Genomic DNA, 57,671 nt, shown 5'->3' with positions numbered 1-57,671 from the left:
TAAGATAACGTGAATACTAGAGTCTTTTTTTAATTCATCCCGTAATGCACGAGCAAAAACAAGTGTTATATTTTTTTCTAAAACTCCAGTAACACCTTGTGCTCCACTATCAATTCCACCATGACCAGGATCAAGAACAACGTGAAAATGACTTTCTGAACTTATTTGTTTTTTTATATCACGATGAATTTTTTCTTGATTTTGTAGTGATTCGTTAAAAGCTTTCTGTGAACTTTGAGTAATATCAATTAATATTTGCCATAAGCCATTATCTAATTTTTCTACTCTACTATTTTTTATAGAAAAGGCAGTTTTGCTCGTAAGAATAATACGTGAATCTCGCATATCAGAAAAATCATAACGTACATCTAATAGCATATCTGACAAAATATTTTTGTTGTTTAGAGATTTATCTTGTGTTGAAAAATCAACTATAGGTAAATTAATAACCAAACGTGTAGGTGTATTTAAAATCTCTAAATAAAAATTTGGTTCAGCATCAAAAACTGCAATAATACGTGTAGACGAATTAACATTAACGGTTTGCAAATTAATAAATTTTAATGCATTGGCAGCTTGAATATGAGGCTGAAACATTAAAAAAAATAGTAAATAGCATACAAGATGCAAAAAAACATTTCTATAACCAATTTTTGGCTTTTTATTAAAGAATCGTTTAATCATAAGTGAAATGCTTTTTTTGTATTCGCTATTAGTTTTAAAGTATATATTATTTTTTCAATTTAAGCGTTGAATCTTTTAGCCACAAAATATCAAAAAAATCAAATTTAAGACAGTGATTATATTGTATTATTCAGAAATTACATTATTACTTGCCAAAAGCATAATATCAACATAAAAGAATATATTAAGATTCTTAGGTGATGTAACCATCTAGTATTGGTAAAATTATTGATAATTCATATTAAGTTGTCTTTAAAAGATTTATCGCATACTATGCGTTTATGCTTTTTATAAGTAAAAAGTCTTTATTCCTCAATACAGTAGGATTGCGTGATTTAAGATTCATTGGTTTGGTTATCCAAACTATTATCGAAATTGTTTTGCCGGAGACTTAAAAATATGAGTCATATAAGACAGACAAGAGCAATGAAAGTAAATGCTGTAATGTGTTTGCATATGGCAGTCTGTTTAGCTATATCGGCCTCCCTTTTTTATGGCAGACAGCTCTTTATTTTTGCAAATAATTATACTGTTTATTTAAATAAAGTTATACATGTCGCCTTCAGGATTTTAACTTATGTCAAACAAAATGCTTATCGATGCCTCTCATCCAGAGGAAACACGTGTTGTTGTCGTTCATGGTAATAAAATTGAAGAACTTGACTTTGAATCAGAACATAAAAAACAACTTAAAGGAAATATTTATTTAGCGCGTATTACGCGTATAGAACCGTCGCTGCAAGCTGCTTTTATTGAATATGGTGGTAATCGCCATGGTTTTTTAACCTTTGCAGAAATTCATCCTGATTATTATCAAATTCCTGTTGCCGATCGCCTTGCTCTGCTTGAAGAGGAGAAAGCTGCTATTAATGAAAATTATGAGGATGCTCCCATTGAGGAAACAACCCTAAATAAAAAACGCTTAAAAAAAATAAAAAAAAATAAAAATAATAATGTTATAGCAACGAATATTGAAAATGATCTTCTATCTGAAGAAATTATAGCTGATGATGTTGAAGAAATACTGGATGTTTCCAATGATGATATCGAAATGGTTGGAGCAGAAGATGCACTTGAAGAATTACCTGCCTATCCGCGTAAACAGGGGCGTCAATATAAAATTCAAGAAGTCATTAAGCGCCGTCAAATTTTATTAGTTCAAGTAATCAAAGAAGAGCGTGGTAATAAAGGCGCAGCACTCACGACTTATTTGTCTCTAGCGGGTCGCTATTCTGTTTTAATGCCTAACACAGCTCGAGGTGGCGGTATTTCACGGAAGATCACTAATATACAAGATCGCAAACGTCTTAAAGATATTGTAAAAGAACTAGAAGTTCCGAAAGGTATGGGAGTTATTTTACGAACAGCTGGAGCAAATAGAACAAAAGCTGAAATTAAACGTGATTATGAATACCTCATGCGCCTATGGGATACTATTCGCACCTTAACACTTAAATCAACTGCGCCGTGTTTAATTCACGAAGAAAGTAATCTTATAAAGCGTTCTATTCGTGATCTTTATGATAAAAATATTAATGAAATTCTCGTTTCGGGAGATCAAGGATATCGCGAAGCTAAAGACTTTATGCGCATGCTCATACCAAGTCATGCGAAAGTTGTTCAACCTTATCGTGATACTACTCCTATTTTCACGCATCATAATATCGAAACTCAGCTTGATAAAATGTTGCATCCGCAGGTTAATTTAAAATCTGGAGGTTATTTGGTAATTAACCAAACAGAAGCACTCGTCGCTATTGATGTAAATTCTGGTCGTTCTACTAAAGAGCATTCTGTTGAAAAAACAGCCTTACAAACCAATCTTGAAGCCGCAGAAGAAATAGCACGTCAATTACGTTTACGTGACCTTGCAGGTTTAATTGTAATTGATTTCATTGATATGCTAGAAAATCGGAATATTAAGCTTGTTGAAAAAAAATTAAAAGATTGTTTAAAGCACGATCGCGCTCGCATTCAGGTTGGTCATATCTCACATTTTGGTCTTATGGAAATGAGTCGTCAACGTATTCGTGTATCCGTTCTAGAAAGCACTACACAACCTTGCCCACATTGCGCTGGAACTGGAAATATACGCTCTGAATCATCGATCGCTTTACATGTTATGCGTTCAATTGAAGAATATCTACTTCACAATTCACAACATAATATTATTGTACGCACACCCGTAACAATAGCACTCTATGTACTAAATCATAAACGCCATATTCTTGTTAATTTAGAAACACGTTTTGGGCTCAGTATTAACATTGAAGCAGATGATAGTGTTGGAACACAACACTTCGCTATTTCTAAAAGCTCAATAGCAAAGGGAGATCCTTTTTCTTCAACAGTTATTGAAGATAATGATATAAAAGAAATTGAAAATGCTGCCCTAATTAAAAACAAAACCGTTGAAAACAACAAACGACATCAGCGTAAAAACCACCAAATTGAATCTAATAATGATAGTATTTCTTCTGCTGCTGATAAAAATGATACTCCCAATGGTGAAGATACTCATCGCCGCGGGCGTCGTCGTGGACGCCGTGGAGGTCGCCGTAATCAGAATAATAATTATCAGTCTCGTGTCTCCTATGCAGAGCCTGTTGGAGATTTTGCTAAGAAAGCTTTAGAAGAAATTAAAGCAGAATATCGCCAGTATCATAATATTCCAGCTGCTGAGACTGTTGGCTTCAATAAAGACAGCCACTATAAAAACCATTTAAGCAGTACACAGAAAAATGAAATTATAGAAGGCCCTACTGCTATTAAATCCAAAAAGCGTAATGTAAAATCTTCAGAAGTTTTACAAAATAAAGAAGTCCTTACAAAGGACAAAAATATAACAACACCAAAACAAGAACTTGTTGAGGAAAAGTTAGTTACCAAATCTAATCGGAAAAGTAAAATAAAAGAAATAAATGAACTCGCGAATGAAGTGATTTCTACAAATACAAAAAAATTAACATTGAAAATACGAAGAAAAATAGCAACTAAAAAATCTGTACAAACGACTGAAATGACAGAACAAGAACCTGTAATTGAAAAAAATGTTGAACATATTTCTTCTTCAGTTGCGACAACATCTACTGAACCTATTGTGACATCATCAGAAGCTGAAACTAATAAAAGAACTGAGCGTGTAGGTTGGTGGAAACGTAAAGGTTTTTTCTCAAAAAAATAATTAACAAAGAACCGCTATAAAATATTTTATAGCGGTTTAAACAGATGAATATTAAAAGATAAATTGAAAAACTTTTTTAATTTTTTTCTTTAGTTCACTGTTTGTTTTGCTTTCTCTTGTTCAGCTTTCATACGATCTTCAATCTCTTTTTGCTTTGATTGAATAACTTTTTGTAATTTCATTTGTTCTTCTTGAAAAGCTTTTTCATCTATGCCAGGACCTGTATATGCTGCAGTAAACCCCTTAAGAGAAAATTCTATAGGGTTAGCTGTTCCACGCAGATTAACAGTAGTTATGACCATTTTTGAACCAGCTTTCATAGCAGAAATTAGCTTATCATCTAAAACATCGTTGGCAATACAGCTAGTTGCATTACAAACAATATAAGGAATTTTTTTAGAGAAATCATCTCCAATTTGAATATGAACACCTTCTGGTAATAAACGCCCCGTAGGTATTTGAAGGCCTATGCGTCGTTCATTTTGTTTGCCTTTTATTTCAACTAAATTAACAGCTGTCAAAGGCTGACCGGTATCTGATACAACTGTGTTCATCGTATTACAAATATCAACATCATGTTGTTTGTTGCAAACTTTATACCATCCCTGAGATAAACTCTGTGCATTTACTGGAGTGTGGATGGCAAGAAAAAAAGCAACAGCTCCAGCTAACACTGAAACAAAAAAGTAAGTATTTTTATGCGACATGATTAAGCTAATCCTTTCAATACGCCTTTAGAACAATTTCTAAGATATAATAACTTTCAGATAGGACATTAAATATAATTTTCAATCAAGTATAATTAAATTATAAAATGGTATTTCTCTATTTTAATTACTTTAGTACAAAGAAGAAAGTAAAATCTAGAATAAGAAAGCTCATTGAATAACTAATTAACTTTTTATATACTATGTATAGCACATTTTTTTATCTTATTAGCTTTTTTTTTCAAATTGATGCATAAAATATTCTAATCTTTGAAATAAAATTAAAGAATCATCGTTAGATTATAATGAAAAAAAACTCTATGTCATGCCATAGCGCTCGTTACTTTAAATTTTTTCTGACTTTCATAATGTTCTTTTGTTGTCATAATGTCATAGCAACAGGTATTGCTATGCATGGAACACCAAAATTATCTGATAATTTTGACTATTTTCCTTATGCTGATCCTCATGCAAATAAAAAAGGAAAAATTACCTATGGAGCCGTTGGGACATTTAATGGGTTAAATCCATTCGTCATCCGTAGTTTTCGTACAACTGCACAAGGTCTTGTGGCTGATGAGCGATTTTCTGGCCTTGTTTATGAAACAATGATGGTACGTTCTCGTGATGAGGCCTTTACATTATACAATCTTCTTGCAGAAAAAGTTGAATTAAATGATGAACGTACTGAAATTACTTTCTTTCTTAATCCCAAAGCTCGTTTCTCAGATGGAAAATCTATAACAGTTGAAGATGTTTTATTCACAATCGAACTGCTAAAAGATAAGGGAAGACCACCCTTTGATCGATATATGAAACGCATAGAGTCTATCGAAAAAATTGGCTCTCATGGTATTACAATACGTTTTTTACACTCTAAAGATCGTGAACTTCCACTTCTTTTGGCAAGTGTAATGCCAATATTGCCAAAACATGCTATTAATGTTGATGATTTTGAAAAAAACGGTTTAGTTAAAATTCCAGGTAGTGGTCCTTACATTATTGAGCATGTTGATCCAGGTGAACGAATTATCTATAAACGCAATCCTGACTATTGGGGTAAGGATCTTCCTATTAATAAGGGACTAAATAATTTTGATACCATTCAAATAGAGTATTTTCGCAATGATACCGCACACTTTGAGGCTTTTAAAAAAGGACTCATTGATATTTTCGTTGAAACCAATCCAAATCGCTGGCGGCTTTCTTATAATTTTCCAGCTATTCGTGAAGGGCGAGTTATAAAAGAAAGTTTTTCGAAAGGTACACCTGCCGATCTTATTGGTTTTGTATTTAATACACGCCGTTCTATTTTTAAAGATAGAAAAGTACGACAAGCACTTTCGATGCTTTTTGATTTTGAGTGGATTAATCATCATCTTTTTAATGGTATCTACACTAGAACAGAAGGTTATTGGGATGGATCTATTCTCTCATCTATTGGAAAGCCAGCAAGTGAAAAAGAAAAAGAACTTTTAGCACCTTATCCTGATGCTGTTCTTCCTGAAGTCATGAATGGACATTGGCATATCCCTAAAACAGATGGATCAGGTATGGAGCGTCAATTTGCTCAGAAGGCTTGGGCACTTCTACAAGAAGCAGGTTTTACTAGAAAAAACAATAAAGCTATCACTCCTGATGGTTTGCCTTTTAAATTTGAAATTATGACTCAATCACTTGAAGAAGAAAAAGTTGCGCTTGCATTTCAGAGCAATTTATCACGTCTTGGTATCGATGTTGAAATAAGAACTGTTGATGATAGTCAATATCAAAATCGCTTAGGAATGTTTGATTATGATATGATTATTGGCAAATTAAAAAATTCTCTGTCACCAGGTAATGAACAAATAAATCGGTGGGCTTCTGTTTCTCGAAATTTGAAAGGAAGTTTTAATTTTGCAGGAACCTCTGATCCCGCTATAGATGCTATGATAACGGCAATACTTGACGCACGCTCAGAAACTGAATTTATTGCAGCCGTGCGTGCTTTAGATAGAATTTTGATTTCTGGCAGTTATTATATACCGCTTTATCATTTACCTAAACAATGGGTAGCAAGATGGTCATATCTTAAACATCCTGCGTATACATCGTTATATGGTTATCGCCTTCAAGCTTGGTGGCGTGAGTAAAAAATATAAATGAAAACAGCCTATGAAAATTATTGCGAAAAAAAAGTATCAATATAAAAGTATATGCGATGTATAATACTTTTTCTTTTGTTGGGAAGCATTATATTGTGTATCTCTTTGTAAGCTTTACACTCTGAAGGAATTTCTTTTAGGTGTTGAAAATACCAAGCTTCATCACCTGTAGTGAACTTTTTTATAGTACTCAGCACTTCTTCTTTAAAATCAGAGGAAAGAAAGCCTTCATATAGAGGCCTGAATTCATTTTTTAATGCGGGACTTAAAGCGATCGCATCTTTTGCCCAACTAAAGTCTTCGTCTTTCCAAGAGAAATTTTCACGCAATACAGGCCCTACATCACTTTTTTTAATACATCTCCTTGTGTTTTGCATACAAGGGCAGCCTGATACACCTCCAAATAAGAAAACGCCCGAGTCATCTTTTCTGACTGAAACTTGTTCCAATATTTTAGTGCTTTAATCTGTTTTTCTTCATATTCTCCTGTTGCATATTCTTTTGCTATGACACGCTTTTCTAACAGTGAGCGCACAATCTCTATTTCATGAAAAATCACCATACTTTCTGATAAAAGATTAGTTATTTTATTTAAAACTTTATTTTGTCATCAAAAATATGTTCAGCTATAGGAGAATTTTTAGCTCTCTTTTCACGAATTATATTCGTAAAAAAGTCCTTTTCTTTTTGAAGAGAATCATTTTCATTGTGAATAATTTTCTGTTGCTCTATAAGATACTTGAATCTCTCATCAAGAGTTAAACCAGAAAGGGATTGCTTTAGGGATTGTTTGAGCGATTCTTTACTTAAAATAGCCTCAGCATAAGCATACTTTACTCTAAATATTATACTGAGTAACAAAAGAGCTGTAATTAATAATTTTTTTGTAATAATCATATTATATTTATTTCTTTTTAAATTGTTTAAGGAAATTATTACAATATTATACGCATCAATATAAATAATAAATATATTATTAGAATAATATGTAAAATAAAATGAGTATAAAAAACTTTTTTAAGTTAAATTAAGCTGCACATTCTGTTGCTATTTCTGCAAGTTGTGTCATAATATTTGCTACACCAATAAGTCTTTCATTTACTTTAGTCCAATCACGAATAAAAACAATACTTTGATCTGGTCGAATTTTTGCCATTGATCCTTGTTTCTCTACCCATTGAATAAGAGCAATACCATTTTCAAAGTAATTATTGCGAAATTGTATAACAATTCCCTTTGGTCCAGCATCTAATTTTTCCACATGTGCTTTTCGACATAATATTTTAATATAAAAGACTTTAAGTAGGTGTTGAACTTCGAGTGGTAAAGGACCAAAGCGATCAATTAATTCAGCTCCAAATTCATCAATTTTTTCTAAATTATCAAGCTCTGTCAAACGACGATAAAGTCCCATACGTAATGATAAATCAGGGACAAAATTTTCTGGTATAATCACTGTTGTGCCAAGAGAGATTTGAGGTGACCACTGATTATCTCTATCATGTTGACCATCTTTTAATTCAGCAACAGCTTCTTCAAGCATTTTTTGGTAGAGCTCAAACCCAACTTCTTTGATATGTCCTGATTGTTCTTCACCTAATAAATTACCTGAACCTCGAATATCCATATCATGACTAGCCAGTTGAAAACCTGCACCTAATGTATCAAGAGATTGTAAAACTTTAAGACGACGGTCTGCTACAGGAAGTAAAACTTTACCAGAAGGAAAAGTAAAAAGTGCATAAGCACGTTGTTTTGAACGCCCTACTCTACCACGTAACTGATAGAGTGCAGAAAGACCAAACATTTCAGCACGATGTACAATTAATGTATTAGCTGTCGGAATATCGAGACCTGATTCAATAATAGTGGTTGAAAGTAATACATTATATTGCCCGTCATAAAACGCATTCATAATATCATCAAGTTGCCCAGCTGGCATTTGTCCGTGTGCTATAATAAATTTAAGTTCAGGTACATGTGTTTTGAGATATTCTTCTACATACGAAAGATCAGAAATACGAGGGCAAACATAAAAACTCTGTCCACCTCGATAATATTCGCGCAATAATGTTTCGCGTATAACCATCACATCAAAAGGTGAAATAAAAGTACGTACAGCCATTCTATCAATAGGAGGAGTTGTGATTAGTGAAAGTTCACGTAGTCCCGATAAAGCAAGGCTTAAAGTTCTTGGTATAGGAGTAGCGGAAAGTGTAAGAACATGAATATCACTTTTTAGTTCTTTTAGACGCTCTTTATGTTTTACTCCAAAGTGCTGTTCTTCATCAATGATAAGAAGTCCTAACCGTGAAAAACTCACTGTGTCATTGAGTAATGCATGCGTTCCGATAACAATATCGATCGTACCCTCTGCAATACCTTTTTTAATTTGCGCCAATTCTTTGGGTTTTACAAGCCTTGACAAATGAGCAATCTTAACTGGTAGCCCTTGAAAACGGACCATGAAGGTCTTGTAGTGTTGTCGTGAAAGCAAAGTTGTAGGCACAACAACAGCAACTTGATAACCATTTAATGCTGCAACAAAAGCACTTCGAATAGCAACTTCTGTTTTACCAAAACCCACATCACCACAGATTAAACGATCCATTGGTTTTCCTGATGCCAAATCATCTAAAACAGCATTAATCGCATCCATTTGATCATCTGTTTCCTCATAAGGGAAACATGCAACAAATTCATCAAAGAGCCCTACTGGTGGAGTTAAAGCAGGTGCAGAACGCGTAGCGCGTTCTGCAGCTATACAGATCAATTGACCAGCAATTTTTAATAAATGCTTTTTAAGGCGTGCTTTACGTGTTTGCCATCCAACGCTTCCTAATTTATCCAACGTGACATTTGTACTTTCTGATCCATAACGGGATAAAAGCTCAATATTCTCAATGGGTAAAAATAGTCGATCGCCTCCAGCATAGTTGATTTCTAAACAATCACGTAAAATCCCAGTTGCCATGATAGTCTTGAGACCAATAAACTGTCCAATACCATGATCAACATGTACAACGATATCACCAGAATTTAAGGAAGCAATTTCAGAAATAAAATGCGCATTACTCTTACGTTTCTTTGCTGATCTTACTAGTCGATCACCAAGGATATCTTGCTCTGCTATAACAACAAAATCTTCAATTTCAAAACCATGCTCTATCATTAAAACAGCAGCTAAGATCCGATCACGCGGTGTTGCTTTTACAGTCTGAAATGATTTTGTAATTTCTACTTTTTGTAGCCCGTGTTCGTCAAGAACTTGCAATAAACGATCCATCGATCCTTCACTCCAAAAAGCCAAAAGTATTTTCTTACCAGAAGACCGCAACGAAGCAATATGCTCAACCACACTTGAAAAAACATTTTTATCTGGAGCATTACGCTCTTTTATAAAATCATAGCCTTGTGTAGCATTTGTATGAATAACTGTTTGTTTAACTGTTTGTGAAATATTAAAAGGTGTAAAATCAATCCGCAGACCACACTGCTCTATATACGTTAAAACTTGTTCTGGTGTCCAATAAAGAAGATTAGGCTCTATTGGATGATAAGAAACATCATTCTCTTGATTACTTTCGCGTTCTTTGCGAGCACTATAATAATCTACAATAAGACGATATCGTTCAATGAGAGCTTCTTCTATGAGATGCTCAAAAACAACAGGTAAATTACCACAATGATCAAAAAAGCTATTGAGATTTTCATAAAAAAATGGGAGCCAATGCTCCATACCTGAATAACGCCTTCCTTGGGAAACAGCCTCATAAAGCATATCACTTTTTTTTGGTGCTCCAAAAGCACGAATATAATTGCTTTTAAATCTGCTGATAAACTCAGGAGTGAGGGTAATTTCACTCATCGGCTGCAAAAATAATTCTGTTTTATTAGCTATTGTTCGTTGTGTTGCTGAATCAAATATGCGAATTGTCTCCAAGGTCTGACCAAAAAAATCAAGACGAAAAGGCTCCGTATAACTAGGAGAAAAAATATCAATAATTCCTCCTCTTACAGCAAATTCACCAACATCACGTACAGTTGCAACGCGTTCAAAGCCATTGCGTTCTAAATAATGAAGCAAATGTATCATATCCATGCATTGACCAACACGCATATGGATAATTTGATCATCAATCATTGCACAAGGTGGTAGTTTTTGAATAATTGTATTGGCTGTTGTTAATATAATAGAACACCGTGGATTTTTACGCAAATCTGACATATGAGCCAAAGCTGAAAGACGACGTGCAGTAATAGCTATTCCAGGTGATACGCGATCATAAGGTAAACAATCCCATGCCGGAAACTGAAGAACAGGTAAATTAGGTTCAATGAAATTTAAAGCTTGCTGTAAATAAGCCATTTTTGTTCCATCACGGACAACGTAAACAAGTGGTTTATTTTGAGCAATTTCTGCACTTAATTTAGCAAGTGCAAAAGCTTCAAATCCATCAACAACACCATCAAAAATCATACAACTATGCATATTTGGGGGAATAATAATTTTTTTTAACATAGTCATTTTAATTAATTAAAATTTATACGAGAACAATAATTTATAATATCGCGAAAAAGTGGACTATCTACTTCAGATGGTATAGAAACTTCCCCTGTAATCCAGGTTAATAAATCACGATCTTCAAAAGACATAATGTATTCAAGTTTAGCAACTGTTTGATCACTCATCTTACTAATATGTGCATCAACATATTGACCAAAAATCAAGTCTATTTCACGAATACCTCGGTGCCATGCACGAAAAATCAATCGGCGACGACGTGAATCTAATTGATTTTCATTAATGGCCAAATTTGTCATAAAAATCTCCTAACAGACGAAAATAAACATACACTATACTGTTATTTTTTTAGAATAAATTTTGTATCTCAATATTAAGGAAGTTCAATAATTTTTTTTTCTTTTATTGTAATTCGACGATGCATCTGTTTGGCTAAACCATAATTATGTGTGGCAACAAGAGCTGCAAGACCAGATTGGCGCACAAGCACTGATAAGGCTTGAAATACATAAGCTGAAGTTACAGGATCAAGGTTTCCTGTAGGCTCATCAGCTAAAAGTACAGAAGGTGCATTTGCTACAGCACGAGCAATTGCGACACGTTGTTGCTCACCCCCCGATAATTCTGATGGACGGTGTTTAGCTCGATGAGCAACACGAAGATAGCTTAATAATTTAAAGGCACGATCTTCGGCAGTAGATTTTTTCAATCCTGCGATCATTTGAGGAATCATAACATTTTCTAAAGCTGTAAATTCTGGTAGTAAATGATGAAATTGATAGACAAAACCAATATCATTTCGTCTGATTGCCGTGCGTTCATCATCAGAACGTTTTGCACAAGAAATACCCCGTAACAAAATATCACCAGCTGTTGGTCTTTCTAATAATCCTGCGATATGAAGAAGTGTTGATTTTCCAGAACCAGACGGTGCTACAAGTGCTACAATTTCTCCACGTTTTAGAACAAAATTAGCTTTGTTCAAAATAACTAAAGGTTTACCATTGTCAAAAAAATGTCTCTCAATCTCAATAAGCTCTAAAATAGTAGACATCATTCATACCTTAAAGCTTGTATAGGATCTAATTTAGCAGCACGCCATGCAGGAATGAGTGTTGCAAGAAAAGATAAAAACAAAGCCATCATAACTACCATAGCAGTCTGTCCCCACTCAATTCGAGCTGGCAACTTTGCTAAAAAATAAAGTTGAGGATTAAAAACATCAACATTAAACAGCCAAGATATAAAATCTTGAATATGATTAATATTTATAGTAACTATAATACCTAAAATTAAACCAAGTATCGTTCCAATAAATCCAATTACCATGCCAGTGGTAATAAATATATGCATAATTGCACTTTGATCTGCTCCCATTGTACGCAGAATTGCGATATCGTGGCTTTTATCTTTTACAAGCATTATCAATCCTGAAATAATATTCAAAGCAGCAACGAGAATAATAAGAGAGAGAATGAAAAACATAACATTTCGTTCAACTTGTAATGCTGAAAAAAAAGCCTGATTTCGCATACGCCAATCAATTATATTAATTGGTTGATTAACTGCTTTTTCTATAATCGGCTTTATTTGATCAATAGCATCAGGATCATTAAGAAATAACTCTAGAGACTGAATTTTTTCATCTAAATTAAAGAAAATCTGTGCTTCATGAAGAGGCATAAAAACAAATATTGAATCATATTCTGACATACCAACCTCAAAGATAGCAATAACTTTATAAGCTTTGACACGCGGCGTAACTCCAAAGGGCGTATCATCACCATTTGGTGTAATGATGCGAAGATCACTTCCAACTGTAAGACCCAATTTTTCTGCCAAACCACTCCCAATTGCAACACCTTCTTCTTTGTCAAATTGAGCGAGCGTACCTGAGATAATATTTTGGGCTACCGTTTTCAGTTTTCTCAAATCTTCTTGACGTACACCACGAACTAAAGCACCAGTTCCTCCTTCAATATTACCCTGGACAAGAGCTTGTCCTTCAATAATGGGTAGAACGAATTTTATATCCTTGATAGATTCTAGAGAAGAAATAAGAATATTATAATCAGTAAAATTGGAATCAATTGTTTGTACAACAAGATGCCCATTCATTCCTAAAATACGACTGAGGAGTTCTGTCCGAAAACCATTCATGACTGCCATAACAACAACTAAAGCAAAAACTCCTAGCATAATTCCAATTAAAGAAATAATTGAAATAATAGATGTAAACATATGTTTTTTATTAGGAATCATATAACGGAAAGCAATCATCCATTGATAAGATGAAAATCCTTTATTCCTCAAAACATTCATGATATTGCCTATCAAATTACTGCAAATCGGTGGAGTGCAGCTTCAACCGTTAAAACTTCTCTAAGACCTGTTTTTCGGTCTTTAATTTCAACTTCATTTTGTGTAGCATTTTTAGGACCAATAATCATTTGTATCGGCAAACCAATTAAATCCATTGTTGCAAATTTCGATCCAGGACGCTCACTCGTATCATCTAACAATGGATCAAAACCATTATGTATAAGCCCCTGATAAAGAGTTTCACATATATAACTACATTTTTGATCATCTGGTTTCATATTGATAATGCCAAAATCAAATGGTGCAACTGATTTTGGCCAAATAATACCATGTTCATCATGAGAAGACTCAATGACTGCTGCTACAAGACGCGAAGGTCCAATTCCATAAGATCCCATAGAAACCAAGTGCTCTTTTCCATCTTGTCCCATAACTTTTGCTCCCATAGGAGCAGAGTATTTTGTACCAAAATGAAAAATATGCCCTACCTCAATACCACGCGCTGAGAGCTTATTCATACTAGAGACTTTACTCCATTCTTCTTCATTGTGCATTTCTTCTGTTGCAGCATATAAAGATGTCCATTGTCTAACAATATCAGCCAAAACATCCTTATCAGTAAAATCAATTGAAACAGAGGGGACAGTAAATTCCAAAAATCGTTTGTCACAGAATATAGAGCTTTCACCTGTTTCGGCTAAAATAATAAATTCATGACTAAGCTCACCACCAATTGGACCTGTATCAGCACGCATAGGAATTGCTTTCAAGCCAATGCGAGAAAAAGTACGTAAATAAGCAACAAACATACGATTATAGGATGTTTTTGCACTCGCATAATCAAGATCAAAAGAATAGGCATCTTTCATCAAGAATTCGCGTGCGCGCATCACACCAAAACGTGGACGAATTTCATCACGAAATTTCCATTGAATATGATAGAGATTAAGTGGAAGATCTTTATAAGAACGAACATATGAACGGAAAATATCTGTTACCATCTCTTCATTGGTCGGACCATAGAGTAAATCACGGTCTTGACGATCTCTAATGCGCAACATTTCAAGACCATAATCATTATAACGGTTACTTTCACGCCAAAGATCAGCAGATTGAATCGTTGGCATCAATATTTCTAAAGCTCCAATTCGTTCTTGCTCTTCACGAATGATCTTACAAATCTTGTCAAGAACTTTCTTACCTAATGGTAACCAAGAATAAATTCCTGATGTTTGTTGACGTATCATACCAGCCCGCAACATAAATCGATGTGAAACAACTTCTGCTTCTTTAGGATTCTCTTTTAAAATAGGAAGAAAATATTGAGAAAGACGCATTAAAACTATTAACTCCTAATTAGACTTATCAAATTGCAGCAATTTACAAGTGATATTTATAGCTATTTCTTAAGGCTTGCAAATATGATAATAATATTGAAATATTATCTACTATCTTCTCTTTAGCTGCACTTACACAAAAAGTGTAGAATATGTGTTTATGCAATAAGCTAGTTGAATAGCTTTATCTCCTTTTTATAAAAAAGTAATCGAATACTAAAATACTTTTATTTTGAACGATGTAAAAAAACTACACAAATAGGCTTTTTCCCCCAAATCTTATTAACAGATGCTCTTACTGCACGCCTCGCAGCTTCTCGGATAAGTTCATTATCTTTTCTTTTAGCACGTGGAATATTATTAATGGCATTTTCAATAACATTTAAAAGAATATTTTCCAATAATTCCCCTGCTCTATCACTTTTAGGAAGACCCAATGTTATAAGACCAATATCATCAATTAAATCATGCTTGCTATTCATGTGAAGAGAAACAGAAACATGACCAACATAACTTAATTTGCAACGCTCACGGATTCCTAATTCATCTTCATTACCAAGCAGAAAACCATCTTTATAAATACGACCAACAAGGACTTGATCGATAATTTCTACTGGTTCTGGTGCAAGACGAAATATATCACCATTTCTAATCCTAGCAACAACTTTTATGCCAACTTGATGTGCTAAAGTTGCCTGAGCTGTAAGATGTACTGCTTCACCATGTACGGGAATAAGTATCTGTGGTTTTGTCCAATCGTACATTTGTAAAAGTTCCGAACGACGAGGATGACCTGAAACGTGCACAAGAGCATCACGATTCGTAATAATGTTAATACCCTGATCAATAAAACGATTTTGTATATCAATAATAGCTTTTTCATTGCCTGGAATATTACGTGATGAATAAATAACTGTATCACCAGGAGAGAGAACAATATTTTTCATTTCATTTCGCGAGAGTTTTGCTAATGCAGCGCGTGGTTCACCTTGACTGCCAGTTACCACCAAAACAATATTTTCTCGTGGAATATGACCATAATCTTCTTCCGTTATAAATGGTGCTATATCATCCATATAACCAAGCTCTTGCGCTACCATAACACTACGCTTTAAAGAACGTCCTACTAAAAGAACTTGACGTCCAACAGATGCAGCAGCAAGAGCAATTGAGCGTATACGGCCAATATTAGAGGCAAAAGTTGTAATAGCAATTCGACCTCTAGCTTTCAAAATAATTTCAGAAATACTTTCCTGAACTTGTTGTTCCGATGGCGATATACCATCTTGAAGTGCGTTAGTAGAATCACACAGCAAGGCTAATACACCTTTATTCCCTAAAGCACGAAATCGTTCCTCATTCGTTATAGCCCCAAGTGAAGGCGTATGATCAATTTTCCAATCTCCAGTATGAATCACATTTCCTAAAGATGTTGTAATAGCTAAAGAAACGGCTTCTGGAATTGAATGATTAACAGAAATAGCTTCAATTGAAAATGGTCCAACCTGAAAGCAATCGCCAGATTGAAAAATATTGACTGGAATTTCATGAAATTCAAAATCTGACTGTCGTTTACTCTCTAATAATCCAGCTGTAAAACAAGTGCAATAAAGTGGAATTTTAAGCTTTGGCCATAAATCAAGAACAGCCCCATAATGATCTTCATGAGCGTGTGTTAAAATAAGACCACAGATATTATGTTTTTCACTTTCTAAAAAACGAATATCCGGCAAAATAAGATCTACTCCAGGTAATTCAGGACCTGCAAAACTAACTCCCATATCAACAAGTAACCATTCACGACAATCTTTAGGACCAAATCCGTAGGCAGCTAGATTCATTCCTATTTCTCCGACTCCTCCTAAAGGTAAAAAAACCAATTCATTGTTGTTAGCAACAATCATAAATGTCTCCTAAATTATTAAGATAACTCATGCTGAAATAAAACTTTATAAGTCAATTACGGCCTACATCAGCAGAAGCAGCTAAACCAAAATGAACATCTCCAGATGTTATGATTACCTGCTGACCGTTTTTTTGTTTTACAATACAGTTAAAATCACAATCAAGACCATCAAAAATACCTTCAATGATCCTTTCATCACTGATCACTTTAATAGGTTGCCCAAGATGAGAACAAGATAAAAGCCATTTTTTACGAATTATATCACATCCACAGGGTTGTTTCCAAAGAAGATAATTTTCAGCAAAATATTGCGTTAGAGCCATAAATAATTCTTTTTTATCAATACTCAAACCAATATTCTTTATACTTGAGGTTGGATATGGTGCATCTTCATAATGGTATTCTACATTCATACCAATACCAATAACTAATGCATATTTTTGTGAAGTTAGTTTAAAAAGCTCAAGCAAAATCCCACAGCTTTTCGCTCCTTTAAGCAAAATATCATTTGGCCATTTCAAGCTAACAATATTATTAGCTTGTTTTTCATTTTTTATAAATTGTTTGATAGCCTCTAACATACTTACTCCAGCAACAAAACTAAGCTGAGCAGCAGTCTGATCGATAATATCATCAATTAATAAAAGGCTAGAATAAAGGTTTCCTTTTGGACTATTCCATATTCTTCCTCTTCTGGCTCTCCCTTGGGTCTGCTCATTCGCAACAATCCAAAGATAACCATGATGACCAGAATATGCCTTTTGCTGTGCAACAAGATTTGTTGAGTCAACACTTTCATATGACTCAATATCATACCCTTGTTTTTGTGCAAAATCTGACAATACATAAACCATATTCACTAAAACAATGCTGCAGCGGCTTGTTCTGCTAATTCAGAAAACAAAATTCCAAAAAATACGTAAAATAAAATGAAAAATGCAGAAAGACTAAGACAAAACTTAAGTTCACTTGATAAAGAAATAAAGTCAGCTTTTGCATTATCAAACCACATAATTTTGATGACACGTAAATAATAAAAAGCACCAACCACAGAAGCCAATACACCAACGACAGCAAGCGGAGTAAGACCTGCATGAACAGCTGCAGAAAATGTATACCATTTCCCAAAAAAGCCTGCCATAGGTGGTATACTTGCTAAAGAAAAAAGTTGTATTGTCATAATAATAGCCATAAATGGATTGTTTTTTGCCAATCCTGCAAGGTCATAAATATTTTCAAGATTTCCATCATGCGACCGCATACTAAGAATGAAAGAAAATGAACCAAGCGTCATACCAAGATAAATAGTCATATAAATGATAACACCTTTTACTCCAAGCATATTTCCTGCAGCTAACCCAACAAGAGCATATCCCATATGACTAATCGACGAATAAGCCATTAGACGCTTAATATTACTTTGACCAATTGCAGCAAATGCACCTAATATCATTGATGCAATCGCTATAAATATTATAATTTGCTGCCATGCAGGCATAAGATTATCAGAGTTATTAAGTGGAATAAAAGCAACAACAATTATACGAATAATTAATGCCATTGCTGCAACTTTAGGTGCACCAGCAAAAAACGCTGTAATAGGTGTTGGTGCACCTTCATAAACATCAGGAGTCCACATATGAAATGGAACTGCAGAAATTTTGAAAGCTAAACCAGCTAAAATAAAAACAATTCCAAAAATAACGCCTAACTGTAAAGCCTTACCTTTTAAAGCCAATGCAATTTCATGGAAGCCAATCTGACCAGTAAAACCATAAAGCAATGAAATACCGTAAAGGAGTAATCCTGAAGACAATGCACCTAAAACAAAATATTTTAATCCTGCTTCAGAGGATTTAATATTATTACGATTAATAGCAGCTAAAACATACAAGGATAAAGATTGTAGTTCTAAACCCATATAAAGAGACAGCATATTACCTGCTGAAATCATGAACATCATACCAAGGGTTGCAAACAAAACCAATACTGGAAATTCAAATATATCAAATTTTTGAGCACAGGTAAAAGAAACAGACATAATGAGAGCAAATAACGCACCAATAAGCGTTAAGATTTTCATATAGCGGCTAAAAGAATCAATGATGAGCGCATCTGTAAAAAAAAGACCGCTTTTTGGAAAAATTATCATGATAACAATAGTTGCAATAAGAAGAGCAATTGCCAAACCTGTAACAGTTAAATATGAACGCGCACCGGAATAAACACCTATTAAAAGTAGTGTTATTCCTCCCAATGCAATTAAAATTTCAGGAACAATTAATACTAATTGAGTTATTATTTCAGTTTGCATGAGCGTTCATCTTTTATTTAATGCAGCTGGTTGATCAAAGATTCTACTGCAGACATTGTTGTTTTAAAAATTGGTCTTGGATAAACACCAAAAAATATTGTAAGAATAACCATTGGATAAAGGGTAAATTTTTCTATTGGTGATAGATCAAGAAGAACTTTTAAATTTTCTTTTTCTAAAGAGCCCAAAACGATGCGCCTATAAAGATAAAGTGCATAAGCTGCTGATAAAATAACGCCAGTTGTAGCAAAAACAGCGACCAATTTATTAACTTGAAAAACACCTATTAGAGTTAAAAACTCGCCTATAAATCCTGAGCTTCCAGGTAAACCAACGTTTGCCATAGTAAAAATCAAGAAAACAACAGCATATTTGGGCATATTATTTACTAAACCACCAAACGCTGAAATTTCACGTGTATGTAAGCGATTATAAATTATTCCAACACAAAGAAATAAAGCTGCTGAAACAATTCCATGCGATAACATCTGATAAATAGCACCTTGAATGCCTTGTTCATTAGCAGAAAAAATGCCCATCGTTACGTATCCCATATGCGCCACTGATGAATAAGCAATAAGTTTCTTTATATCATTTTGAACAAGCGCGACTAACGATGTGTAAATAATTGCAATAAGTGATAACGTGAAAACTAAAGAAGAAAAATCAGCTGAAGCAATAGGAAACATTGGTAACGAAAAACGAATAAAACCATAACCACCTAATTTAAGTAATACGCCAGCTAAAATAACAGAACCCGCTGTTGGTGCCTCTACATGTGCATCAGGTAACCATGTGTGAAATGGCCACATTGGCATTTTAACAGCAAAAGAAGCAAAAAATGCAAGCCACAACCATGTCTGCATATGTGTAGTAAACTGGTAGGTTAACAAAGTCGGTATATCAAGTGTTCCTGCTTCCCAATACATAACCATGATAGCAACCAGCATGAGCACTGAGCCAAGCAAAGTATATAAGAAAAATTTCATACTTGCATAAACACGACGCGCTCCACCCCAAACGCCGATAATAATAAACATTGGAATAAGGCTAGCTTCAAAAAAGATATAAAATAAGATTGCATCAAGAGCACAAAAAACTCCAATAATTGCAACTTCGAGAAGAAGAAAAGCAACCATGTAATCTTTTAATCTATCTTGAATAGTATTCCAACTTGCTAAAATACAGAAAGGTAATAGAAAAGCTGAAAGAACAACAAAAAGTACAGAAATGCCATCGATACCCATATGATAACTAATATCACGACCTAACCAATGGAATTTCTCAACCATCTGAAAATCAGAGTTTGTAGTATCAAATCCTGCCCAAATAACTAAAGAAATAATAAAAACAAACACAGTCGTAAAAAATGCTACATTACGTATATTGCGTTTTGCTGCTTCACTATCATCCTTAATTAATAAAATCAGAAACACACCAATAAGAGGTAAAAAGGTAACAGTAGAAAGAATAGGCCAATCGGTCATCAATTTAAGCTCCTGATCATCATCCATGTAATCAGTATTGCCACACCAATCAGCATTGCATATGCATAATGATAAAGATAACCTGTTTGCATGCGAACAACTTTATTTGTGATATTAATAATACGCGCCGCAATGCCATTTGGGCCTAAACCATCAATAACCTTATTGTCACCTATTTTCCAAAAAAAGTTGCCAATTCCCAAAGCAGAACGAACAAATAAAATATTATAAATTTCATCAAAATACCATTTATTATAAAGAAATCGGTATAATATAGGTAAAAATTCAGCAATTCTTTTAGGAATTGAAGGAACTAAAATATAAAATAAATAAGCTAAAATGCCCCCAAGAATCATCGCTGTAAATGGCGACCATTTTACCCAGTTCGGTACATTGTGCGCTTCATGAAGAATATGATTATGATTTCCTGTAAATAATGCGCTCTTCCAAAAAGAATCATAAAAGTCACCCCAAAAATAAGGTTGAAAAATTACGCCCGCAAATAGTGCTCCAATAGATAAAACAAATAATGGAATTAACATAACTGGAGCTGATTCATGCACATGATGCATAACATCAACAGTTGCACGCGTCTTACCATGAAATGTCATAAATACAAGTCGCCAAGAATAAAAACTCGTTAATAAAGCAGATAAAATAAGGAGCCAAAAAGCATATTCTGATGCAATATTATGCGATGCAAAGGTAGATTCTATAATAGCATCTTTTGAAAAAAATCCTGCAGTACCAAAAAGAGTTCCAGGAATCCCAAAACCGGTTAATGCAATAGTCCCTATAAACATCATCCAATAAGTTGTTTTTATATGTTTATATAACCCACCCATCTTTCGCATATCTTGCTCATCAGAAACAGCATGAATTACAGAACCTGCGCCGAGAAATAATAAAGCTTTAAAAAAAGCATGCGTAAAAAGATGGAAAATAGCTGCTCCATAAGCCCCAACTCCTAGGCCAACAAACATATAACCAAGCTGAGAACAAGTAGAATAAGCAATAACACGCTTGATATCATTTTGTACAACTCCTATAGTTGCGGCAAAAAATGCTGTGGTTGCCCCAATAACAATAATTACTGTTAAAGCATTTGGAGAAAGTTCAAAAATCGGTGACATACGCGCTACCATAAAAACACCAGCTGTTACCATGGTGGCTGCATGAATGAGTGCAGATACTGGAGTTGGTCCTTCCATCGCATCAGGAAGCCATGTGTGTAAAAGAAATTGTGCTGATTTACCCATAGCACCAACAAATAAAAGAAGACATGTAATAGTAATTACTGTTTGTCCACCAAAATGACCACCTAAAAACGTCATACCTTTTATAAAATTATTGTCTGCAGCTTTTGTAAAAATATCTACAAAATTAACTGACTGAAATAAAACAAAAATATTGAAGATTCCTAATAGAAAACCAAAATCTCCAACACGATTAACTATAAAAGCTTTCATTGCTGCTTTATTAGCCGAATCCCGCTGAAACCAAAAACCAATCAGCAAATAAGACACAAGGCCAACACCTTCCCATCCAAAAAACATTTGAATTAGATTATTAGCCGTCACCAACATCAACATCATAAATGTAAATAAAGAGAGATAAGCAAAAAAACGAGGTCTTGAAGGATCATGATGCATATAACCAATTGAATAAATATGAACTAATGCTGAAACACTATTCACTACAACAAGCATAACAGCTGTTAACGTATCAATACGCAAAGACCAATCAAATACTAATTTACCAATACCTATCCATTGCAATAGCGGTATATCAACCGTTGAAGCATTGCCAAAAGTTACACTCAAAAAAGAGATCCATGATAATCCAGCAACAATCACCATAAAGCTAGATGTTACGAGCTCACTAGAACGAGGAGCTATAGTCTTTCCAGCTATTGCAGCAATTAAAAAACCTAAAAGCGGAAGAAAAACGATCATATAATACATCAGTTATCAACCCTTCATCACATTAACATCTTCAACCGCAATGGAACCACGATTACGAAAAAAGGCAACAAGAATTGCTAGACCAATTGCTGCTTCAGCAGCTGCTACTGTCAAGATAAATAAAGAAAATACTTGCCCAACTAAATCATGAAGAAAAGCTGCAAACGCAACAAAATTAAGATTGACTGAAAGTAATATAAGTTCAATTGACATAAGAATAACAATCACATTCTTTCTATTTAGAAAAATACCAAGAATACCAATTGTAAATATCAATACAGAAACAATGAGATAATGAACAATATCAATATACATAATAATTTTTCCGCTAAATACCTTTACCTGATTCAACTTTTTTGATTTCAATTGCATTTTCGGCTGTTCTCGCAACTTGAACTGCAATGGACTGCCGTTTAATCCCTGATCTGTGACGGAGTGTCAGAACAATAGCACCAATCATTGCAACTAATAAAATTATTCCTGAAATTTGAAAGTAAAAAACATAATCTGTATAGAGAATATCTCCTAGTGCTTGGGTATTTGTTCGTTGTGCTAAATCTGGCATTGGTTGTGTAATATGAGCTCCTGAAACTAGAGAAAAACCGTTGCTAATAAAAACAAAAATAAGCTCTATAGCGATAATAATACCAATAAAAGCACCAATAGGAGCATATTTGAGTGCCCCACTTTTCAATTCAGCAAAGTCAACATCAAGCATCATAACTACAAATAAAAATAAAACTGCTACAGCACCAACATATACAACTAATAAGATAAGCCCTAAAAATTCTGCTCCTGCAAGTAAAAATAAAACTGCAGCATTAAAAAATACTAATATTAAAAATAGAACTGAATGAACAGGATTACGCGCAGTAACAACAATGACCGCGCTTATAAGCATAATGAAAGCAAAAATATAGAAAAATGCCACCGCTAGACCTGTTAGCATGGACTTCCCCTCAATCAATCAAACAATAGGTATGAAAATTCATACCTGACTATTTTTATCGGATACATTATCCGACTACTCCATTTAACAATACACCTAACGATAAGGTGAATCTATTAATATATTGCGAGCAATTTCTCGCTCCCAACGATCTCCATTATTTAAAAGCTTTTCTTTATCATAATAAAGTTCTTCACGCATTTCTGTTGCAAACTCAAAATTCGGACCTTCTACAATAGCATCAACTGGACAAGCCTCTTGACAAAAACCACAATAGATACACTTGACCATATCAATATCATAACGAATAGTTCTACGTGTGCCGTCATTACGTCGAGGACCTGCTTCAATTGTAATAGCCTGCGCGGGACAAATTGCTTCACATAATTTACATGCGATGCATCGTTCTTCCCCATTTGGATAGCGACGCAAAGCATGCTCACCACGAAAACGTGCAGAAACAAAACCCTTTTCATGAGGATAATTAATTGTAGGTTTCGGAGAAAAAAACTGACGCATTGCTAAAAAAAAGGCACTTATAAATTCTAATAAAAGAAGTGATTTTGCTGCTTGAATAAGACTTGACATATAAGATTTCCTCTTAAGCTGAACCAGTATATTGCAAAACAGCAGCAGTCATTACAACCATTACCAATGAAATAGGAAGGAATACCTTCCAACCAAGACGCATTAACTGATCATAACGATAGCGGGGTACAAACGCTTTAACCATAGCAAACAAAAAAAATACAAAACAAACTTTCAGAACAAACCAAATGACACCAGGGATCCAATTAAGCCACCATACATCAAAAGGAGGTAACCAGCCACCTAAAAACAAAATAGTTGTCAATGCACACATTAAAACAATTGCAACGTATTCTCCAAGAAAAAAAAGCATATAAGGAGTTGAAGAATATTCAACCATGTGTCCAGCAACAAGCTCAGATTCTGCCTCAACCAAATCAAAAGGAGGTCGATTTGTTTCCGCAAGTGCAGAAATGAAAAATATAATAAACATTGGAAAAAGAACTAACCAATTCCAATCAAGAAAACTACTGAATGGCAAACCAATATTCTTTCCAAAACCATTATTCTGTTCAAGAACAATTATTGTAAGATCTAATGAACCACTTACTAAAACAACTGTAACAAGAACAAGACCAATTGAAACTTCATAAGAAACCATTTGTGCCGCTGAACGAAGAGCTCCTAAAAAAGGATATTTCGAATTTGATGCCCATCCTCCCATGATAACACCATAAACTTCAAGAGAAGAAATAGCCAGTATATATAATAAACCAACATTAATACTTGCAATTTCCCAACCTTCATTAACCGGAACAACTGCCCATGTTGATAACGCAAGTACTGCTGAAACAAAAGGAGCAAGAAGAAAAACACCTTTATTAGCACCAGCAGGAATAATTGGTTCTTTAACAGCAAATTTTATTAAGTCTGCAAAAGATTGCAATAGCCCCCATGGACCAACAACATTCGGTCCACGTCGCAATTGTACAGCTGCCCAAATTTTCCTATCTGCATAAAGCAAATAAGCAATCAAAATCAAAAGAACAACTAAAAGAATAAGGGTTTTACCCACTATAATCGATAATGGCAATAGCCAGGCCATAAAGAAATCGTACATAACTGTTCCTTTTCCCCTTTGTCCTTACTTCATAGCTTCTGCAGTGTGACTTTTCGCAAGAGATGAACATTCTGCCATAACTGCAGAAGCACGCGCTATTGGATTTGTTAAATAAAAGTCTTTAATCATAGAAGTAAATTTTTGTGGATTCAGAACAATTATTTGTGAACTCAAAGCCTTAAGATCATTTATACATGAAGGCGCTATATTATCAATGGCACAAAGATGTGGAAAATCATTAAATAAATTTTGTCTCAATTGAGATAATGAATCAAACGGAAGCTTTTTATTTAAAACATCAGATAAAGCACGTAAAATAGCCCAATCCTCCTTTGCTTCACCTGGAGCAAAACCAGCTCGATTTGTCATCTGAACACGACCTTCTGTATTAACATAAAGCCCTGATTTCTCAGTATAAGCAGATGCCGGTAAAATCACATCAGCAGCATGCGCACCATTATCACCGTGGCTACCAATATAAATTATAAAGGCTTTGTTATTGGTTAATTCTACTTCATCAGCGCTAAGCAAAAATAGAACCTCACAAGTTTTAACAATATTTTTAACTCCCAATTTATAGGTAAAACCAATATCTAGTCCTCCAACAATCGATGCAGCATTATGAAGAATGCCAAATCCATTCCATTCTTCACTAAGAGCTCCAACGATATCCGCTAGTTTTGCAAGATTCTTTAAAACAGATAAACCTTCCTTACCTGAAATGGCACCCTCTCCAATAAGAATAAGGGGCCTCTCAGCTTTTTTTAGTACATCAAAAAATACATTCTCTCCACTAATAAGTGTATCTAATGCATCAGTACCAGCACCAAGATAAGAATATGGATAACGCAAATCGACCTGCTCTCCGATTAACGCAATTGGAATTCTTCCTACTCGTTGACGTTTTAAAATACGTGCATTTAAAACAGCAGCCTCAACACGTGGATTCGATCCTACAATTAACAATGCATCAGCACGTTCGATGCCTGCGATAGTAGGATTAAAAATATAACTCGAACGCCCTAGTTCAGGTGATAAAACCATACCCCTTTGGCGACAGTCAAAAGCCTTTGAACCCAATGAAAGCAATAATAATTTAAGTGCATACATTTCTTCAATAGACACAAGATCTCCAGCAATTGCTCCAATTTTTTTTGCTGAAGTTTCAGATATAACCATTTTAATTTTTTCAAAAGCCTCCGACCAACTTACAGGCTGAAGTTTGCCATCTTTTCGAACATACGGTTTATCAAGTCTTTGAGTGCGCAATCCATCCCAAATAAAACGTGTTTTATCTGAAATCCATTCCTCATTTATATCTTTATTAATGCGTGGCACAATTCGCATAACTTCACGCCCTCGGCTGTCAATGCGAATAGCACTACCAAGAGCATCCATCACATCAATCGACTCTGTTTTAATCAATTCCCATGGACGCGCAGAAAATGCATAAGGCTTTGAAGTTAAAGCGCCTACTGGACAAAGATCAATAACATTGCCCTGCAATTCAGATGTCATAGCTCTTTCAAGATATGTCGTAATTTCAGCATCTTCACCACGGCCAATTAAACCAAGATCTGAAACACCTGCAACCTCTGTTGTAAAACGAACACAACGTGTACAATGAATACATCGTGTCATAACAGTTTTTACAAGAGGTCCAATATACTTATCTTCAACAGCACGTTTATCTTCTGTATAGCGAGAACAATCACGCCCATAAAAAATTGCTTGATCTTGAAGATCACATTCACCACCTTGATCACATACAGGACAATCTAACGGATGGTTAATGAGGAGAAATTCCATAACGCCTTCACGGGCTTTTTTGACCATTTCCGTATTGATAAATATTTCAGGCATCTCACCGTTCGGTCCTAATCGTAAATCACGAACTCCCATAGCACAAGAAGCCTGTGGTTTTGGAGGTCCACCTTTGACCTCAACCAAACACATACGACAATTCCCAGCAATTGATAAAGCTTCGTGAAAACAAAAACGTGGCACCTCAGCACCCGCAGCCTCAGCAGCTTGAAGCAATGTGTAGTGGTCGGGAACTTCAATTTCTTTACCATCAACTTTAATACTTATCATCACCAATCCAGCCCGCGAATAACCTACTTAATTTGTATTTCATTATTTTTAAAAACAAAACTCTTTATTTTATTGTTTCCAAAGTAATATTTTTGCTTTGAACTGCACTCCGCGTATAATTATCAATTCTTTGTTCAATCTCTGAACGAAAATTACGGATTAAACCTTGTATAGGCCATGCTGCAGCATCTCCAAGTGCACAAATAGTATGCCCTTCAACCTGTTTAGAAACCTCAAATAGAAGATCAATTTCGCGTTTTTGCGCTCTTCCTTCAACCATACGCCCCAAAAGACGCATCATCCACCCAGTTCCTTCACGACATGGTGTACATTGACCACAGCTTTCATGTTTAAAAAAAGCCGCTATACGCCAAATTGCCTTAATGATATCAGTTGATTTGTCCATGACAATCGCACCACCTGTCCCAAAAGAAGAGCCAACATCCCGCATCCCATCGAAATCCATAATGGCATTTATCATATCTTCTCCACGCACAATCGGACAAGAAGCACCCCCTGGAATAACCGCTAAAAGATTATTCCATCCACCGCGAATACCACCTGTGTGTTTTTCAATCAATTCACGAAAAGAAACACCTAGAGCTTCTTCGAATGTACAAGGCGCATTAACATGTCCAGAAATCATAAACAATTTTGTTCCAACATTGTTTGGCCGACCAATCGATGAAAACCACGAAGCACCTCGACGTAAAATCGTAGGAACAACTGCAATAGATTCTACATTGTTAACAGTTGTTGGACAACCATAAACTCCCATATTTGCAGGAAATGGAGGTTTTAATCGAGGCTGGCCTTTTTTCCCCTCAAGACTTTCAAGAAGGGCTGTCTCTTCACCGCAAATGTAAGCTCCAGCACCATGATGAACAATAATATCACAAACATGACCATACTTAGTCTTTTTGCCGAGTAATCCCGCTTCATAACACTCATCAATTGCAGCCTGAAGCGCTTCACGCTCACGAATATATTCACCACGGACATAAATAAAAGCAACATTTGCTCCCATTGCAAAAGTAGCAATAACACATCCTTCAATTAAAGTATGGGGATCGTGTCTTAAAATATCACGATCTTTACATGTTCCTGGCTCCGACTCATCTGCATTCACGACCAAATAATGAGGCCGACCATCACTTTGTCTTGGCATAAATGACCACTTCATACCAGTAGGAAAACCAGCACCACCACGACCACGTAAGCCTGAGGCTTTCATTTCATCAATAATCCAATCACGGCCTTTTTCAATAATCGCTTTGGTACCATCCCAATGTCCACGCAATACCGCAGCTTTCAATGATTTATCTTTCAAACCATAAATATTGGTGAAAATGCGATCCTTATCAGCCAGCATACCCCACCTTTTTTTCTACAACTGAATGCATTTTTAGCATTTTCCTAATTCAATTTTTTAATATTTTTCCAAAAATTCTATTGTATATTTAGATGTTTTATTCAATTCAAAGAAATATTTATTCAACTTCTATGCCTTCATTTCTCTTTTTCTTTGAAGATTTAAATGATTTCATTTTATTTTTATTCCCATCAACTAAAGAAGTTAAACCACTAATAGGTTCTGATGATTTACGATTATTTTGTGGTCCTACAGCTATATTAGAACCTTTACCTGCCTCAAATGCATCGATAATTTCTTCAAGACGCTCAGCTGTAAGATCTTCATAAGTATCTTTGAAAATCATAACCATTGGAGCGTTAACACAGGCACCAAGACACTCAACTTCTTCCCATGACAATGTGCCATTTTGATTAGTAACGAAAGGCTTATAATGAATTTTTTTTTGACAAACTTTGATCAATTCTTCAGAACCACGTAGCATACAAGGAGTCGTACCACAAACCTGAATATGCGCCTTTGTTCCAACTGGTTTTAGTTGAAATTGAGTGTAAAAAGTCGCGACCTCTAAAACACGAATATAAGCCATAGAAAGTATTTCAGCAATATGTTCAATTGCAGCACGGGTTACCCAACCTTCCTGTTCTTGAGCACGCATCAATAAGGGGATAACAGCAGATTGTTCACGCCCTACAGGATATTTCTTTATGGTATGTTGCACCCATACTTGATTCTCTTTCGTGAAAGAAAATTTCACTGGCTGATGGATATCATCGGCAAGACGACGTACAGACATTAACGATCAACCTCCCCAAAAACAATATCAATCGAGCCCAAAATAGCTGTTGCATCTGCCAGCATATGGCCTCGAGTCAGAAAATCCATAGCTTGAAGATGAGCAAAACCAGGAGCACGTAATTTAACACGATAAGGTTTGTTTGTTCCATCAGAAACTAGATAAACACCAAACTCACCTTTTGGTGCTTCTACAGCGACATAAACTTCACCAGGAGGAGTATGAAAACCTTCTGTATAAAGCTTAAAATGATGAATAAGCGCTTCCATCGAATTTTTCATCTCACTGCGTTTTGGCGGCACAATTTTACGATCTAAGCTTGATACTGGTCCATTTTTTTCAGAAGAAAGTAAACGGTTCACACATTGCCGCATAATTTTTGTTGATTGCCTCATTTCTTCCATACGAATGAGATAACGATCATAACAATCACTATTTTTACCTACAGGAATATCAAATTCCATTTCATCATAACATTCATAAGGTTGGCTTTTACGCAAATCCCATGCTACACCAGCTCCACGAATCATTACCCCAGAAAAACCACGAGCCCAAGCTTCATTAATATTCACCACACCAATATCTACATTCCGCTGTTTAAAAATTCGATTGGGCGTTATAAGCGTATCTAGTTTATCAAGAGCAATAAGAAATGGATCAATAAAATTACCAATATCTTCAATTAAATTTTCTGGTAAATCTTGATGCACACCACCAGGACGAAAATAATTGGCATGAAGACGTGCGCCACATGCACGCTCATAAAAAATCATCAATTTTTCACGCTGTTCAAACCCCCAAAGTGGCGGTGTTAAAGCACCAACATCCATTGCCTGTGTCGTTACATTAAGCAAATGATTAAGAATACGTCCAATTTCAGAAAATAGAACGCGAATCAATTGCCCTCGCTTAGGAACCTCAATATCCAATAATTTTTCAATAGCAAGCACAAAAGCATGTTCTTGATTCATAGGAGCAACATAATCTAAACGATCAAGATAAGGTCCTGCCTGAAGGTAAGTTTTTGTTTCCATTAATTTTTCTGTACCGCGGTGCAATAATCCAATATGTGGATCCACACGCTCAACAACTTCACCATCCAATTCTAAAACCATACGCAAAACACCATGCGCAGCAGGATGCTGTGGACCAAAATTAATATTAAAATTTCGGACATTAACCTCAGGCACTATCAACCCCTTACTTCTTTCAATACATCCTAAAAACTGAATACCAATAAATATTTGTTATTATAATGCACAACACAAAATAACTATTCACTGTGTATAAATAACTTATATGCAATGATAACTTTCTTATACATCACCCCTACTGAAAATGCTCAATTATTTTTCAATACTTTGTTCTTTAACACATGACGAAATATGCTCATTACCTTCCCAAGGTGAAAGAAAGTCAAAATTACGCATTTCTTGCCGTAAAATAATAGGCTCATAAATAACTCGTTTGGTTTCATTATCATAACGACATTCAACAAATCCTGTTACAGGAAAATCTTTGCGCAAAGGATGCCCTTCAAAGCCATAATCTGTTAAAATACGTCGCAAATCCGGATGTCCTGAAAATAAAATACCATACATATCATAAGCTTCACGCTCATACCATTCTGCTCCAGGATAAATCGAACAAGCAGAAGCAACAGCTACATTCTCATCAGTACGCACTTTAATACGTAAACGTAAATTATATCGTGGAGATAATAACTGATAAGACACATCAAAACGTTTTTCACGAGAAGGATAATCTACACCGCTGATATCGATAATACTAATAAATTGACAACGAGAATCATCGCGAACAAACATTAAAACATCAGTAATTGCATCAAGACGTGACACAATTGTCAATTCACCAAATGCAAAGATACTTTCTTCTATCTTATCTCCCAATTTATCTTTCAAATAGTTAGAAAGCTCAATTAATGTTTCACTCATTATTATAAAGCCCCTATCGCTCTATAGACCCAGTCCGACGGATTTTTTTCTGCAATAATAAGATACCATATAACAGTGCCTCTGCTGTAGGAGGACATCCTGGAATATAAATATCCACTGGAACAATACGATCACATCCACGCACAACCGAATAAGAATAATGATAATACCCCCCACCATTCGCGCAGGATCCCATAGAAATCACATAACGCGGCTCAGGCATCTGATCGTAAACTTTACGTAAAGCAGGTGCCATTTTATTTGTTAAAGTACCAGCAACTACCATCACATCTGATTGACGCGGTGAAGCGCGTGGCGCATAACCAAAACGCTCATTATCATAATGAGGCATTGAGCATTGCATCATCTCAACCGCACAACAAGCCAGACCAAAACTCATCCACATCAATGAGCCGGTGCGTGCCCAAGTGATTAAAGCATCTGCTGAAGTTACTAAAAACCCCTTATCTCCTAATTCAGTATTAATATCACTGAAAAACTTATCATTAGAATCTACCAACTTACCTGTATTTGGATCAATGATTCCTTTTGATTTTGGAGCAACAACCGTTGAATTATTAAATCTTAATTCCATTCAAGAGCCCCTTTTTTCCATTCATATATAAAACCAATCGTCAAGATCGCTAAGAACACAATCATCGACCAAAAACCAAATATACCTATTGAGGCAAATGAAACAGCCCAAGGAAAAAGAAAAGCAACCTCAAGATCGAAAATAATGAATAAAATTGAAACTAGATAAAATCGAACATCAAACTTCATTCGAGCATCATCAAATGAGTTAAATCCACATTCATAAGCCGATAATTTCTCAGGATCAGGAGCACGATAAGCCACCATATAAGGTATGATTAAAAGAACTCCAGCAATAATTACTGAAACAGTAATGAAAATCAATACCGGTAAATAAGAGCTCAATAAATGAATCATAATTCTTTTCCGCTTTAGTGAGGTTTTGAATTAGCCTAATCATCCAATGTTGTCTAGATAAAAATACAATAATCATCACGCTAATTTCGCTCGTACAGCTTAAAGAGCATACCGCGCAGTATCTAATCTCTTTGTTATAGGTATTGCAAAGAAAAGAAAGACGCAAGCCCTTATTCTCATAAAACTATATGAAAAAAGAAAAAACTAAATATCAGCTAAAAATTCTACAGAATGCGCTATAATTATTATCATCCACAAAGAGAAAAGCACAAGCTAAATAAATCAGGAAATCGAAATGGCGCGAGTGACGGGGCTCGAACCCGCGACCTCCGGCGTGACAGGCCAGCACTCTAACCAACTGAGCTACACCCGCGCACTTCTTTGAACCAATTAATATGGTATCAACGGTCGTGTAGGACGTTCATTCGTTTCTGTCAAGAAAAATGAAACATTTTTTAAAAAAAATTAAATAAACAATAAAAACTCACCTAATTCCAGAAAAACATTAATAAATAATATTTTTTATTCTTGCCTTTAATTTTTTTTTTCCTTAATAGGGTGCTTATCCAATTGTAAACTATTACATTGGGCGATTAGCTCAGCTGGTAGAGCGCCTCGTTTACACCGAGGATGTCGGGAGTTCGAGTCTCTCATCGCCCACCAGATGTTTTTACTGTAAATATAACATACTGATTTCATTGATTCTTTTCAAAGATACAGAATAGTGAAATAAAGGTTAGGGAATAGAATTTACACTCTCTTTTGTACGCGTTAAAAATCAAAACTTATTTTCAAATAGATTTATAGTGCCTTTATTAAGCAATGTAGAGGTTTGAAAAAGTCGTTGTCCCTATAATTATAATAAAGAGTAGCAAACTATTCATCACTTCAGTCTACACAAACCACTTGCTCTACCACCTACTCATATTGACGCAAATCGGCTACAAGCATAATTTGCGCTTTTTTTGTAATAACCATGCCTTCAACAATCATCGGCTTACCGGCTTTTCTGTATGACCATATCCTATGGTCCAAACGCCGGAAGCATCTTGATAAGCATGAAGCTGTAAAGCTGCCCACTTCTTTAAATAGTTAAGACAATTTTCAGTGATTTTTCGTGCCATCGTTTAATTCCATTTTATAGCTAAACCTTGATTAATACGGCGCCATCCCTACCATTTTATTTGATGAAGATGTTATATCTTTTCCAAGAAAATAATCACCACCATAAACACTATCATTACCTTTAACAGTACGACCACTCCACATGCTAAGGCCACTATTACCGACTTGACGACCGTTTTCTTTATATTATCATCCTTACACAAACCTTTTTGATAAAGTTTATTTGAGCCTCCACTCATAATAGATTGAATAACTTTTGTGGTGCTGCCTGTAAGGTCACTATGAGCTTTTTGAACTTTTCCAATACTGACCAAACTCTTTCCAAAAAACTTTTTTCTTTGTTCTTAAGTGTGCACAACCAGCACCAAAACTACTTTTGCCGTCAATGCCATCATCCCAAGCTCATGCCTCAAGCTCTGTCTCATCAGTGACACCTTCTGGCCAAGGAATATCGGCGTTTTCTGTCATAAAAATTTTAATCGGTTTGCTCTTTCCATTACAATGACAGTTTCCATTGCTGTTATTGTTACTGATATTAAAATAAGCTTATAGTTTAAGAAAATTAGCGACAGCAAAATTTGCACACTCAGATGCGATAGTATCATAATTCAAAGTAATTTTTAGCTGGACAGATGATACCATGGCAGCTCTTTATACAAAGAATGCTGATCGCAAAAGTTAGCCATCAAAATGATAAAAAAGCTCAAAAGTAATGTATAGGACAAAAAAATGTAATAAAATATTGATTTTATTATCATTTTATTTCTTTTAGTACCATCCAACAGCAATCTGTGCTTCTTCTGACATACATTCAGGCGTCCACGGAGGATCAAATGTCATAATTACTTCAACACTTAAAACGCCTTCAACTGCACTTACAGCATTTTCCACCCAACCTGGCATCTCACCTGCAACAGGACACCCAGGAGCTGTAAGTGTCATTTCAATTTTTACCGAACGATCATCTTCAATATCAATCCGATAAATCAATCCTAATTCATAAATATCAGCAGGTATTTCTGGATCGTAGACTGTTTTAAGAGCAGCAATAATATCGCTCGTCAAACGATTAATTTCAGATTCTGGGATTGCTAATAAACAAGACTCTTCCTTTTCACTCTCTGTACTAACAGGCTTAGCCGAATGGCACTTGTCAATTAACCTAACCATTAAAAAATATCCTTGCTTTTTCTAACGCTTCAACCAATTGATCAATATCTTCACGATTACTATACATTGCTAATGATGCACGACAGATAGATGTTAAACCAAGATGTTGTAATAAAGGCTGTGCACAATGTGTTCCCGCACGTATAGCAACTCCTTGTCGATCAACAAACATAGCAACATCATGTGCATGAATACCTTCAAGTTCAAAAGATATAATAGTACCTTTGTTAAAGGCGCGTCCGTAGATATTTAATGACTGAACTGCTTCAAGTCTTTCATGAGCATAATTTAAAAGTGCCATTTCATGCGTATAAATTGCATCTCTATCCTTTTCTTGTATATAATCGATAGCTGCTGCTAACCCAATAGCTTCAACTATAGGAGGAGTACCAGCTTCAAAACGGTATGGAGGAACATTATAAGAAACCTTATCAAGTGTCACTTCTTCAATCATTTGCCCTCCCCCCTGAAAAGGACGCATTTCCTCTAGGCGATATTTTTTTCCATAAAGAACACCAATGCCTGTAGGACCATAAATCTTATGACCAGTGAAAACATACCAATCACAATCAAGATCTTGCATATCAATTGTTAAATGTACAGCTCCTTGAGAACCATCAACAAGAACAGGAATAGCATTTTGATGTGCTAATTTAACTATTTCTCTGATAGGAGACACACTCCCCAATATATTTGACATATGTGTAATAGCAACAAGACGAGTTCTATTACTTAAAGCGTTTTGAAAATCTTCAATATGTAAAACACCATCCTCATCAACTGGCACAAAAACAAGTTTTACACCTTTTTGTTCACGAATAAAATGCCAAGGAATAATATTTGAATGATGCTCCATAATAGTGAGAATAATTTCATCACCTTCATTTAATTTAGACATCCCCCAACCATAAGCTATAGTGTTAATAGCTTCTGTTGCACTTTTCGTAAAGATAATTTCTTCAACTATTTGAGCGTTTAAAAATGCACGAACTGTTTCACGAGCATCTTCATAAAATTGTGTTGCTGTATTTGATAAATAATGCATTCCTCGATGTACGTTAGCATAATGATATCGATAAAAATTATCCATAACATTAAGAACTGATAGTGGCTTTTGAGCAGAAGCTGCACTATCAAGATAAGCTAACCGCTTACCGTAAATATTACTCTGCAAAATAGGAAAATCACACCGAATTTCTTCTACATTATAATTTAATGTTTTTTCTACATTATAATTCAATGTTTTTATGTTATTTTCCATTTTTCTACCTTAAACGTTCTTTTCTAACCATTTACTAATGATATTACTCAAAATAGCGTGAATATTATCTTGCTTGATGTCATCAATTAATTCTGAGATAAATCCTTTTACCAAAAGTTCACAGGCAGTTTTAAAAGAGATACCACGCGCCATTAGATAAAAAAGATGATCATGATTAAGTTTAGCAACTGTTGCACCGTGAGCGCAAGTAACATTATCAGCAAAAATTTCTAGTTCAGGTTTTACATCAAATTCTGCATCATCAGAAAGAATAAGGCTATTGCAGGCCATACGAGCGTCTGTTTCTTGTGCTTTTTTTGCTACACGTATTACTCCTTGAAAAACACCATGCGCCTTATCTGTAACAACATTACGTACAATTTCTCTTGAAACTGATTTTTCTTCAATATGACGAACAGTCATTGTAAGATCATTATGCGTTTTTTCAGACAATAAATTTATTGCTCGCAATTGAAAATTAGACTTTTTTCCCAACAACTCAATATCAATTTCTTGACGATTAAGTTGGCCACTTATATTAATCACATAAAGTGTTAATTCAGCATTTTCAGCAAGCACAGCACGAAATTGGCCAAATTGTGTAGTATTGAATCCCCTATCACAGATAAGAATCCATGTTACATTGCTATTAGCAGCAAGATTTAATGAAAATACTGAACTAACAAAAGTATCTTTATCATTGCCGATTTGACGTTCAATAATGACAGCTTGACTATTTTTTCCAACTTTGATGCTTGAAAAAGTATGTGACTGCCCTCCCATTTGAATATTTTGTAATTCAATTGGTATATCCAATCTAATATTGTCAGCAATCTGGAAAATCCAACCATCGGTAACGAAGGCTGTATTTAATTGCCCAATAAAATTTTCATCAGCAACAGTTAAATTTATTTTAGTGCTATTTTTATCCAACGCCGTTGCAAGATGCTCTACTTCAACACCTGCTATTTTATTTGACGTAAGCGCTTTACCATTTTTAATAGAAAAAACAATATTTTCCGGAAGTAATGCATTAATCTGCTGTTCGTCAATAAGTTCTGAAAAATTACTTACAGATTTTAATAAAACACGTAAATTAGTATAATGCCAATACTCCATTTTGCGTGAAGGAAGACGTGTTTTTTGAAATAGCTCAATAGCTTTCTTACGTACAGCTTGCATTGTTTCATTACCAGGCAAATCATCAATGCGTTGATCAAAATTATTAATAATATCTGCTTCAACTGCTATTAATTCTGATTGTGAGTTTGTTCTCATATTTAATAACCTCAAGCAGTTTTATTTATAATATCAGCATACCCATTTTGTTCCAAATATAGTGCTAAAGATTTATCTCCACTCTTAATAATATGACCTTTATGAAGAACATGTACTGTGTCAGGAGTAATATAATCAAGTAAACGTTGATAATGAGTAATAACTAAAAATGAACGTTCCGGACTACGAAGTTTATTAACACCATCTGCAACAATTTTTAATGCATCAATATCTAAGCCAGAATCTGTTTCATCTAAAATGCAAAGCTTAGGCTCAAGTAGAGCCATTTGAAGAATTTCAGCACGCTTTTTTTCCCCACCTGAAAAACCAACATTCAATGAACGTTTAAGCATAGCCATATCTATTTCAAGTTCAGAAGAAATATCTTTAATACGTTGAATAAATTCAGAAATTTTAAGTTCTTTCTCACCTCGAGCTTTGCGTTGAGAATTCATTGCAACTTTTAAAAATTCCATTGTTGCAACACCAGGTATTTCCATTGGATATTGAAATGCTAAAAAAATACCACGTACTGCACGCTCCGTTGGACTCATTTTTAAAATGGATTGCCCATTATAAAGAATATCGCCTTCTGTTACTTCATAATCATCACGCCCAGAAAGTAAGTAAGACAAAGTAGATTTTCCTGCTCCATTTTGCCCCATAATAGCAGCTACTTCACCATCTTGAATGGTTAAATTTAAACCACAAATGATTTCAGTATTAGTTTCAGAAATACGGGCGTGCAAATTTTTGATTTCTAACATAATTCAATCCTGTTATTGCTGTATTTGCTTAAATAAGCAATTAGCCTACACTACCTTCAAGGCTAATACCGATCAGTTTCTGAGCTTCAACAGCAAATTCCATTGGTAATTTTTGAATAACTTCTTTTACGAATCCATTAATGATTAATGCAATTGCCTCTTCTTCAGAAATCCCTCGTTGCATAACATAAAAAAGTTGATCATCAGAGATCTTTGACGTTGTTGCCTCATGTTCAAACTGAGCTGTCGCATTTTTTGCCTCAATATAGGGTACTGTGTGAGCACCGCAATCACTGCCAATCAGCAAACTGTCACATTGAGTAAAATTACGTGCATTCTTCGCTTTTCTGTGTGCAGTCACTTGTCCACGATAAGTATTACTTGAAAAACCAGCAGAAATTCCCTTGGAAATAATACGACTTGATGTATTTTCTCCTAAATGGATCATTTTTGTACCGGAATCAATTTGTTGATAACCATTTGCAACAGCAATAGAATAAAATTCCCCACGTGAATTATTACCTCGTAATAAACAAGATGGATATTTCCAAGTAATCGCAGAACCAGTCTCAATTTGAGTCCATGAAATTTTAGAATTATCTCCTCTACAATCCCCACGTTTAGTTACAAAATTATAAATTCCTCCCTTTCCCTTTTTATCTCCAGGATACCAATTTTGTACCGTCGAATATTTAATTTCTGCATTTTTTAGAGAAATAAGCTCGACAACCGCAGCATGTAATTGATTTTCGTCACGCTGAGGCGCAGTACACCCTTCCAAATAAGAAACATACGAATCTTCATCTGCAATAATTAGTGTGCGCTCAAATTGTCCTGTATTGCGTTCGTTAATCCTGAAATAGGTTGAAAGTTCCATAGGACAACGCACTCCTTTAGGAATATAAACAAATGAACCATCTGTAAAAACAGCTGCATTTAAGGCAGCATAATAATTATCACCAGCTGGCACAACTGCCCCTAAATATTCCCGAATAAAAGCAGGATGCTCGATAATAGCTTCTGAAATAGAACAGAAAATGATACCAGCGCGTGCTAATTCTTCTTTAAATGTTGTCACAACTGAAACAGAATCGAAGACAGCATCAACAGCCACTTTTCCTGATGCATACATATTATCATCGAGTGCAGAAAGATTCTCCTGTTTTGTTACTCCTGCCAAAATTTCTTGCTCTTTTAAGGGAATACCAAGCTTTTCATAAGTTGCTAATAATTCAGGGTCAACTTCATTTAAAGATTTTGGCCCTGTATGATTTTTAGGAGCAGCATAATAATAAAGTTCTTGAAAATTGATTTTTGGATGTTCAATTCGTGCCCAACGTGGTTCTTCCATTTTAGACCACCGGCGAAAAGCTTGTAAGCGCCATGTCAACATCCACTCAGGTTCACATTTTTTAGCGGAAATGAATCGAATAATATCTTCATTTAAGCCTTTTGGAGCCTTATCCGTTTCAATATTTGTTTCAAAACCATATTTATATTGATCAACGTCTATTTCACGTACTTGGCGTATTGTTTCTTGCACTGCCGGCATTGACTTTCTCCATTTTTGCCGGCGTCAAGAACCGGTAATCAAAGATAAATACTTATTTCTTCACAAAATTAAAACACGCAGTTTTATATGGCAAAATGGGAGAACTCTATCAAGCTTAATCTTAACTTTTAAGAATAGCGCTCAATTTTTAAATGACTAACTTTATTTTTGTTACCTATAATTTGAGAAAAAATCAATAAAAAATCATCAATATCTTTAGAAGTTGTACAACGTCCTGTTGAAACACGGATTGCACCATTCAATATATGATATCCCATTGCTTTCAAAACTCTACTTTGTTTCACTTTTCCTGAAGAGCAAGCAGAACCCGCTGATACAGAAAATCCTGCTAAATCAAAACTAATTTGCATCGTTTCAGCTTTTATATCTTGCACAGTAAAATAAGTAGTATTTGGCAAACGTTGAACACCTTTGCCAAAAATTGTAACATCATGACTAATTTTTTGTAAACCATCTTCTAATCTATTACGTAAATAAATTAATTGTTTTATTTCTTCTTCAGTAAAACAATCAGCCATTGCAGCTCCGAAAGAAGCAATAAGTGGTAAAGCTTCTGTTCCTCCACGTAGTCCTTTTTCTTGTCCACCAGCAATAATAAGAGGGTGAGGAGTAAGAAGATTGCTACATGAAACAAATGCACCAACTCCTTTAGGGCCTCCAATTTTATGGGCCGATAGTATAAAGAAATCACCCCCGAAATGATTAATATCAATGAGATGTTTATCTACATACTGGACTAAATCAACAATGAGAGTACCTCTAGCTTCCCGAACAATAGCAGCTATTTCTTGAATATTTTGAATAACACCAGTTTCACCATTTGCAGCTTGAATAGCGATAAGGGGTAAACCTTTTGCATTATCATGCGCCATTAATAAAGATTTTAACTTATCCTGCTGGATCAAACCATGCTGATCAACATCAATTATACTAATCAATTCTTTAGAAAAACGCCCCCCTTCTGCAATAGATGGATGCTCACTCGCACCAATATAAAGGTGAGAAAATTGCACTTCAGAACGTCCCATATGATAAAAAGGTGTTAATAGAGTCATTGCTGCTTCACTGGCACCAGATGTAAATACGACATTATCCGGATTTGCCTTAAGTCTATCAGCAATTTGTCTACGGGATTTCTGTAAAAGCGCTTTAGCAGCACGCCCTTCTGTATGCACAGATGATGGATTACCAAATATCTCTAAGGATTCTAATAATGCCGTTCGCGCCATTTTTGTGAGTGGTGTCGTTGCATTATGATCAAGATATCGGCGTTTTACAGCCATTTTAAATCCTAATTATCTATCCTACAAATTGATTAAAAAAATAATGCAATTTTCTTGAAAAACGCCTTCAAAAAAGGATATCTAGTGATTAATTAAAGAAAATAACAGATTCTATTGTAAAATTTGACCAAGGTCAATGAAAACATTCACAGCTTTTAAGGAGCATTTAATGCCAGAAATCATTTTTAATGGTCCCGCAGGTCGTCTTGAAGGACGTTATCAACCTTCTCAACAAAAAAATGCGCCAATTGCGATTGTTCTGCATCCTCACCCTCAATTCGGTGGAACAATGAACAACAAAATTGTTTATGATTTATTTTATATGTTTCAACAACGTGGTTTTACTACACTGCGTTTCAATTTTCGTGGTATTGGTCGAAGTCAAGGGGAATTTGATTATGGTATAGGAGAACTTTCAGATACTGCCGCTGCCCTTGATTGGATGCAAACACAGCATCCTAATTCTAAAAATTGTTGGGTAGCTGGTTATTCATTTGGTGCTTGGATTGGAATGCAACTTCTCATGCGCAGACCTGAAATTGAAAGCTTCATATCTGTTGCTCCACAACCGAATATCTACGATTTCTCATTTCTTGCTCCTTGTCCTTCATCTGGCTTAATAATTCATGGTGATATCGACAAAGTTGCACCTTCAAAAGATGTTCAGAATCTTGTCGATAAACTAAAAATGCAAAAGGGTATTACTATTACACAAGAAATACTAAAAGGAGCTAACCACTTTTTCAGCGGACATAATGAAGAGCTTATTGAGCGATGTGCACAATATTTAGATAGACATATTGCAAATGACTTATCAACTCCTCCTTCACATAAAAAACCTGCACTTTTAAAATAATAAAATAAAGCTGCTTTAATTTTGAAACATTAATAAATAGAAAGAGCACTTATTATCTAAATAATTAAAAGCGGAATTCTTAGAAGAAATAATAAATTTGGGCATTAGTTATCCTATCCTTGATAGTTTTAATATATCGAAGGTATTCATAACAAATTATAACAAATAGATTATTTCTTTAATATCTCGAACGCCTTTAAACAATAATTAAGGAATAGGATGACGAGCAAGAAAATCGATAACACCTTTTTTATAAACTTTATCTCCAACAGCAAGCATATGATCACGACCAGGAATTTGTAATGCCTCACCGTGTGGCAACAAAGCTGCTAATGGTTCAGCTTCGCCACTAATTTCATCCAATGAACCAACTGCAACGAGTGCAGGCTGCTTAATTTTACAAACTTCATCCTCTGTCAATTCCTGTTTCGACGTCATGATACAAGCAGCAAGAGCACGTCTATCGCTCTTAGTTTGTTCTGCAAATTTACGAAACATTAAACCACGCTGATTGGTAATTGTTGAAATATCTTTTTCTAAAAGAGCCTGAGCAACAGGCTCCCAATCACCTGCCCCCGTTACCATACCAATTCCTAAACCACCAAAAATAACACTATGTACATATGTCGGATATAAAAGAGCCATAAATGCGCTAATTCGAGCTCCCATAGAATATCCCATCACATGAGCCTTGGATAACCCTAAATGTTGAAGCAATTTAACCGCATCACCCGCCATAGCTTGAGGTGTATAAAATAAAGGATCATAAATCTTATCCGAATCACCATGACCACGATTATCAAAAGCAATAACACGATAGCCTGCCTCAATAAGGGTACGAAACCAACCTGTTGCATACCAATTCATATGCGCAGAAGATCCAAAACCATGAATCAATAAAATAGGAGTACCCTGTCCTTCTTCACGGTAAGCAAAACGCAAACCATCGTGTTCAAAAAAACGAATTTCTTCTGCTGTCATGATTTACTCCTTTCACATTTCTCATAAATAATAGGATGCATCACACATTGTCCTTGCTGTATCTTTTTATCAATAACCTCACCAGCATTAAGCTCAATAGCAAAAGCTGCAGGTACTTTTGACGAAATTATATTTTTTGAAAATGGAAGAGTATTTTCAATAATTGAAACAATAACTCCCTTAGAATTTAAAAAAATTATATCTAAGGGTAGAGGTGTATGAGCCATCCACATAAACATTTTTTCTTTATCTTCTGGCATACTACCAAGAAAATTCTTGAATAACATAGCACGATTACGAGGAAAATGAGTACGATACATCAAACCAGCACTTGCTTGAGTTTCCGAAAATGCAATCTCTACCTCATAAAAAATCGCATTCTGTTTTGTATTAATTCTTAAAAAAGCTGAATCAACAGGAATCTCTATAGGCTTTCCTGCTATAACCGTACTCGAAATATTGGCCACCAAAAACAGAATAATTTGTTTTTTCTTTAAAAATTTCAAAATTCTTATCCTGCATTATTATTATTTTTTTTAAAGATAAATCACGCAGCTTAAAAAACAGAGACGACACTTTTTGCCTTAGTAATATTAGAAATTTAATTTGTAATAAATGGAAGTGCTATATCAGGATAAATTTCTGCTGTCATCAAACCCTTTTTTCCCTTGCCAAAACGCACAAGAACAATCTGACCAGAACGAAGTTCCGCTAAACCAAAACGACGCAATGTCTCCATATGAATGAAAATATCTTCTGTTCCCTGCCCCCGGCTAAGGAAACCAAATCCTTTTTCGCGATTGAACCACTTAACAATTGCACGTTCTAAACCACTTTCAGGAGTTACTACAACATGTGTACGTGCTGGAATTTCTGAGGGATGAGTAGCTGATGAGCAATCAATAGACTTAACTTGGATACATTTTAGTCCTCTCTCCGTTTGTTTTACAACACAAATAACTTTAGCTCCTTCTAAAGCTGTTTGAAAACCATCTCGCCGCATCACTGTCACATGCAATAATATATCAGGAAGACCTGGAAAATCAGGAATAATAAACCCATACCCCTTGCTGCCATCAAACCATTTAATGACACCACTAATTTCAATAATTTCACCACAAATACCGAGATCATCTTCAGATGAAGAATAATCTTTTAATGTATCCTTACTTGTCATAACCAAACGCGATCCTGTAGGTTTGAATTCTACAAATTGATTCTTCTGCGTAAGTAGACATCGTAGTTACACCAACAAGCAAGACCTAAGATAAGATTTCCCCATGTTGTCGTATCTACCTCGTAATGCCAGCTCATAAATCATAAATTTCATCCAAGAAAGTTTATACACATCATGCATATAATAATTTTAAAGACTTTCTGTATACACTCCATACACACTGATCAACTTTATTAAGACGTATAACTTGCATGATAATAAAGTTCAAGATAATGTACGGAATTTATAATAAAAAATTATAAATGAAAATAAGGAAAAGTATTCAATGCAATTGAGAAAAATCCTTACAATAGCTTTTATAATAAGCGCATTTCTAACAAGCGCCTCTGCGGAAGATCCTATTAAGATTGGTGTTTATCTTCCATTAACTGGACAAAATGCGTTTGGAGGAAAACTCGAACTTGAGGGTATACAATTAGCACATAAAAAAACTCCAGAAATACTAGGACGCAAAGTTGAACTGATTGTTGTTGATAATAAATCTGATAAAGTAGAAGCAGTCAATGCTGTAGCACGTTTAACCGCTAATGACAAAGTTAATGGAATCATTGGAACCTATGGTTCTTCTCTATCATTAGCGGGTGGAGAAGTATCTGAAAAAGCAAAAACACCTACTATCGCAACCTCATCAACAAATCCATTGGTTACACAAGGCAAAAAGTATTATTTTCGTGCATGTTTCACTGACTCTTATCAAGGTATAGGTGCTGCGACTTATGCAATCAAAACTTTACATGCCAAAAAAGCGGCTATCTTAAAAGATATATCTAACGACTATGCAATTGGTCTTGCACGTTATTTTATCAGTTCATTCAAAAAGTTAGGTGGTGAAGTTATTTCAAATTTAAATTATAACTCTGGAGACCAAGATTTCTCAGCTATTCTTATACAAATCATAGCACAAAAACCTGATATCTTATTCATCCCATCTTATTTTTCTGAAGGCGCCATAATTATAAAGCAAGCACGTGAATTAGGAGCAAAATTTCGCATTATGGGTGGGGATGCTATGGACAATCCAGAAACTATTGCAATTGCAGGACGAGCTGCAGAAGGATTTTTGCATACAACACTTCCTTACAATGAAGCTATGCCAAACATGTCAAAAGCTGCACAAGAATTTACAAATAAATGGAAAACCATTTATCCCAATAAACAACCAAATATCAATGCAGTTTTGGGGTACACCGCATATATGATGTTTATGCAAGCTATTGAAAATGCTGGCAGTGCTGATCGTGATCAAATTACAGCTGAACTGAGCAAATTAAACGATTTTCAAACCCCTTTTGGAGCTATATCCATAGATGAAAATCATAACCCTCAAGTTTCTATTGGTGTAATTGAAATAAAAAATGGAAAACGTATTTATTTACATGAAATACAGTCTACTGACTTAAAAAAAACAATTCAAAATAATAAGTTGCTCAATTAAAAGTACAAAATTGGTTAATGTATTTCGAGACTAGACCATTTAGAACAATCATATTTCATATTAATACATAAAAGGAACAAGAGATGAGCACTGAAATGTTCATTCAATATTTCTTTAATGCGCTAGCATTAGGATCACTTTATGGGCTCATTGCAATTGGTTATACCATGGTTTATGGTGTTTTAAGGTTAATTAATTTTGCTCATGGTGACCTCTTGATGTTGGGAGCATATTTTTTTTCCTTTTCCACAATTAGTTTTATGCCTACATGGACTGCTATTTTACTTATATTGTTCGCAGTCTTCATTTATTATTCGATCTTTATTGGATTTCAAAACAAACAAAAAAATTATTGGATTTCTGTCTTTTTTATTCTTGTTTCAGGGCTTATTTATTACTCACAAATTGCTCCACAAGATTTTAAGCCCATTTGGATTCTAGCCATTCTTTTTTCCATTTTTATTACGGGCGCAGTAGGAATTTTTGTTGACCAGTTAGCCTATAAGCCTTTGCGTAATGCCCCGCGTATTTCGGTTCTTATCAGCGCAATTGGCATTTCCTTTCTTATTGAAAACCTTGCAATCATGTTTTTTAGCAGCGTTCCAAAAGCTGTAAAACAACCAGATTTTCTTGTAACACCAATCTTATGGTCTTTCGGACAAGATGCCAAGAGTATCATTCGAATTGCTCCCATGTTTCTCATCGTTCCTATTATTTCATTTATTCTTATTATTATTTTATTATGGATCATCAATAAAACAAAGCCTGGTCTTGCTATGCGTGCAATATCATATGATATTGAAACAACTCGTTTAATGGGTGTTTCCGTTAATAAGATTATTGCATTTACATTTTGTATAGGCTCTGCATTAGGTGCCGTAGCAGGCATTATGTGGTCTTTACGTTATCCTCAAATTCATCCTTATATGGGTTTGCTTCCTGGATTAAAAGCTTTCATCGCAGCCGTTATTGGAGGTATAGGCTCAATTTCAGGAGCAATGCTTGGAGGCCTACTATTAGGATTTATTGAAATTATGGTCGTTGCCTTCTCTCCAACTTTATCTGGATATAGAGATGCTTTTGCTTTTATCCTATTGATTCTTATCTTATTAATAATGCCAAATGGTTTAATGGGTAAGAAAAATCAGGAGAAAATTTAATGGTAAAATCATTAAACATTTTTCTATCACTTGTTAGCATTATAATTTTTATTAGTTTTTTATTTTATGCTGATAACCATTTTAATGACTACACATTACGCATTATTAATCTTATCGCCATCAATGCAATATTAGCAATTTCACTCAATTTGATTTACGGGTTTACGGGCATGTTTTCTTTGGGACATGCTGGTTTTATGGCTATTGGTGCTTATGTATGCGCAATTTTTCTTCTCTCTCCTGAACAAAAAGAGATGATGTGGATTTTAGAACCGATAGCTGAACCCTTAAAAAATTTGCAATTATCGTTTTTCGTTGCTGTTATTATAGGCGGTCTGTCTGCTGCAATTATAGGTTTGCTAATTGCTTTCCCTGTTTTACGCCTTGGTGGTGATTATCTTGGAATTGCAACATTGGGCTTTGCAGAAATTATTCGTGTTCTCATTATCAATGCTATACCTTTAACGAATGGTTCATTAGGAATCAAAGGAATACCTCAATATGCTACATTATGGTGGAATTTTGGTTGGTTAGCATTTACAATAATTTTTATTACTCTTTTATTACAAAGCAATACAGGTAATGTGTTACGCGCTATTCGTGATGATGAAATCGCTGCGAAAATGATGGGAGTAAATACTTTTTTCTATCGCTGTTTTTCCTTTACGGTTGGTGCATTTTTTGCAGGCATTGGTGGTGCATTAACCGCTGCTCTTATTTCAACCATCGACCCCAAAATGTTCAATTTTACCTTAACTTTTAATATTTTAATGATTGTTGTGGCTGGTGGTCTTGGTTCTATTACAGGCAGCGTTATAAGCAGCATTATTATTACAATAATGCTTGAATGGCTTCGCATTGTTGAAAATCCATTAAACCTAGGCTTTATATACATTCCGGGAGTACCAGGTCTACGAATGGTTATTTTTTCACTTATATTGCTAGCAATTATCTTATACTGGCAAAAAGGATTATTAGGTCAACGTGAATTTTCATGGAATTGGATTTACAATCTTTTAATGAGAAGAAATCTCTTCAAAAACGAGAAAAAATCATGAATGATACGATCCTTTCGCTCAATAATCTTACAATGCATTTCGGTGGATTAATTGCTGTAAACAACGTTAATATGGCTATTAAACGAGGAACAATTACTGGGCTAATTGGTCCAAATGGTGCTGGAAAAACAACTATTTTTAATATGATTTCTGGTTTTTACGCACCAACAAATGGAACAATTCTTTTAGATAATAAAAAAATTTGTGGCCTTCCACCTTATACTGTCTGCAAACTCCACATTGCACGAACATTTCAGAATATTCGTCTTTTTTCAGGATTAACAGTCTTACAAAACATCATGGTAGGCGCTCATATTCGACAAAAACAACCATGGTTTACTGCAGCGTTATTATTACCAAGCGCACTTAAAGAGCAAAGACAAATTCATAAAAATGCAATGGAGCTTCTTAAGAGACTTCAGCTTGATCATCTCGCTAATCAAAAAGCAACCACCCTACCCTACGGAGCACAACGACGTTTAGAAATTGCTCGAGCTTTAGCAACAAAACCAAAACTGCTTCTTCTTGATGAACCTGCAGCAGGTATGAATCCACAAGAAAGTGATGAATTAAGACAATTTATAGAAAAAATCAAAAAAGAATTTGATCTTACAATCCTTCTGATTGAACATGACATGAAAATTGTTATGAAACTTTGCCAATATATTTGTGTATTAGAATATGGCCGTTGTATCGCTAATGGCACACCTAATGAAGTGCGCAATAATCCTAGAGTTATTAAAGCTTATCTCGGTGGAGATATATATGAATATTCTTGAAATAAAAAATCTTCATGTCCATTATGGTGCGATTAAAGCTGTTCAAGGCCTTTCTATGTCTATAAAAGAAGGAAGCATAGTTACTCTAATTGGAGCGAATGGGGCAGGAAAAAGTAGCACTATAAACTCTATTGTAGGTCTCAATCGATCGATTCATGGAGAAATTATATATAAAGGTAAATCCATCATTGAAAAACAGCCGGAAGAAATTTTGCGATTAGGTATTGCATTAACTCCTGAAGGAAGACGTATTATACCTCACTTTACTGTTTTAGAGAATCTTCAACTAGGAGCTTATATCTGTAATGATAAAACTGTTATTGCTCGCAATATCGAATGGATATTTGATTTATTTCCACGATTGCGTGAAAGATCTCAGCAGTTGAGCGGTACAATGTCAGGTGGCGAGCAGCAAATGTTAGCTGTAGGTCGCACCCTTATGAGTAATCCTGATATAGTTATATTAGATGAGCCATCTCTTGGTTTAGCACCTCTTCTTGTACGTGAAATCTTTTCGATTATTAAAAAAATTAATAATATGGGAAAAACTGTTCTTCTTATTGAACAAAATGCATCTGCAGCACTTTCCATTGCTAATTATGCTTATATTTTAGAAGTAGGAAAAATATTATTTCACGATGAAGGAAAAGCTTTGCTTTCCGATCCACGCGTCAAAGAAGCATATCTTGGAAATTAAAAAAATTACAGTACTTATATCCCTATTATTTAACTCTAATGATTATGCAATTAATTAAAAGCTACTTCTTGTCCATAAATCATTAGAAATATGTTTTCAAAATGAATAAGTTTCATGTATTGAATTAGCTTTCTATTTATTTTTTGCATTACTTAAATCAATGTAATTTCATTATCATCATTAAGACGTGATAATTATATTGATTAGATGCATTAATATAGATAAAAAATAGAATTAAATAATATAAATACTCTATATCTTGAATATCACAGCTAATCTATCAGAAATTTTTGCTAAAATAATTTTCCCTGTTAAATATACATTCTGAGCCGCAGAAAAAATATAATACATTATACAATAAGATAATACTTACCTATCTTGTAATATAATAAAAAATCATAGCTTTTATGGAATGAGTGCATTTTTGTAAAGATATTTTCAGGGCTCAGCAACTTTGCACCAGCAAGACTTTTCTTTATCATTAAGAAAGCTTAACACCTAACCATAAAATCGTATCTGGCAAGCTTTCTGTACATAAGTAATGATAATCTCTTATCATAGTTTTCTTGCTTCGTAATACTGATTTTGTATAAATTTTTCTTTGCAAAGATAACCAAAAAATTAGTATAATCAGGATTTTCTTATATACTCCATTCATAATGCTTAGCGTATATTTCAAGATCCATAAGTTTTTTCCTGCTCTTGCAAAAATTCATTGCATTCTCTAATTCTTTCTTTAACTTCAAGCATTATTTTTATAGCATTGTATTTTTGACTTTGCTGTTTCTATCAAACCAATCCTGCATGAAAAATTAAAATAGAATAGTGTCATCCCTATGCTACAATATGATATCCTGACAGCATATGATAAGCCCTGATCGTTTTTCGTATATATTTTAGTAAGCTCTTACTCCTATTGAGCGCATCATCTTCATTTACAATGCGGCTTTAATCGTAATCTTTTTTGTTAGATATTAAAAATCTCTACGATTAATAATTTTTCGCATTGTTATCTTACTATACAAATTAAATTGGCTTATAATACAAAATATTGCTCTTTTAAGCTATTTCACAAAAACTGTTATTCTACTCTTCAATTTTGTACTTAAATATTCAAAGATGAATTTGATTATTACTTTTCATGTTTTATCTTAATTATTTAACTCAGAATCACGCGTTTGATTGTTATTCATAACCAAATATCTAAGAGATTTTTAAAGTCTGTACTTTTTACGGCACACAATTGTCTTTTGTTAGGTTTTCAAATGTAATAGATTATTTAATTAAAAAGGAAATGTTTTTACTTTAATTATTTTGTCTACTTTTCTAACATAGTTAAAAAATCATAATACACTCATAATGTATCTTTGATTTAGTTGTGAATTTAAATTACATATTTGATTGTGATTTATAATTATTTTTTAACTAGCATTAAAATTATAAACTATATTTTATGTCCACCATTTTTCAGCATTTAATTTTCCTGCTGCTTGTTCTATAATATATGCTATTTGAAAAATTACTTCCTCAGAAAAAGATCTACCTATCAATTGTAATCCCAGAGGCAAACCATCTAATGATAAACCTGCAGGAACAGAAATTCCTGGTAAGCCAGCCATATTAACTGGCACAGTAAAAATATCATTGAGATACATGGCTATTGTATCATTTTTTATTTTTTCATCTGTAATACTAAAGGCGGATGTCGGTGTTGCAGGAGTTAGAATAGCGTCAATACCAAGTTCAAAACAATGATCAAAATCACGCTTAATTAAAGTTCGTACTTTCTGAGCTTTAAGATAATAAGCATTATAGTAACCCGCTGAAAGAACATAAGTTCCAATCAGAATACGTCGCTTAACTTCATCGCCAAAACCAGATGAACGGGTATTTTCATACATTTCAATAACATCTTTTCCTGGTATACGAAGTCCAAAACGAACACCATCATAGCGTGCCAAATTAGAAGATGCTTCTGCAGGAGCGACAATATAGTAAGCAGGCAAAGCATACTTTGTATGAGGTAATGAAATATCAATAATCTCTGCTCCTGCATCTTTTAGCCAATTAATTCCTTTTTGCCAAAGATCAACAATTTCATCAGACATCCCTTCAATATAATATTCTTTTGGGATACCAATTTTCATTCCTTTGATCGATTGACCAAGATAGCTTTCATAATCAGGTACTGGTAAATCAACTGAAGTTGAATCTTTATCATCAAAGGAAGCCATTGATTTTAACATAATTGCACAATCACGCACATCTCGTCCAATAGGCCCTGCCTGATCAAGCGATGAGGCATAAGCTATCATTCCCCAACGCGAACACCGTCCATAAGTTGGCTTTATCCCTACAGTACCAGTAAAAGCTGCTGGCTGACGTATTGATCCACCAGTATCAGTTGCTGTTGCTCCCGCACAAAGACGAGCTGCAACAGCAGCAGCAGAGCCTCCTGAAGAACCACCAGGAACAAGCTTTTCATCTGATTCTTTTTTTCGCCATGGATTAATAGTTGGGCCATAACATGATGTTTTATTGGATGATCCCATAGCAAACTCATCCATATTCAGCTTACCTAACATAACTGCTCCATCTTTCCATAAATTAGCAGTTACAGTTGATTCATATTTCGGTTTAAAACCATCAAGAATATATGAACAAGCCTGAGTGTGTATATCTTGTGTTGCAAAGAGATCCTTAATACCCAATGGAATACCTTCTAAAATACCAGCTCTTCCTTTCGCCAAACGGATATCAGATTCAGCGGCCATTTTTGTTGCTTGTTCTGCAGTTACTGCTACATAAGCATTCAAAATTGGATTAGCCAATTCAATTGCTTTCAAATAAGCTTCTGTTAATTCAATTGCTTTCAGGTCTCCCTTTTTTAAAGCATCACGAGCTTGTGCAATTGTTAAGGTTATTAAATCGGTCATGTTGATTCTCGAATTTTAAAATGTAAAAAATTATTCGACTACTTTTGGAACAAGAAAAAAATTTTCTTCTGCTAAAGGTGCATTTGCTATAATATCCGTGGCCTTATTACCATCCGTAATCTCATCCTCACGTTTTCGTAAAGCCATCGGAATTACTGATGTTAGTGGTTCAACTCCATTAACGTCAATTTCGTCAAGCTGTTTTACAAAATCTAAAATGGTATTAAACTCCTCTGTTATACGCTCAACTTCATCATTATGGATAGCAATACGCGCTAATTTTGCCACCCTCTTGACTGTTTTACTATCAACAGACATATTGCACCTTTCTACTTGATTTACTCTAATATTATTAACCCATTCATTTTTTGGCTATACAAGTCTACGTCTATAAGCGCAAGAATATTGGTATATACACCCCAATTTTTATTGTAACCAACCAAAATATTATGATACTCTAAGCATACAACATGGCCATTATCAGTATAAACGAAGTTACGACACATCTTTTATTTGGGCAAACAATAGCAAGCTTAGATTTGGGTGCCAAAACAATTGGAATTGCTATTTCTGATATTAGTTTAACATTTTCAAATCCGCGACCTGTTATTTATCGAAAAAAGTTCACATTAGATGCTCTGACACTTATACAAATTTTTAACAATGAAAATGTAGGAGCTATTATCATTGGCTTACCCATTAATATGAATGGAAGCAACGGTCCACGTGTTCAAGCAACCAAAACTTTTGTTAGTAATATGGCAACATATACAAAAATTCCTTTTATTTTTTGGGATGAACGGTTATCGACAATTGCTGCAGAACGTTGTCTTTTAGAAATGGATATGTCGCGCTCTAAAAGAAAATCACGCATTGATTCAGCTGCTGCTGCTTTCATTTTGCAAGGCGCTCTCGATAGAATTAAGACTCTGCAATCAAACAGCAGGATAGAGAACATCTAATAATTGTGTTGGATTATATCTTGCGATCAACATACCATAAGATGATCTCCATTGTCCTCCAAGACGACTTTCCATATAAGCATTTACAACATGTTCAACTTCTGTATAACGTAACGCTGCACTGGCAGATGCATATGCCATCTGTTCAACAAAAAACCTACCAGCTCCTTCATTTATCGATGCCATATTCACAGCGGATTTAATAATTTCAATCGCTCGTGGACCAGCTTGTCCAATATCAGCTGCAATTTTTTCTAATAATTGCTGAAATAACCCGGGTGCTTTATCACCTATAAGAATTGCATCCCTTACCAATTGATTAACACCACTATTTTTAACTATTCGTGCAGGACTGTCACGCAATATTTGCAACAAAGGATTACTATCCGTGAAACTCACTATACCAACCTGTGCAATAATTTCACCAATAATCGGAATAACTAATTGACTGACATGACAAGCAACAATAGGTGTCATAATTCTTGCGAAAGCTGCCTCAGAACGATTATCTGCGGCGTTATCAAACGCTCGTGCTAAGCGCATAACCAATGCTTGCGAAGCAGCTATATCAAGTGCAATATCCGCAAAAATACGCTCTGTTAATGGTGGGAAAGGCTGATTTGGAGTTTGCTTCCGAAGAAAATCTATACTAAATTGAAGCGCAGAACGCAAAACACCTGCTGATATTATAGCCTGATCGAAACGCATCATGGTTTCGATATCCTTAATCACCTTAGCCCCTTCTCCTATGTTACCGACAAGCCAACCATAACAACCTCGGAATTCGATAACTCCTTCTGGAGCTGAATATTCTCCAGACCGCTGAATTAAATAACGAGTTAATATAACACCATTTAATAAGCCATTTTCTTGCATACGTGGAATTAAAAAGCAGCTTAAAAGGCCATCTATTTCTGCGCTTACAATATATCCGTCAGCCATCGGATTAACAACATTAGTTTTTATAATGTTTAAACGATATAGATCACGCCCCATTTTTTCATCAAAAGAAATCCTTTGAACAGCTGGAAAATTAAAAGTATATTTTTCACTTTCCTCAACATTATCAAAAGCACAAGTCAGTGAAGCTCCCCTTTTATTCTCAATAGATCTAGAAGACAAATCATATTGGCGTGATAAAAGCGCATCTTGCCATTTTTTAAATAATTCAATATCACCAATTAACACTGCAATAGCAGCACTTGCTACAGTGATCTCATTTAAATGTCCTGTTTCCAAACCAGCCAATAAAGCCAAGCGAATAGCACGTGCCTGATAACGTACTCTATTTTCTGAAGTCGTATTTTCCCAAAGCGAAGAAACTAAACCTGCTTGTCTAGAATATCGTTGAAGAGTATGATAAGAAGGGTGAATATCTAATTCTTCTTTTGATTGTCTCCATCGGTTGTTATAGTGCAACGTGGGTCGGTGACTGTTTGCTAAACGTGCAAGATCCCACGCTTCATCACTAGCGACAAAAGCTCCTATTTCCTCAAAACTTGCCAATAAGGAAGTAGGTAAAGTAGATGCGATACGAAACATAAGCGTATCACTAAGAAATGCATTTTTTCGCTGGGAATTCTCCGTGGATACAACATTCATAAGTATATTCCTATTATTAGAATCACTCATATCATAGACTATTTGCCTTTTTACAGCTAAAAACATTTATTATATTTAAACAAATGCTCATTTAAGCTCTTTAGAGATCTATAGAAAAGAATACTATGACTCATAATACTATTTTTCCAATTTTTCCTCACCGGCACCTTTTAGGGATTAAGCACCTTAATGTACAAGACCTTAATATATTACTTGATCGCGCAGATGAGAATGTACTTTTTTCCAAGAACATTGATAAAAAACAATCTATATTACGTGGGCATACTCAAATTAATCTCTTCTTTGAAGCTTCCACAAGAACTCAATCTTCGTTTGAATTAGCTGGCAAACGATTAGGAGCAAACGTGATGAATATGGCTATTAGCAATTCGTCTGTAAAAAAAGGGGAAACATTAATTGATACAGCAACAACTCTTAATGCGATGAAGCCTGATATACTAGTTATTCGCCATAACTGTGCTGGAACTGCAGCTCTTTTAGCACAAAAAGTTGATTGTTGCGTAGTTAATGCAGGTGATGGTGCACATGAACACCCAACACAAGCTTTATTAGATGCTCTAACCATTAGAAGAATAAAAGGTCATATTGAAGGATTAACTGTCGCAATTTGTGGCGATATTTTACATTCACGCGTTGCACGTTCTAATATTATCAGTCTCAATGCTTTAGGAGCTCGCGTTCGCGCTGTTGCGCCATCAACACTTTTACCTACTGGAATCTCAAATATGAGCGTTGAAGTATTTAATACAATGAAAGAAGGTCTCAAAGATGCTGACGTTATTATGATGCTACGCTTACAACGCGAGCGTATGATAGGTACTTTTATCCCTTCTATTCGTGAATATTTCCATTATTTTGGTTTGCATAAAGAAAATTTAGCGTATGCTAAAAATGATTGTATTATTATGCACCCTGGCCCAATAAACCGTGGTGTAGAAATTGCTTCTGATATAGCAGATAGCGCACAAAGTATGATTCATACACAAGTAGAAATGGGTATTGCTGTGCGTATGGCTGTCATGGAAGCTTTATTAGATTTACGCCAAAATTGGAGTAAAAAAAAGAAATGACAAGACCAATAGTTTTTCAAAACGCCCGCATTGTTGATCCTTCACGCGCAATTGATGAAATTGGTACAGTTATCATTGAAAATGGACTGATTGTAACCGCAGGAAAAGAAGCTTTAAATCAAGGAGCACCAGAAGGAGCAGAAATCATTGATGCACAAGATAAAGCAATTCTCCCTGGACTCATTGATGCTCAAGTCTTTATCGGAGAACCAGGAGCTGAACATCCTGAAACGATTGCTTCAGCAAGCCAATCTGCAGCGGCCGGTGGTATTACCTCATTTCTTATGATGCCTGATACACAGACGATAATTGATAATATAGCCCTTATTAAATTTATTACATGCACAGCACATGAAACATCATTAGTTAATATTTATCCAGTTGCTGCTATCACGCAAGGTCTGAAAGGACAAGAAATTACTGAATTTGGTTTATTGAAAAATGCAGGAGCAATTGCATTTAGTGAAGGAAAAAAGACACTTCAAAATTCAGCTATTATGCGGCGCGCAATGATTTATGCGCGTGATTTTGATATGACATTGATCCACGAAACACAAGACTACGATCTTTCTGATCAAGGCGTTATGAATGAAGGTTTGTTAGCGAGTTGGCTTGGTTTTCCTGGAATTCCACGTGAAGCAGAAGTCATTCCACTAGAAAGAGACTTACGGCTAGCTGTTCTCACACAAACACGCTACCACGCAGCACAAATATCGACAGCTATGTCTGCTGATGCTGTTCGTTTAGCAAAACAACATAGTGAAAAAATTTCAGTTGGTGTATCCATTAATCACTTATCTTTGAATGAAAATGATATTGGTGAATATCGTACTTCTTTCCGCTTAATGCCCCCATTACGTGCAGAAGAAGATCGTATAGCAATGATTAACGCAATAAAAGATGGGACAGTCGATATCATTGCTTCTTCCCACAATCCTCAAGGAGTTGATGCAAAACGTTTGCCATTCCAAGAAGCTGCAACAGGCGCTATTGGCATGGAAACTTTGCTAAGCGCGGCCTTACGCCTTTATCACAATGAAACCGTATCTCTTTTACGATTAACTGAACTTTTATCGACAGCACCTGCAAAACTTTTTGGTCTCAATGCTGGAACACTTATGAAAGATGCTCCTGCAGACCTTATTTTGGTTGATTTAGATGAGCCATGGATCTTATCCTTAGAGATGCTGCATTCACGTTCAAAAAATACTCCTTTCGAAAATGCTCGTTTTCAGGGACGTGTTCTCCAAACTTTTGTAAAAGGACAATCAGTATTTAAAATTAATCAACAAAGCAAACGAGATTCTTAATGAGTGAAGTAGAAATACTTTTGCAATTCAATACATGGCTTATTTTCCTGATATCTTATCTCATTGGTTCTGTGCCATTTGGACTACTTTTTACAAAATTTTCTGAATTTGGCGATATAAGAGCAATTGGTTCTGGAAATATTGGAGCGACAAATGTTTTACGAACAGGCAATAAAAAAATCGCAGCTCTTACCCTTTTATGCGATATATTAAAAGGAACTTTTGTTATTTGGATGACAAAATTCTTATTTGATACTGTAGAAATTGCTCTTCTAACTGGATTTTTAGCCTTCTTAGGGCATCTTTATCCCATATGGCTTAAATTCAAAGGAGGTAAAGGTGTTGCAACTTATCTAGGTATATGCTTAGGTTTTTATTGGTTAGCAGCTCTTATTTTTATTATTGCCTGGATAGGAGCATTTGTATTGACTCGCTATTCTTCATTTTCTGCACTTGTAGCTGTAATTATTACTCCAATTTTTATTTACTGTTATTCCTCTTCTCTCTATGTTGCTTACATAATAATAACAATGAGCATACTCGTTGTTATAAAACATCAAACTAATATTCGCAGATTATTAGCAGGGAAAGAAAATAAAGTTGATACCACAAATAGGAACAAATAAAGGAATTTTGCTTACTGATCAGCAACGGTTAAATTGGTTGCGATTATTACGGAGTGAAAATATTGGAGCGGTTACTTTTCGTAATTTGATTGACCATTATAAAACAGCAGAAAATGCTCTTGCTATGCTTCCTCAACTTAGTAAA

At 34.9% G+C, this 57,671-nt stretch carries 50 protein-coding genes, 2 tRNA genes and 1 pseudogene (2 of these 53 running past the window's edge); 14 read left to right on the top strand and 39 right to left on the bottom strand.

Features of this window, described 5'->3' with window-relative positions; all coding sequences use genetic code 11:
• Positions 1-684, bottom strand: the 5' portion of a protein-coding gene (locus ACJTDF_RS03175) for an N-acetylmuramoyl-L-alanine amidase (protein WP_407966109.1). It extends 546 nt beyond the left edge of the window; the window shows 684 of its 1,230 coding nt (coding positions 1-684); its start codon is at positions 682-684; the stop codon falls past the left edge of the window.
• A 577-nt stretch (positions 685-1,261) separates the two neighbouring features.
• Here ACJTDF_RS03175 and ACJTDF_RS03170 point away from each other — a divergent pair.
• Positions 1,262-3,868: a ribonuclease E/G gene (locus ACJTDF_RS03170; RefSeq protein ID WP_407966108.1), complete on the top strand. Its 2,607-nt coding sequence runs from the start codon at positions 1,262-1,264 to the stop codon at positions 3,866-3,868.
• Between the two features lie 89 nt (positions 3,869-3,957).
• On the opposite strand, the gene ACJTDF_RS03165 is transcribed toward ACJTDF_RS03170, so the two are convergent.
• Positions 3,958-4,575, bottom strand: coding sequence for an invasion associated locus B family protein (locus ACJTDF_RS03165; protein WP_407966107.1), 618 nt, complete (start codon positions 4,573-4,575; stop codon positions 3,958-3,960).
• A gap of 368 nt (positions 4,576-4,943) precedes the next feature.
• On the opposite strand from ACJTDF_RS03165, the gene ACJTDF_RS03160 reads away from it, so the two are divergent.
• Positions 4,944-6,707: an extracellular solute-binding protein gene (locus ACJTDF_RS03160; protein ID WP_407966211.1), complete on the top strand. Its 1,764-nt coding sequence runs from the start codon at positions 4,944-4,946 to the stop codon at positions 6,705-6,707.
• Positions 6,708-6,736: 29 nt separating this feature from the next.
• Here the strand turns inward: ACJTDF_RS03160 and ACJTDF_RS03155 are convergent, their stop codons facing one another.
• The 24 genes from ACJTDF_RS03155 to ACJTDF_RS03040 all read right to left on the bottom strand — a co-directional run bounded on the left by ACJTDF_RS03155 (position 6,737) and on the right by ACJTDF_RS03040 (position 32,712).
• Positions 6,737-7,168, bottom strand: coding sequence for a hypothetical protein (locus ACJTDF_RS03155; protein ID WP_407966106.1), 432 nt, complete (start codon positions 7,166-7,168; stop codon positions 6,737-6,739).
• A 142-nt stretch (positions 7,169-7,310) separates the two neighbouring features.
• The gene (locus tag ACJTDF_RS03150; protein ID WP_407966105.1) at positions 7,311-7,616 is read right to left on the bottom strand and encodes a hypothetical protein; all 306 of its coding nucleotides are present in this window, start codon (positions 7,614-7,616) and stop codon (positions 7,311-7,313) included.
• 130 nt (positions 7,617-7,746) lie between these two features.
• Positions 7,747-11,247 carry a transcription-repair coupling factor gene (gene mfd / locus ACJTDF_RS03145; RefSeq protein ID WP_407966104.1) on the bottom strand — a complete coding sequence of 1,167 codons (3,501 nt, stop codon included), beginning with the start codon at positions 11,245-11,247 and terminating at the stop codon, positions 7,747-7,749.
• 5 nt (positions 11,248-11,252) lie between these two features.
• Positions 11,253-11,543 carry a succinate dehydrogenase assembly factor 2 gene (locus ACJTDF_RS03140; protein ID WP_407966103.1) on the bottom strand — a complete coding sequence of 97 codons (291 nt, stop codon included), beginning with the start codon at positions 11,541-11,543 and terminating at the stop codon, positions 11,253-11,255.
• A gap of 74 nt (positions 11,544-11,617) precedes the next feature.
• The gene (locus tag ACJTDF_RS03135) at positions 11,618-12,298 is read right to left on the bottom strand and encodes an ABC transporter ATP-binding protein (protein ID WP_407966210.1); all 681 of its coding nucleotides are present in this window, start codon (positions 12,296-12,298) and stop codon (positions 11,618-11,620) included.
• Positions 12,298-13,566 carry a lipoprotein-releasing ABC transporter permease subunit gene (locus ACJTDF_RS03130; RefSeq protein ID WP_407966102.1) on the bottom strand — a complete coding sequence of 423 codons (1,269 nt, stop codon included), beginning with the start codon at positions 13,564-13,566 and terminating at the stop codon, positions 12,298-12,300. Before ACJTDF_RS03130 ends, ACJTDF_RS03135 begins: the two co-directional genes overlap by 1 nt.
• 11 nt (positions 13,567-13,577) lie before the next feature.
• The gene (proS, locus tag ACJTDF_RS03125; protein ID WP_407966101.1) at positions 13,578-14,903 is read right to left on the bottom strand and encodes a proline--tRNA ligase; all 1,326 of its coding nucleotides are present in this window, start codon (positions 14,901-14,903) and stop codon (positions 13,578-13,580) included.
• 227 nt (positions 14,904-15,130) lie between these two features.
• On the bottom strand, positions 15,131-16,807 hold the full coding sequence (locus tag ACJTDF_RS03120) for a ribonuclease J (RefSeq protein WP_407966100.1): 1,677 nt from the start codon (positions 16,805-16,807) through the stop codon (positions 15,131-15,133).
• Positions 16,808-16,859: 52 nt separating this feature from the next.
• Entirely contained in the window at positions 16,860-17,669 is an 810-nt protein-coding gene (locus ACJTDF_RS03115) for a biotin--[acetyl-CoA-carboxylase] ligase (protein ID WP_407966099.1), read from the bottom strand.
• Entirely contained in the window at positions 17,669-19,123 is a 1,455-nt protein-coding gene (gene nuoN / locus ACJTDF_RS03110; RefSeq protein ID WP_407966098.1) for an NADH-quinone oxidoreductase subunit NuoN, read from the bottom strand. The genes ACJTDF_RS03115 and nuoN overlap by 1 nt, the downstream gene beginning before the upstream one ends.
• A gap of 17 nt (positions 19,124-19,140) precedes the next feature.
• A complete protein-coding gene (locus ACJTDF_RS03105) occupies positions 19,141-20,610 on the bottom strand; it encodes an NADH-quinone oxidoreductase subunit M (protein ID WP_407966209.1) in 1,470 nt (489 codons plus the stop codon).
• The gene (gene nuoL, locus ACJTDF_RS03100) at positions 20,610-22,574 is read right to left on the bottom strand and encodes an NADH-quinone oxidoreductase subunit L (RefSeq protein ID WP_407966097.1); all 1,965 of its coding nucleotides are present in this window, start codon (positions 22,572-22,574) and stop codon (positions 20,610-20,612) included. The genes ACJTDF_RS03105 and nuoL overlap by 1 nt, the downstream gene beginning before the upstream one ends.
• Before the next feature lie 6 nt (positions 22,575-22,580).
• The gene (gene nuoK, locus ACJTDF_RS03095; protein ID WP_407966096.1) at positions 22,581-22,889 is read right to left on the bottom strand and encodes an NADH-quinone oxidoreductase subunit NuoK; all 309 of its coding nucleotides are present in this window, start codon (positions 22,887-22,889) and stop codon (positions 22,581-22,583) included.
• 13 nt (positions 22,890-22,902) lie between these two features.
• Positions 22,903-23,523: an NADH-quinone oxidoreductase subunit J gene (locus ACJTDF_RS03090; RefSeq protein WP_407966095.1), complete on the bottom strand. Its 621-nt coding sequence runs from the start codon at positions 23,521-23,523 to the stop codon at positions 22,903-22,905.
• A 96-nt stretch (positions 23,524-23,619) separates the two neighbouring features.
• Positions 23,620-24,111 (bottom strand): NADH-quinone oxidoreductase subunit NuoI, encoded by a 492-nt coding sequence (gene nuoI, locus ACJTDF_RS03085; RefSeq protein ID WP_407966094.1) that lies wholly within the window; start codon positions 24,109-24,111, stop codon positions 23,620-23,622.
• 13 nt (positions 24,112-24,124) lie between these two features.
• Positions 24,125-25,171 carry an NADH-quinone oxidoreductase subunit NuoH gene (gene nuoH / locus ACJTDF_RS03080; RefSeq protein ID WP_407966093.1) on the bottom strand — a complete coding sequence of 349 codons (1,047 nt, stop codon included), beginning with the start codon at positions 25,169-25,171 and terminating at the stop codon, positions 24,125-24,127.
• Between the two features lie 24 nt (positions 25,172-25,195).
• Entirely contained in the window at positions 25,196-27,265 is a 2,070-nt protein-coding gene (gene nuoG, locus ACJTDF_RS03075; RefSeq protein ID WP_407966092.1) for an NADH-quinone oxidoreductase subunit NuoG, read from the bottom strand.
• Between the two features lie 64 nt (positions 27,266-27,329).
• Positions 27,330-28,637: an NADH-quinone oxidoreductase subunit NuoF gene (gene nuoF / locus ACJTDF_RS03070; RefSeq protein WP_407966091.1), complete on the bottom strand. Its 1,308-nt coding sequence runs from the start codon at positions 28,635-28,637 to the stop codon at positions 27,330-27,332.
• 118 nt (positions 28,638-28,755) lie between these two features.
• Positions 28,756-29,433 (bottom strand): NADH-quinone oxidoreductase subunit NuoE, encoded by a 678-nt coding sequence (gene nuoE / locus ACJTDF_RS03065; protein ID WP_407966090.1) that lies wholly within the window; start codon positions 29,431-29,433, stop codon positions 28,756-28,758.
• Positions 29,433-30,623, bottom strand: a complete 1,191-nt coding sequence (locus tag ACJTDF_RS03060) for an NADH-quinone oxidoreductase subunit D (RefSeq protein WP_407966089.1) — start codon at positions 30,621-30,623, stop codon at positions 29,433-29,435. The genes nuoE and ACJTDF_RS03060 overlap by 1 nt, the downstream gene beginning before the upstream one ends.
• Positions 30,624-30,779: 156 nt before the next feature.
• Positions 30,780-31,388, bottom strand: a complete 609-nt coding sequence (locus ACJTDF_RS03055) for an NADH-quinone oxidoreductase subunit C (RefSeq protein ID WP_407966088.1) — start codon at positions 31,386-31,388, stop codon at positions 30,780-30,782.
• A gap of 13 nt (positions 31,389-31,401) precedes the next feature.
• Positions 31,402-31,983 carry a NuoB/complex I 20 kDa subunit family protein gene (locus ACJTDF_RS03050; RefSeq protein WP_407966087.1) on the bottom strand — a complete coding sequence of 194 codons (582 nt, stop codon included), beginning with the start codon at positions 31,981-31,983 and terminating at the stop codon, positions 31,402-31,404.
• Positions 31,974-32,339, bottom strand: coding sequence for an NADH-quinone oxidoreductase subunit A (locus ACJTDF_RS03045; protein WP_407966086.1), 366 nt, complete (start codon positions 32,337-32,339; stop codon positions 31,974-31,976). The genes ACJTDF_RS03050 and ACJTDF_RS03045 overlap by 10 nt, the downstream gene beginning before the upstream one ends.
• A gap of 296 nt (positions 32,340-32,635) precedes the next feature.
• A tRNA-Asp gene (locus ACJTDF_RS03040) sits at positions 32,636-32,712 on the bottom strand.
• 214 nt (positions 32,713-32,926) lie between these two features.
• Here ACJTDF_RS03040 and ACJTDF_RS03035 point away from each other — a divergent pair.
• Positions 32,927-33,002 (top strand) — tRNA-Val (locus tag ACJTDF_RS03035).
• A gap of 258 nt (positions 33,003-33,260) precedes the next feature.
• Here ACJTDF_RS03035 and ACJTDF_RS03030 read toward each other — a convergent pair.
• From ACJTDF_RS03030 to ACJTDF_RS03000, 7 genes and pseudogenes are all read right to left on the bottom strand, one after another.
• Positions 33,261-33,463 (bottom strand): annotated as a pseudogene (locus ACJTDF_RS03030) (lysozyme); the annotation flags it as partial.
• Between the two features lie 769 nt (positions 33,464-34,232).
• Complete coding sequence (locus ACJTDF_RS03025; protein WP_407966085.1) at positions 34,233-34,634, bottom strand: SUF system Fe-S cluster assembly protein; 402 nt, start codon at positions 34,632-34,634, stop codon at positions 34,233-34,235.
• Complete coding sequence (locus tag ACJTDF_RS03020; protein ID WP_407966084.1) at positions 34,627-35,895, bottom strand: cysteine desulfurase; 1,269 nt, start codon at positions 35,893-35,895, stop codon at positions 34,627-34,629. Before ACJTDF_RS03020 ends, ACJTDF_RS03025 begins: the two co-directional genes overlap by 8 nt.
• A 9-nt stretch (positions 35,896-35,904) precedes the next feature.
• On the bottom strand, positions 35,905-37,173 hold the full coding sequence (gene sufD / locus ACJTDF_RS03015; RefSeq protein WP_407966083.1) for a Fe-S cluster assembly protein SufD: 1,269 nt from the start codon (positions 37,171-37,173) through the stop codon (positions 35,905-35,907).
• A gap of 11 nt (positions 37,174-37,184) precedes the next feature.
• The gene (sufC, locus tag ACJTDF_RS03010) at positions 37,185-37,940 is read right to left on the bottom strand and encodes a Fe-S cluster assembly ATPase SufC (RefSeq protein ID WP_407966082.1); all 756 of its coding nucleotides are present in this window, start codon (positions 37,938-37,940) and stop codon (positions 37,185-37,187) included.
• Positions 37,941-37,980: 40 nt separating this feature from the next.
• The gene (gene sufB / locus ACJTDF_RS03005) at positions 37,981-39,492 is read right to left on the bottom strand and encodes a Fe-S cluster assembly protein SufB (protein ID WP_407966081.1); all 1,512 of its coding nucleotides are present in this window, start codon (positions 39,490-39,492) and stop codon (positions 37,981-37,983) included.
• 128 nt (positions 39,493-39,620) lie between these two features.
• Positions 39,621-40,796: a cysteine desulfurase family protein gene (locus ACJTDF_RS03000; protein ID WP_407966080.1), complete on the bottom strand. Its 1,176-nt coding sequence runs from the start codon at positions 40,794-40,796 to the stop codon at positions 39,621-39,623.
• A 169-nt stretch (positions 40,797-40,965) separates the two neighbouring features.
• Here ACJTDF_RS03000 and ACJTDF_RS02995 point away from each other — a divergent pair, with 169 nt between their 5' ends.
• The gene (locus tag ACJTDF_RS02995) at positions 40,966-41,652 is read left to right on the top strand and encodes an alpha/beta hydrolase (protein WP_407966079.1); all 687 of its coding nucleotides are present in this window, start codon (positions 40,966-40,968) and stop codon (positions 41,650-41,652) included.
• 207 nt (positions 41,653-41,859) lie between these two features.
• Here ACJTDF_RS02995 and ACJTDF_RS02990 read toward each other — a convergent pair whose 3' ends face one another.
• The 3 genes from ACJTDF_RS02990 to ACJTDF_RS02980 all read right to left on the bottom strand — a co-directional run bounded on the left by ACJTDF_RS02990 (position 41,860) and on the right by ACJTDF_RS02980 (position 43,810).
• Positions 41,860-42,633, bottom strand: a complete 774-nt coding sequence (locus tag ACJTDF_RS02990) for an alpha/beta fold hydrolase (RefSeq protein WP_407966078.1) — start codon at positions 42,631-42,633, stop codon at positions 41,860-41,862.
• Positions 42,630-43,142, bottom strand: a complete 513-nt coding sequence (locus ACJTDF_RS02985; protein ID WP_407966208.1) for a DUF192 domain-containing protein — start codon at positions 43,140-43,142, stop codon at positions 42,630-42,632. Before ACJTDF_RS02985 ends, ACJTDF_RS02990 begins: the two co-directional genes overlap by 4 nt.
• A 92-nt stretch (positions 43,143-43,234) precedes the next feature.
• Complete coding sequence (locus ACJTDF_RS02980; RefSeq protein WP_407966077.1) at positions 43,235-43,810, bottom strand: cold-shock protein; 576 nt, start codon at positions 43,808-43,810, stop codon at positions 43,235-43,237.
• Between the two features lie 325 nt (positions 43,811-44,135).
• On the opposite strand from ACJTDF_RS02980, the gene ACJTDF_RS02975 reads away from it, so the two are divergent.
• The 5 genes from ACJTDF_RS02975 to ACJTDF_RS02955 all read left to right on the top strand — a co-directional run bounded on the left by ACJTDF_RS02975 (position 44,136) and on the right by ACJTDF_RS02955 (position 48,999).
• Complete coding sequence (locus ACJTDF_RS02975) at positions 44,136-45,305, top strand: ABC transporter substrate-binding protein (protein ID WP_407966076.1); 1,170 nt, start codon at positions 44,136-44,138, stop codon at positions 45,303-45,305.
• Positions 45,306-45,388: 83 nt separating this feature from the next.
• Positions 45,389-46,465 carry a branched-chain amino acid ABC transporter permease gene (locus ACJTDF_RS02970; protein ID WP_407966075.1) on the top strand — a complete coding sequence of 359 codons (1,077 nt, stop codon included), beginning with the start codon at positions 45,389-45,391 and terminating at the stop codon, positions 46,463-46,465.
• On the top strand, positions 46,465-47,523 hold the full coding sequence (locus tag ACJTDF_RS02965) for a branched-chain amino acid ABC transporter permease (RefSeq protein WP_407966074.1): 1,059 nt from the start codon (positions 46,465-46,467) through the stop codon (positions 47,521-47,523). Before ACJTDF_RS02970 ends, ACJTDF_RS02965 begins: the two co-directional genes overlap by 1 nt.
• Positions 47,520-48,302, top strand: coding sequence for an ABC transporter ATP-binding protein (locus ACJTDF_RS02960; RefSeq protein WP_407966073.1), 783 nt, complete (start codon positions 47,520-47,522; stop codon positions 48,300-48,302). The genes ACJTDF_RS02965 and ACJTDF_RS02960 overlap by 4 nt, the downstream gene beginning before the upstream one ends.
• Entirely contained in the window at positions 48,289-48,999 is a 711-nt protein-coding gene (locus ACJTDF_RS02955; RefSeq protein ID WP_407966072.1) for an ABC transporter ATP-binding protein, read from the top strand. Before ACJTDF_RS02960 ends, ACJTDF_RS02955 begins: the two co-directional genes overlap by 14 nt.
• 1,451 nt (positions 49,000-50,450) lie before the next feature.
• Here the strand turns inward: ACJTDF_RS02955 and gatA are convergent.
• Positions 50,451-51,935: an Asp-tRNA(Asn)/Glu-tRNA(Gln) amidotransferase subunit GatA gene (gene gatA / locus ACJTDF_RS02950; protein ID WP_407966071.1), complete on the bottom strand. Its 1,485-nt coding sequence runs from the start codon at positions 51,933-51,935 to the stop codon at positions 50,451-50,453.
• A 30-nt stretch (positions 51,936-51,965) separates the two neighbouring features.
• Complete coding sequence (gene gatC / locus ACJTDF_RS02945) at positions 51,966-52,253, bottom strand: Asp-tRNA(Asn)/Glu-tRNA(Gln) amidotransferase subunit GatC (RefSeq protein WP_407966070.1); 288 nt, start codon at positions 52,251-52,253, stop codon at positions 51,966-51,968.
• Between the two features lie 152 nt (positions 52,254-52,405).
• Here gatC and ruvX point away from each other — a divergent pair, with 152 nt between their 5' ends.
• Positions 52,406-52,897 (top strand): Holliday junction resolvase RuvX, encoded by a 492-nt coding sequence (gene ruvX, locus ACJTDF_RS02940; RefSeq protein ID WP_407966069.1) that lies wholly within the window; start codon positions 52,406-52,408, stop codon positions 52,895-52,897.
• Here ruvX and ACJTDF_RS02935 read toward each other — a convergent pair.
• A complete protein-coding gene (locus ACJTDF_RS02935; protein ID WP_407966068.1) occupies positions 52,871-54,499 on the bottom strand; it encodes an acyl-CoA dehydrogenase family protein in 1,629 nt (542 codons plus the stop codon). The genes ruvX and ACJTDF_RS02935 overlap by 27 nt on opposite strands.
• Positions 54,500-54,624: 125 nt before the next feature.
• Between ACJTDF_RS02935 and ACJTDF_RS02930 the strand changes: the two genes are divergently transcribed.
• The 4 genes in view from ACJTDF_RS02930 to dprA are tightly spaced (each overlapping or abutting the next) and all read left to right on the top strand, a layout consistent with a single transcriptional unit that may run on beyond the window.
• Positions 54,625-55,590, top strand: a complete 966-nt coding sequence (locus tag ACJTDF_RS02930) for an aspartate carbamoyltransferase catalytic subunit (protein WP_407966067.1) — start codon at positions 54,625-54,627, stop codon at positions 55,588-55,590.
• On the top strand, positions 55,587-56,900 hold the full coding sequence (locus tag ACJTDF_RS02925) for a dihydroorotase (protein ID WP_407966066.1): 1,314 nt from the start codon (positions 55,587-55,589) through the stop codon (positions 56,898-56,900). The genes ACJTDF_RS02930 and ACJTDF_RS02925 overlap by 4 nt, the downstream gene beginning before the upstream one ends.
• Positions 56,900-57,526 (top strand): glycerol-3-phosphate 1-O-acyltransferase PlsY, encoded by a 627-nt coding sequence (plsY, locus tag ACJTDF_RS02920; RefSeq protein ID WP_407966065.1) that lies wholly within the window; start codon positions 56,900-56,902, stop codon positions 57,524-57,526. Before ACJTDF_RS02925 ends, plsY begins: the two co-directional genes overlap by 1 nt.
• Positions 57,504-57,671, top strand: partial view of a DNA-processing protein DprA gene (gene dprA, locus ACJTDF_RS02915; protein ID WP_407966207.1) — the 5' portion only. 1,014 nt of this gene lie beyond the right edge of the window; the window shows 168 of its 1,182 coding nt (coding positions 1-168); the start codon lies at positions 57,504-57,506; the stop codon falls past the right edge of the window. Before plsY ends, dprA begins: the two co-directional genes overlap by 23 nt.

The sequence above is a fragment of the Bartonella bennetti genome, assembly GCF_045945445.1.
GTDB lineage: Bacteria > Pseudomonadota > Alphaproteobacteria > Rhizobiales > Rhizobiaceae > Bartonella.
The sequence above is the reverse complement of the archived record's forward strand: the minus strand, read 5'-3'. Positions and strand labels throughout refer to the sequence as shown.

Excerpts from the sequence above, each read along its gene's own strand:
- ACJTDF_RS03170 (WP_407966108.1), top strand. The coding sequence starts at position 1,262 with ATGTCAAACAAAATGCTTATCGATGCCTCTCATCCAGAGGAAACACGT.
- ACJTDF_RS03165 (WP_407966107.1), bottom strand. The coding sequence starts at position 4,575 with ATGTCGCATAAAAATACTTACTTTTTTGTTTCAGTGTTAGCTGGAGCT.
- ACJTDF_RS03160 (WP_407966211.1), top strand. The coding sequence starts at position 4,944 with ATGTTCTTTTGTTGTCATAATGTCATAGCAACAGGTATTGCTATGCAT.
- ACJTDF_RS03150 (WP_407966105.1), bottom strand. The coding sequence starts at position 7,616 with ATGATTATTACAAAAAAATTATTAATTACAGCTCTTTTGTTACTCAGT.
- mfd (WP_407966104.1), bottom strand. The coding sequence starts at position 11,247 with ATGACTATGTTAAAAAAAATTATTATTCCCCCAAATATGCATAGTTGT.
- ACJTDF_RS03140 (WP_407966103.1), bottom strand. The coding sequence starts at position 11,543 with ATGACAAATTTGGCCATTAATGAAAATCAATTAGATTCACGTCGTCGC.
- ACJTDF_RS03135 (WP_407966210.1), bottom strand. The coding sequence starts at position 12,298 with ATGTCTACTATTTTAGAGCTTATTGAGATTGAGAGACATTTTTTTGAC.
- ACJTDF_RS03130 (WP_407966102.1), bottom strand. The coding sequence starts at position 13,566 with ATGAATGTTTTGAGGAATAAAGGATTTTCATCTTATCAATGGATGATT.
- proS (WP_407966101.1), bottom strand. The coding sequence starts at position 14,903 with ATGCGTCTTTCTCAATATTTTCTTCCTATTTTAAAAGAGAATCCTAAA.
- ACJTDF_RS03120 (WP_407966100.1), bottom strand. The coding sequence starts at position 16,807 with ATGATTGTTGCTAACAACAATGAATTGGTTTTTTTACCTTTAGGAGGA.
- nuoN (WP_407966098.1), bottom strand. The coding sequence starts at position 19,123 with ATGCAAACTGAAATAATAACTCAATTAGTATTAATTGTTCCTGAAATT.
- ACJTDF_RS03105 (WP_407966209.1), bottom strand. The coding sequence starts at position 20,610 with ATGACCGATTGGCCTATTCTTTCTACTGTTACCTTTTTACCTCTTATT.
- nuoL (WP_407966097.1), bottom strand. The coding sequence starts at position 22,574 with ATGTATTATATGATCGTTTTTCTTCCGCTTTTAGGTTTTTTAATTGCT.
- nuoK (WP_407966096.1), bottom strand. The coding sequence starts at position 22,889 with ATGTATATTGATATTGTTCATTATCTCATTGTTTCTGTATTGATATTT.
- ACJTDF_RS03090 (WP_407966095.1), bottom strand. The coding sequence starts at position 23,523 with ATGCTAACAGGTCTAGCGGTGGCATTTTTCTATATTTTTGCTTTCATT.
- nuoI (WP_407966094.1), bottom strand. The coding sequence starts at position 24,111 with ATGTCAAGTCTTATTCAAGCAGCAAAATCACTTCTTTTATTAGAATTT.
- nuoH (WP_407966093.1), bottom strand. The coding sequence starts at position 25,171 with ATGTACGATTTCTTTATGGCCTGGCTATTGCCATTATCGATTATAGTG.
- nuoG (WP_407966092.1), bottom strand. The coding sequence starts at position 27,265 with ATGATAAGTATTAAAGTTGATGGTAAAGAAATTGAAGTTCCCGACCAC.
- nuoF (WP_407966091.1), bottom strand. The coding sequence starts at position 28,637 with ATGCTGGCTGATAAGGATCGCATTTTCACCAATATTTATGGTTTGAAA.
- nuoE (WP_407966090.1), bottom strand. The coding sequence starts at position 29,433 with ATGTCTGTACGTCGTCTTGCCGATGATATCCATCAGCCAGTGAAATTT.
- ACJTDF_RS03055 (WP_407966088.1), bottom strand. The coding sequence starts at position 31,388 with ATGAGTGAAACATTAATTGAGCTTTCTAACTATTTGAAAGATAAATTG.
- ACJTDF_RS03050 (WP_407966087.1), bottom strand. The coding sequence starts at position 31,983 with ATGGAATTAAGATTTAATAATTCAACGGTTGTTGCTCCAAAATCAAAA.
- ACJTDF_RS03045 (WP_407966086.1), bottom strand. The coding sequence starts at position 32,339 with ATGATTCATTTATTGAGCTCTTATTTACCGGTATTGATTTTCATTACT.
- ACJTDF_RS03025 (WP_407966085.1), bottom strand. The coding sequence starts at position 34,634 with ATGGTTAGGTTAATTGACAAGTGCCATTCGGCTAAGCCTGTTAGTACA.
- ACJTDF_RS03020 (WP_407966084.1), bottom strand. The coding sequence starts at position 35,895 with ATGGAAAATAACATAAAAACATTGAATTATAATGTAGAAAAAACATTA.
- sufD (WP_407966083.1), bottom strand. The coding sequence starts at position 37,173 with ATGAGAACAAACTCACAATCAGAATTAATAGCAGTTGAAGCAGATATT.
- sufC (WP_407966082.1), bottom strand. The coding sequence starts at position 37,940 with ATGTTAGAAATCAAAAATTTGCACGCCCGTATTTCTGAAACTAATACT.
- sufB (WP_407966081.1), bottom strand. The coding sequence starts at position 39,492 with ATGCCGGCAGTGCAAGAAACAATACGCCAAGTACGTGAAATAGACGTT.
- ACJTDF_RS03000 (WP_407966080.1), bottom strand. The coding sequence starts at position 40,796 with ATGGCTGTAAAACGCCGATATCTTGATCATAATGCAACGACACCACTC.
- ACJTDF_RS02995 (WP_407966079.1), top strand. The coding sequence starts at position 40,966 with ATGCCAGAAATCATTTTTAATGGTCCCGCAGGTCGTCTTGAAGGACGT.
- ACJTDF_RS02990 (WP_407966078.1), bottom strand. The coding sequence starts at position 42,633 with ATGACAGCAGAAGAAATTCGTTTTTTTGAACACGATGGTTTGCGTTTT.
- ACJTDF_RS02980 (WP_407966077.1), bottom strand. The coding sequence starts at position 43,810 with ATGACAAGTAAGGATACATTAAAAGATTATTCTTCATCTGAAGATGAT.
- ACJTDF_RS02975 (WP_407966076.1), top strand. The coding sequence starts at position 44,136 with ATGCAATTGAGAAAAATCCTTACAATAGCTTTTATAATAAGCGCATTT.
- ACJTDF_RS02970 (WP_407966075.1), top strand. The coding sequence starts at position 45,389 with ATGAGCACTGAAATGTTCATTCAATATTTCTTTAATGCGCTAGCATTA.
- ACJTDF_RS02965 (WP_407966074.1), top strand. The coding sequence starts at position 46,465 with ATGGTAAAATCATTAAACATTTTTCTATCACTTGTTAGCATTATAATT.
- ACJTDF_RS02960 (WP_407966073.1), top strand. The coding sequence starts at position 47,520 with ATGAATGATACGATCCTTTCGCTCAATAATCTTACAATGCATTTCGGT.
- ACJTDF_RS02955 (WP_407966072.1), top strand. The coding sequence starts at position 48,289 with ATGAATATTCTTGAAATAAAAAATCTTCATGTCCATTATGGTGCGATT.
- gatA (WP_407966071.1), bottom strand. The coding sequence starts at position 51,935 with ATGACCGATTTAATAACCTTAACAATTGCACAAGCTCGTGATGCTTTA.
- gatC (WP_407966070.1), bottom strand. The coding sequence starts at position 52,253 with ATGTCTGTTGATAGTAAAACAGTCAAGAGGGTGGCAAAATTAGCGCGT.
- ruvX (WP_407966069.1), top strand. The coding sequence starts at position 52,406 with ATGGCCATTATCAGTATAAACGAAGTTACGACACATCTTTTATTTGGG.
- ACJTDF_RS02935 (WP_407966068.1), bottom strand. The coding sequence starts at position 54,499 with ATGAATGTTGTATCCACGGAGAATTCCCAGCGAAAAAATGCATTTCTT.
- ACJTDF_RS02930 (WP_407966067.1), top strand. The coding sequence starts at position 54,625 with ATGACTCATAATACTATTTTTCCAATTTTTCCTCACCGGCACCTTTTA.
- ACJTDF_RS02925 (WP_407966066.1), top strand. The coding sequence starts at position 55,587 with ATGACAAGACCAATAGTTTTTCAAAACGCCCGCATTGTTGATCCTTCA.
- plsY (WP_407966065.1), top strand. The coding sequence starts at position 56,900 with ATGAGTGAAGTAGAAATACTTTTGCAATTCAATACATGGCTTATTTTC.